Source organism: Prevotella sp. 885 (assembly GCF_002265625.1).
Taxonomy (GTDB): Bacteria; Bacteroidota; Bacteroidia; order Bacteroidales; family Bacteroidaceae; genus Prevotella.
On the sequence record NZ_NOVE01000008.1, the window covers coordinates 1 to 57,671 of the forward strand.

Sequence of the window (57,671 nt, forward strand, 5' to 3'; positions counted from 1 at the left end):
CAAGCTAAAAACATTCAGGGCTGAATTCAGAGGAGTGAATGATCTGAAGTTCTATCTTTATAGGGTAAAACAGTTATTTGCATAAGGAAATGCAGATTGTTAAAAACACAACAATATTATTTGAGCCCCCATTTGGGCCTGAGCTGATGTCTGATTCAAAATAATCATAATACGAAAAATGCTCGTAACTTCTTGTTTTACAAGTTGTTCCGAGCATTGTAGTTGCGGAGGCAGGACTCGAACATGCGACCTCCAGGTTATGAGCCTGGCGAGCTACCAACTGCTCCACTCCGCGATATTAACCATTTGCGTTATTCAGAATGTTGTTGTGATGTCATTGCTGAATTGCGAGTGCAAAGGTATGGCTTTTTTATTAAACCTCCAAATGTTTTGGCTACTTTTTTAATAAAAACTTTAAAAAACTTGGTTTTTGTCCCTTTTTCTGCGTATTTCAGCGTGTTTAGCTCAGTTTGTCATGTCCAACGTATACGTTTTGCTCCGATTATTCTTACCTTTGCACGAGCTAAAGTATACATATATAATAATGTGATGAGTAAGATTAGGGATATTTGTCTTTCGGAAGGAAGAGTTGAGGATAATGTGGTGAGGGGGCGGTTTGCTCCTTCGCCAACTGGACGCATGCACCTTGGTAATGTGTTTGCGGCGTTGTTGTCATGGCTGTCAGCCAAGTCGCAGGGCGGAAAGTGGCTGCTTCGTATTGAGGATATCGACCCGCAGCGTTCGCATCGCGAGTATGCAGAACTGATAATGGACGACCTGCGATGGCTCGGACTGGAGTGGGACGAGGGTCCTTTCTGGCAAAGCGAGCGTGGCGACATTTACGAACATTATCTGAAGGTGCTTGTCGATAAGGGAATGACTTATCCTTGCTATTGCACCCGTGCTGACATCCTCGCCACACAGGCGCCGCATGAGAGCGACGGACGAGTGGTTTATAAGGGCACGTGCCGCAATCTGCCGCCCGACTCGCGACGCGGACCTGCCGCCATCCGTATGCGAGTGCCGGAGGAAGGAGAGGGCATTGTGACGTTCACGGACGGTCATTACGGACCGCAGACCGTCGACCTCACCTCGCAATGTGGCGACTTCATCGTTCGTCGCAAGGACGGGGCATGGGCTTATCAGCTCGCCGTGGTGGTGGACGATGCCTTGATGGGCGTCACGGAGGTGGTGCGTGGACGCGATCTGCTTCTCTCGTCGCCGCAGCAGATTTATCTCGCCGGTCAGCTTGGCTTCCGTTCGCCTCGCTTCATCCATCATCCGCTGCTCTGCAACGAAGCCGGACAGCGACTTTCCAAGCGCGACCGCAGTCTGGATATGTCGGCTTTACGGGAGCGTTATGCCCCGGAAGAGATAGTCGGAATGCTTGCCCGTGCCGCAGGATTGCAAGCCACGGACGTGCCGATAACTGCCGCAGACCTCCTTCCCGCCTTCTCCTGGAAGAAGATAGGAACGGCGGACTTGACGTTCTAAGTTGTAGGAATAATAGGCTAAAAGGCAGGTTTTTGTTATCTAAAGTGGTAAAATCCGCCTCTTTTATTTGTCCGTATGGATTAATTGCAGTAATTTTGCACATAGCAAAAACTATGTGCAACGTAGTTGGCACTATATATATATTAATAAGGTACAAAGAACAAACGCAGGTCATTATTCGTTATGTCAATATCAAAGACTCGACAAAAACTCGTTGACGTGGCAAGGCAGCTCTTCGCCAAGAACGGCATTGCCAACACCACGATGAACGACATCGCCGTGGCATCCGGAAAGGGTCGCCGCACGCTCTATACTTACTTTAACAGGAAGGAGGACGTGTATTCGGCTGTCATTGAGTCGGAGCTTGAGCGTCTTTCGGACAAGCTCGATGAGGTGGCGGCTATGAAGATGCGCCCGCAGGACAAGATTATAGAGCTTATCTACACCCACCTGAGCATGATACGCGAGACGGTTGTGCGCAACGGCAATCTTCGCGCCGAATTCTTCCGCAACATCTGGATGGTGGAGAAGGTGCGCAAGAAGTTTGACGAGGACGAGATTTCGATATTCCGCAAGGTGTATGCCGACGGAAAGGCGGACGGTGAGTTCGACATTGACGACATCGACCTCGTCGCTGATATCACCCACTATTGTATTAAAGGACTTGAGGTGCCGTTTATTTACGGCCGTCTCGGACACGGCATGACAGAGGAGGCGAGCAAGCCTCTTGTGGCTAAGGTGGTGTACGGTGCCTTGGGCAAACGCATTAATAATTAAATTTTTTTTAAATAAACAAGAAAATGGGATTACTTACAGGTAAGACTGCCATCGTAACAGGTGCAGCCCGCGGCATTGGTAAAGCTGTCGCTATGAAATTTGCGTCTGAGGGCGCTAATATTGCATTCACAGACCTCGTCCTCAACGACGAAATGGCCGCAGGACTCGAGGCTACTCGCAAGGAGATTGAAGCTCTCGGCGTAACATGCCGCGCTTACGCTGGCAATGCTGCCGACTTCGAGGAGACAGAGAATACCGTTAAGCAGATACATGCTGACTTCGGCAGCATCGACATCCTCGTCAACAACGCCGGTATCACCAAGGACGGCCTTATGCTCCGTATGAGCGAGGCTCAGTGGGATGCTGTTCTGAACGTAAACCTCAAGTCAGCGTTCAACTTCATCCACGCTTGCGCTCCCGTAATGCTTCGTCAGCGCAGCGGTTCCATCATCAACATGGCTTCTGTAGTCGGTGTACACGGCAACGCAGGTCAGTGCAACTATGCCGCTTCTAAGGCAGGTATGATCGCTCTCGCCAAGTCTATCGCCCAGGAGCTTGGTCCTAAGGGCGTACGTGCCAACGCTGTAGCTCCCGGCTTCATCGAGACAGCCATGACAGCTCAGCTTCCTGAGGATATCCGCAAGGACTGGATGAAGAAGATTCCTCTCCGTCGCGGTGGTCAGACAGAGGACATCGCCAATGTCTGCCTCTTCCTCGCTTCTGAATTGTCAAGCTACGTAAGCGGTCAGGTTATCCAGATTGACGGTGGCATGAACATGTAATGCTCCGTAACGGAAACTTTTAAGATAATACGCCCTGAGAGGACAAAAGCAAGGATCGGGACCGACTCTTCCTTTTGCCTTCCCAGGGCGTTTTGGCTTATTACGCCAACCAAAGACATCATACACCCCAAGAAATTCTTATCTCTAACGAAACAACACTCTAAAGATGCAAGTAGTCTACGAAGACAATCATATCATCATCGTCAACAAGGCAAGTGGCGAGATAGTACAAGGCGACAAGACCGGTGACAAGCCGCTCTCCGACATCGTGAAGGAATACATAAAGGTGAAGTACGCTAAGCCGGGCAACGTATTCCTTGGCGTGGTGCATCGTCTTGACCGTCCCGTAGGCGGACTCGTTGTCTTTGCCCGCACATCCAAAGCCCTTTCGCGTCTGAACGAGATGTTCCGCACGGGCGACGTGCACAAGACCTATTGGGCTGTTGTCAAGAAACACTCCATCCCTAAGGAAGGCACACTCACCAACTGGCTCGTCCGCAACGAGAAGCAGAACAAGAGTTATGCTTACGACAAGGAGCGCCCGGGAGCCAAGAAAGCCATCCTGAAATACCGTCTGCGTGCCGAGTCGGACAACTATATGCTCCTTGAGGTGACTCTCCTCACCGGTCGTCATCACCAGATACGCTGCCAGCTTGCCCACATGGGCTGCCCCATAAAGGGCGACCTGAAGTACGGAGCGCCGCGCAGCAATCCCGACGGAAGCATCTCGCTGCTCTCGCGCCGCGTAGAATTTGTTCATCCAGTATCGAAAGAACCCATCTGCGTGGAGGCCCCCGTGCCCAACGACCGTCTGTGGCAAGACCTCGCACGCTGATCCTGCCGCTATGTAATATAGCATGCCCCTCTTAAAACCCATCATAACAACACTATCGGATGAAGCCTGTATTAAAGAAAAGTCTTAAGGTGTTAGCGGCGCTAATAGCCTTGCCGCCAACCCTTCTTCTCATACTCTCCATACTGCTATACGTGCCCGCCGTGCAGAACTGGGCTGTAAAGCAGGTGGCAGCCTATGCTTCTGACGCCATGGACATGAACGTCAGCGTGGAACGTGTGCGCCTACGTTTCCCGCTCGACCTTGGTGTGTACGGCTTCCTTGCCACACAGCCCAACGACTCGCTCAAGGGCGTGACCGACACCATTGCCGATGCACGCCTTCTTGTGGCTGGCGTTAAGCTCATGCCGCTCTTCGATAAGCGGGTTGACGTGAAGCGCGTGGAACTGCTGGACGCCAAGATCAATACGGCACAGTTCGTACCTGCCGCCCGTGTTCGCGGTAGGGTAGGGAGCTTGCGCCTCTGTCCCAGTACTGTAAGGCTTTCCGATTCTGATGTTTCGCTCAGCACGCTGCGTCTTTCTTGTGCCGACATTGACGTATGCCTTAGCGACACTGTCCCCGAAGACACCACGCAGAGCGAAAACGTATGGCGCATAGCCCTCCAACGGTTGCATGCCGACCATTCCAACGTCACGGTGCACATGCCGGGCGACACGCTGCAAGTGGCTGTCGGACTTGGACGTACGGACGTTACTTCCGTACTTGTCGACCTTGCCAAGAACCAGTATCAGGTGGGCTCGCTCGACTGGCGTGAAGGATCTTTCGCCTATGACAACAACTTTGAGCGTCCACAGAAAGGCGGACTCGACTATAATCATATCGCACTCTCGCCGTTGGCATTGCGCATCGACTCTCTCTTCTATTCCGACGCAGGACTGAAGATGAGGCTGCGCCGCTGTGCCTTTAAGGAGAAATGCGGCCTTGTGGTGAACGAGATTTCTGGAGCGTTGTCTCTCGATTCCGTCCACGTAAAGCTTCCGTCGCTCTTGCTGCGCACGCCCCATTCGCGCCTGTCAGCCAATATCGACTTCGACTTCAATACGTTTGCCGAGAAAAAAACCGGTCGTCTGAAGGCTAAGATGTATGGCTCCTTCGGCAAGCCCGACCTACAGCTATTCCTTGGTTTTATGCCTAAGAATTTCCTTAGGCAGTGGCCGTCATCGCCTCTCTCCATTGAGGGATCGGTTGACGGCAATATGCAGGCTATGAAGATAGACGCCCTGAAGGTGTCGTTGCCCGGTGCCTTCTCCCTTATGGCAAGCGGAAAGATGCAGAATCTTACGGACATCAAGCGTCTGCACGCCGCCATCACCGCTGATGCCCATACCGACGACATCTCCTTCGTCACCGCACTCTTCGACCCCTCGCTTTCTCGTTCGTTCCGCATTCCGCGTGGCATATCCCTGAAGGGAAATTTCCATGCGGACGGCCCGCGCTATGCCGCTGATTTCACGGCTTCGCAGGGTGGAGGCAGCGTCAAGGGCGACGCCCGCTTCGATATGAAGGGCTATGCTTATCGTGCACGCCTGACTGCCAACTCATTGCGCCTTGCCAACTTCCTTCCTGACCTTGCCGTTGAGCCTTTCACCGGCGAGCTTACAGCGGAAGGAGCCGGACTCGACTTCCTCTCGCGCCGTACGTGGATGGAAGCCAAGGGACGCATCCGCCATTTCAGCTATTCCGGTTACGACCTTTCCAATATGAAGCTTGATGCCACCGTACGCGACGGTGTGGGCAAGGCTGTCCTCGACAGTCGCAATCCGCTCCTCAACGGCATCATCGACCTGCGCACGCTTATCAGCAACCGCCGCTTGGACGCAAGGCTTGCCTGCGACCTCCTCAATGCCGACTTCTATAAGATAGGCCTTACGAAGCGTCCTCTCTCCGCATCGCTCATTGCTGACGTCGAGCTTAACAGCAATCTTAAGAACGACCATTCTGCACGCGGCGTCATCGGCAACATCGTCGTGCGCGATTCTGCCCGCGCTTACCGACCGGAGAGCATTTCGCTGAACATCTTCACCCGTCCTGACTCCACCCATGCCGCCGTAACCTGCGGCGACTTCGCCCTGAAGATGGACGGACACGGAGCCATAGAGCACATCATCGACTGTCTTACACGCACCAACGACGAAGCCATGAAGCAGCAGAAGGAGCGATACATCAATCAGTTGCGTCTGCGCGAACGTCTGCCGCAGCTCTCGTTCTATCTGGACGCAGGAAAGGAGAACGTCTTCTCTCGTACAATACGTCATTTCGGTTACGACTATCAGAACGCCTTTGTTGACATGTCGCTCTCCCCCCAGCGTGGCATCAACGGTTCCGTCCGTCTCGACTCGTTGATAGCTTCCGGCATTCAGCTCGACACCGTACGCCTCTCTTTCAGTTCCGACTCCGTGAAGACGCTGTTCGAGGGACAGGTGCGCAATAACCGCAATAATCCGCAGTATGTGTTCGACGCCCGCTTCCGTGGAGCCTTCCACGAGCAGTCGCTCTATCTCGGCACGCGTGTCTTCGACGCCCGCAACCGACTCGGCGTGGCTTTAGGACTCAGAGCGCAGATGGAGCATAACGGCGTGCGCCTCACGCTCGGCGGCATCGACCCCGTGCTCGGATATAAGGAATTTAAGGTTAACAAGGGCAACTATATCTTCTTCGGCGACGACCAACGCCTGTCTGCCGACATGAAGCTGAGCGCCGACGACGGCATGGGCGTAAAGATTTATTCCAACGACAGTACTGAAGCCCTTCAGGACATCACCGTGGGTCTGACCCGCTTCGACCTTGCCAAGGTGCTGTCCGTCGTGCCCTACGCCCCGAACATCTCCGGAGTGATGAACGGCGACTTCCACGTCGTCAACAATCCCGGAGGCGACTTCACCGTGTCGTCTTCCGTCAGCGTGGCGAAGATGTCATACGAGGGCTGTCCTATAGGCAACATCTCGTCCGAGTTCGTGTATATGCCTAAGGACGGCGGCCTCGAACACTATGTTGACGGCACGCTCTCCATGGACGGCAACGAGGTGTGTACGCTCAATGGCACGTACGACTCGCGTGGTGAGGGAACGCTCAACGCTCACATGGATATGTCGCGCACGCCGCTTAATCTCATGAACGGATTCATCCCCGACCGCATTATCGGTTTCAAGGGATATGCCCAGGGCAACGTCACCATAAAGGGAACGCTCTCCCGTCCGCAAGTCAACGGTGAGGTGTTCTTTGATTCTGCCTACGTTGTCAGCGAACCCTACGGCGTTCAGATGAGGCTCTGCGACGATCCCGTCACCATCACCGACAGCCATCTGCAGTTCGAGAATTTCCAGATGTTCGCCACCAACGGCAGTCCGCTCACCCTATACGGATCATTCGACTTTGCCGACATGGACGCCATGCGACTCAACCTGCGCATGCGTGCTTCCAACTACCTCCTCATCGACTCGAAGGAGACGGCACGAAGCGAGGCTTACGGCAAGGCTTACGTCAACTTCCTCGGAGCCGTCAACGGTCGGCTTGACGCCCTGCGTATGCGAGGCCGTCTGGACGTGCTCGGCTCTACGGACATCACGTACATCCTGCGCGACTCGCCGCTCTCTTCGGACAACCGCCTCGAAGGACTTGTCACGTTCGTCGACTTCCGCCGACCCGAGCAGACCACCGTGCAGCGTCCGCCCATCAACGGACTCAATATGGACCTCACCGTCAGCATCGACGAAGGAGCACACGTGCTTTGTGCGCTTAACACCGACAAGTCTAACTACGTTGACATCATCGGTGGCGGCGACCTGCGCATGCTCTACGACGCTTCCGACGGGCTGAGCCTTTACGGACGCTATACGATAGGCAGCGGCGAGATGAAGTATTCGCTGCCCGTCATCCCGCTCAAGACGTTCAACATCAATGAGGGAGGATACGTTGAGTTCTTCGGCGATCCGATGAACCCGCGCCTTAACATCACCGCCACGGAGAGCACCAAGGCCACGGTCACAACGGACGGAGGTTCAGGACGTAGCGTGGCGTTCGAGTGTGGTGTGGAACTCACGAAGACGCTTAACGATATGGGTCTGCAGTTTATCATTGACGCCCCTGACGACCAGCAGATTCACAATGAGCTGATGACCATGTCGGCGGAGAACCGCGGAAAGATAGCCGTGACGATGCTCACCACGGGCATGTATCTCTCCGACGGCAATCCCAACTCACTCTCCGTGAACAGCGCCCTCAGCGCCTTCCTCAACTCGCAGATCAATGCCATATCGGGCAACGCCCTGCGCACCCTCGACCTCTCCTTCGGCATGGACAACACCATGCTCGGATCCGGTCAGATGCATACAGACTATTCCTTCAAGTTCGCCAAGCGATTCTGGAATAATCGTCTGCGCATCGTCATCGGTGGCAAAGTGTCGAGTGGAGCAGAGGTGGAGAACCAGAACGAGACGTTCTTCGACAACGTCACCTTCGAGTATCGCCTCTCGGCTAACTCAAACAAGTATCTGAAGTTCTTCTACGACCGCGACTCCTATGACTGGCTCGAGGGCTACGTAGAGCAGTTCGGCGCTGGTTTTATGTGGCGCCGCAAGCTCCAGCACTTCAAGGACATCTTCCGCTTCAAGAAGGAGAAGAGCATCATCGACATGTTCCCCGTCGACACCACAAAGCAGAAGAAACCTGCCACAGAAGTAAAATAATAATAAAGGAAAGACGATGAAACCATACAAGTATATATTTGCCATACTCGCACTTGCGCTCCTTGCAGCCTGCTCCACCACCACCTCGGTGCCGGAGGACGACCAGCTGTTCATCGGACTCAAGACCACCAAGTATGTCGACTATGAACCATCCGACCACTTCAATGCCACACGTGAGGAGGTGGAGGCAGCCCTTGCCACCGAACCCAACGGCGCCTTCTTCGGCAGTAGCTCCATACGTCTGCTGCCATACCGCCTGTGGATATATAATGCCTTCTACGATTCAGACACACGCTTCTCCAAGTGGGTGAGAAAGACGTTCGGCAAGGCTCCGGTGCTTATGAGTGGCGTCAATCCGAGGCTTCGTGCACAGGTGGCCACCGAACTGCTGCGTTCGCACGGCTATTTCAGCGGCTACGTAGGCTATGATGTCCTCACGCAGAACAATCCCAAGAAGGCGAAGGTGGCTTACACCGTCAATCTCGGCGAGCTTCATACCATTGACACGCTCGACTACGTCAACTTCCCCAAAACGGCGCAGGCGCTTATCGACTCCACCCGTACCGAGGCGCTGGTCAGGAAAGGCACGCCTTTCAACGTATCCACCCTTGACGCCGAGCGCACCCGTGTGTCGACGTTGCTCCGCAATAACGGCTACTTCTATTATCAGCCCGACTATGCCACCTACCTTGCCGACACCATCGCCGAGCCTGGTAAGGCACAGCTCCGCCTCCATTACGCCGACAGCCTGCCGTCGCTCGTGTCGCGCCAGTGGTATGTGGGACGCATCAACTTAGAGATGCGCCGCTCTGCCATGCAGGAGCTTACTGACACCGTGCGCCGCCGCAACTACACGATGATCTATTCCGGCAAGCGTCCGCCTATACGCCGCTCCGCCATCACACGCGACCTCAAACTGCGTCCGCGCCAGCTCTACAGCTACGCCAATTACCAGCAGTCCATCAATACGCTTACTGCCAAGGGACTCTTCTCACGAGTTGACCTCTCCTTTGCGCCGCGCGACACCACCCCCACCTGCGACACCCTCGATATGACCATCAACTGCGTCTTCGACAAACCCTACGACATCTACCTCGAAACCAACGTCGTGGGCAAGACCACGGGACGTGTGGGTCCGGGCGTTATCCTCGGTCTTACCAAGCGCAATGCCTTCCGAGGAGGCGAGAAGTTGTCCGTAAACCTGAAGGGATCATACGAATGGCAGACCGGACACCGTGCCGACGGCACCAGCTCAAAGTTTAATTCGTACGAGTATGGTGCCGACGTAAACGTAGAGATACCGCGTCTGCTGTTCATCGACCGCTTCCTTAGCAAGATGCGTCACAAGCGTCGCCGTCAGGGCAAGGTGGTCAAGCCGTACTATTCCACCCCCAACACCCTCTTCAAGGCTTCCAGCAACGTGCTCAACCGTTCCGGCTTCTTCAAGCGCCACATAGTCTCCGGCGAGCTTACCTACACCGTCCAGCCCAACGCCACGACGATGCACCAGTTCTCGCCGCTCATCCTCCAGTATGAGTATATGCGTGATCAGACCGACGCCTTCAAGGAAATCCTGAAGCAGAGTCCGTACCTCACCGTGTCGATGGCAGACCAGTTCGTGCCCAAGATGCGCTATACGTTCACGCTCCAGTCGCCCTCGTCATACCGCAATCCCATCTATTGGCAGACCACGGTCAGCGAGGCGTCCAACATTCTCTCCCTTGGCTATATGGCTGCGGGACGTAAGTGGAGCGAGAAGGGCAAGAACATGTTTAAGAATCCCTACGCACAGTTCGTGAAGATTGAGACAGACCTGCGCAAGACATGGCAGGTGGCAGACCACGCCCAGCTCGTGGCGCACATCAATGGCGGCATCATCTGGTCGTACGGCAACTCCCAGAGTTCGCCTTACAGCGAGCAGTTCTATGTGGGTGGTGCCAACAGCATCCGTGCCTTCAATGTGCGCAGCATCGGACCGGGCCGCTATTACACCAATCAGTCACGCCTTTCCTATCTGGACCAGACGGGCGACATAAAGCTGCAAGCCAACGTGGAGTTTCGTCCGCGCATCTTCGGCAATCTCTACGGAGCCGTCTTCCTCGATGCCGGCAACGTGTGGGCGATGCGTGACGACGGCTATCGTGCAGGATCGAAATTTAACATAAAGAACATATTCAAGGAGACGGCGTTAGGCACGGGCATCGGCGTGCGTTACGACCTCGACTTCTTCGTGCTGCGTCTCGACTGGGGCATCGGTCTGCACCTCCCCTACAAGAGCGGTTTCTATAATATGCCAAGCTTCGGCGACTCGCAGAGTCTGCACTTCGCCATCGGCTATCCGTTCTGACACCCCTATATAAACAAAGCAAAACAGGCTGTTACTCTTTGCGAAGTAACAGCCTGTTTTGCTTTCATTTCCTATTCGTTTTTTAGAACATCTTCTCAGGATAAACACCGTCGTCGGCAAGCTTCTGGAACTTAGCCACTACGTCCGGACGATCCTCAGGATATGTCACGCCGAACCACTTGCTTGTGGTGTCGAGCACCTCGCATGTAGCAGTGCCGTCGTGGATGAGCTTGTCCACCATCAATGGGATGAAGAACTCGCTCTTGAGGTTCTCCATGTTCTTCGGGTCAGAGAGGAACTCCTTGAAGTAAGCCTCGCTGTGCTGGAAGTAGTCAGGAGTGAAGCCCCAGAAGTTCATCGATACCGGAGTGGTGTCAGGGATAGCCACCCATGTCTCGCCGTCGTCAGCCAGATACTTCACCACGCCGTCGAAGCGCTGAATCTTGGTGCGCTCCACGACAGAAGTAAGGTGGTGGTGCTCGTCGTTCTCGCATACGCCACGGCTTACTGTGCCGCTCTCAGAAAGCGTGTTGCCGACGCGGAATCCCACCATGGCATACTTGCCGGTTGATCCCTCAGGCAGCTCGCTGAGCCACTTGCCCATCACGCGGAATGCGTCACGATCGTAGAAGTCGTCGCAGTTGAGCACGGCGAAAGGCTCGTTGATAACCTTGGCGCCCATCATGAGAGCGTGGTTCGTACCCCAAGGCTTTGTGCGTCCCTCCGGGCATGTGAATCCTTCGGGGAGAGCGTCGATGCTCTGGAACACCAGCTCGCACGGGATGTGACCCTCATACTTAGAGAGCACGATACGACGGAAGTCGTCCTCAAAGTCCTTGCGGATTACGAAGACCAGCTTGCCGAAGCCAGCGTTGATGGCGTCGTAGATGCTGTAGTCCATGATGGTCTCGCCGTGAGGGCCGAGCTCGTCCAGCTGCTTGAGGCCGCCGTAACGGCTGCCCATTCCTGCTGCGAGGAGGAAAAGTGTTGGTTTCATATTTATTGATTTTTGTTTATATGATTATAAAGATATACAAAAGTAACAAATATCAACGGAATAATAGAAGTTTTGCCGTAAAAAATCACTACTTTCAGTTAACTTGAACGAATACTCTTATTTCACTATATCCATCAGTGTCTCAAAGCTATCCACTTTACCATACTTCACGTTGGATGTAGATATTTGAGCAAAGAGTTTTTCAGCACAAGCTATCTTGCCCTTTTCTATTTCGCGCAGGTCCATGCTCGACATGGATCCTTTTGTCTCTGCCACAAAATATATGTGCTTCACCTCGCCTTCTTGGAACGCTATAGCCCAGTCCGGAGAGTAGTTGCCTACAGGTGTCGGGATATGGAAACCCTTTGGCAACTTGGCATATACCGCAACTTCCTTTGCCGTGTCAATTTTACCAACAAACTCTCGTTCTCCCTCGCTATCAGTAAACACATAATCCACGATGCTTTTCTTTCCTTCGAAGGCACGGTCTATCGTTCCGTGTTTCTCCTGCGTGAAAATATCGCTATCGAACTTACCTTCTAATCGGTTGTAGCTGATATGCTCAACGATGATTGTGGCTTTCTGCTCCATAATCAAACGTGTTACCTTACGTATGAATTCTTCAGGGTTAGCCTTATACATGCCGAACTTCAACGGACGTATCTTTGAAAGTATTGTTGCCACGGTCTTTCGGGTCAAACGTGTCGCGCTGCTAATCTTGCCCAACAAGTCATAACGAACATTGCTTACGATATCCGTTTTCAGCTTCTCTGTTGCACTTTCTTTCTGGCGCATCATATCGCCATGCTTCATGTCGTCAAGTGTAGCATTGTCCTTTTGCTCACCTCGTGTCACTACATAGCTCAGCTGGGTCACCTCAAGCTCTTTGTTTATTGCGCCTACCGCTTTTTCAATAAGTTCCTCGCTGTCGAAGCTGACGGTATAGGCATACTTATGATTGATACGGCGCCAAAGCTCCTGAAACTCCTTCTTCATGAAGTTGTCGTTGAGCTTGTTGTCGGGCGTTGTGGTCTTGCTGCCATCGTCAATCATGCCCTTCAATACGCTCGGGTCGTAGATGCTCTGAACCAACTTCATCACCGAATTGCTCATTGGCTGCAACTCGTCGGCTAAAGGCAACAAGGTTTCTTCTGCACATGCCTTACGGAAAGTTTCGGTCACTTCACCGTCTTTAGTGATGTAGTTCTTCATCCGCAACTGGAAATAAATTTCCTGTGCGTCATTCTTTGTTATTGTGTACTTAGCTCCGTCATCGCAGGTAACAAGCTTGCCGGTGAAGAAGTCAACATCTGCCTTTGTCGGACGGTTGTAGAGGTCTTGCCTGATGTCATGCTGCAAATCTGCCACAAAGGTTGCATAACCTTCGCTGGCAATTACGGTAAGTCGGTTCACCTTATGCACTTCTTCCGGAAGTGCGTCGTTGTCCTGGCGTACACCATGCCTGTCTACACACAAGCGCAAACCACGGCCTACCTCCTGACGCTTCTGTGAAACGCTGTTCGACTGGCGCAGCGAACATATCTGGAACACGTTCGGATTGTCCCAACCCTCACGAAGAGCCGAATGTGAGAAGATGAAGCGCACAGGCTCGTCGAGGCTGAGCAGCCGTTCCTTGTTCTTCAAGATAAGGTCGTAAGCCGAGGTGTCGTCGCTCTGGTCGCTGCCACGCTTTACAGAGCTGTTTATCGAATGTCCTTTCTTGTCAATCGAGAAATATCCTGCATGGGTGGCGTGGGCTGATATGCTTCCAAGATAAGACATATAGTCAGGGTCGAACATGTTCTGATTATTGTTCAGCTCCGCCATATACTCCTGCTCGAATATCTCACCGTATCGTCCCAACTGCTGATTGCCGTCTTCATCATACTGGCGGTAGTTTGCCACTTCATCCACGAAGAACAGCGAAAGGCACTTTATGCCACGCTTGAACAAGGCAGACTCCTTACGGAAGTGTGCCTTGATGGTTTCGCGTATCTGGATGCGTGCCTTATGGTCGGCAGTGATATTTCCTTGAATATCCTTCACGTTTAGCGTCACGCCATTGCCGAATATCGCCTTGCCACGCAAAGGGGCTATCTCTGTCAACATATAGCCACGATATTGTTCCATTTCTCCGGAAAGATAATAGAGGTCGTCGCCTTCGCCCACATTCTTGTAGGCTCGCTTGATGTTGCCACTCTTGCTCTGCACGTCTATCTCCATGCGCACCATCGGTGGCTCGTTCTTCGACAGGACGACACTGTCGAAGTAGATGTAGCTTTCCGTGCCTTTGAGGTTGCGAAGCTCGAAGCCCACCACCTCTATCTTCTTCACCAACTTCTGGTTGTAGGCATCCAGCGCATCAAGCACATACACGGGGTTGTGGGTCTCACGGTGTGTGGCTGAATAGTTGAGCGTAAACAATGGGTTGAAGCGTGCCAACGCGGTCTGCGTGGCAGCACCGCCCATCTTCTGTGGTTCGTCCAATATGATAATCGGGCGGTTGGCTGCTATCACGTCGATGGGTCGGCGTGAGCCGAACTCGTCGCGCTTGTCGTATATGATACGGGCATACTTGTTTTTGGCGCCTTCTTTCATTGAAGTGTTGAACGCTTGAGTGTTGATGATCATCACGGAGATGTCAGCACTCTGCGAGTAGGTGTCTATCTGATTGAGGTTGTCCGAATTATAAACGAAGTAGCGTGCTTTCTTGCCATAAAGCTCCATGAAGTGATCCTGGGTTATGTCGAAACTCTTCTTCACTCCTTCGCGTATGGCAATGCTGGGCACAACGACGATAAACTTTGTCCAACCGTAACGCTTGTTCAGCTCGAACATTGTCTTGATATAGACGTAGGTCTTACCAGTACCGGTCTCCATTTCTATATCTAGCTGGCAGGCTCCAAGGCGCTTTATCACCTCATTGCTGAGGTGGATGTTGTTCTGTGTCTGTATCTGATGGATGTTCTTCAGCAACTCATCCTCCGAAAGCACTATCTCGCCGTTCTTGTAGCCTGTGTCATACCCGCTGAAACTGATGCCTTTTTGCTCTATGCGCTTGCCGTTGTCAATAACGTACACCTTTCCCTGGTCCATCTTGTAGTCCAAGAGTCCCTGGTTGGGTTGTCCGTTAAAGATGTCGACGGTGCTTTCCACGGCATCGGTCTGATATTGTTGTATCTTGAATTGCAGTTTCATCCTTACAAGATTTTTGTTGTAGTGTTAGGGGCGTATGTCTTGAATATCTGCTCGAAGTTGGTTGCTGTGGCATCATTCGCCAAGCTGGTATCGCGCAGCACTGCATACGTCGGCTGCATCTTCGCAATAGCTGTCACCACCTCGTCGGTTACTTTCTGGTCGAAGCAAGCAACAAGATAGCCGTCGGCTACATTATATATAGTCTTGCCATCCACCACACTCTCTTCTATTTTGCTGTCGAGCGTTGCACCGAGCTCCAGCATCACTTGGAACAGAAGATCTTCGCTTGTGCGGTCGTCCTTTACGTTGTCTACATATCTAAACAATTCCAGTTGTGATGTCTCCTTCGGTGAATAGAACACATCTTTCATGTTGCTGCTGTCGAGCTTCAACACACGGAAACCTGTGTCGAGGTGCTGTGTAGTGAGTGGAGAGTCTGCCTTAATCTTGGCACCTGCACGACGGATGCGCTCTTTGCCGATTTCGCAGATTGTGTGTGGCTTGTTTATAGAATCAAGAAAATTGATGGCGTTTTTTGCAGTTTTCTTTGCTTTATCTTTCGCAGTTTCAATAACTTTATCTATATTTTCTGGGATTTGAACTAAAATATATTTGATATTTAATCCAGGATGTTTGCTGTTGAGACGCATTATCGTTTCAGCTGTAGATGCACTTCCTGAGAAGAAGTCCATTACATAATCATCTTTTTCTATTACAAAATTAAACAAACGACAAAGAATAGACGTTGATTTTGGATTTTGAAAGATGTCTCTTGCCATAAGTGATTCAAACTGTTTGGTTGAAGAACGTCCGTCTTCATATATTACAGACCGTAATACTTCTTTAGCATTCTCAAGTCTTTTCTTAGGCTTGATTAATGTCGTTTCGTCGGTGCCGAACATAATATCATCGTCTGCAATCATTTTTTTCATAGTTTCTTCTGGAAACCTAAAACCTTTCTCAGGGACTTTGCATGGTTTATTGGTCACAGGATGTAGAATTGTATATTCATATCCACCAAAAGTAGTATTGGCAATATCACCATCATGAAATACACCCTTATAATCGACGTTATCATAATGGGCTACTCCTTTGAGTTCGTCTTTATTATCTTTTATCCATGCACGTAATTCCGTTTGGATTTCGACAATGTCTTTTTGATATTTCTCTTTCAGTTCTTGATACTTATTCTGTATGAGCTTTGCTTTTTCGCTATCAGCATACCAGTAATCTTGCGCTTCTTTATTTTTGCAATAGCATAGTATATATTCGTGCTCTGTATTAATTTGACGTGGATTATTATCCGTCGCAGTTTGTAAAACAATGCAACCCGTAAAATTAGATACGCCAAATATCTCATCACAAATTTTGCGTAAGTTTTCTACTTCATGATCGTCGATAGATATAAATATCACACCATCCTCCGTCAGTAAATCCCTTGCCACCTTCAGTCGTGGATAAATCATGTTCAGCCAATCAGTATGGAATCTACCATTAGTTTCAATATTTGTTGTCAAACGGTTGCCTTGTTCATCATATTGGTAACTATTTGAAAGATAGTCTTCTGATTTTTCTGAAAAATTGTCTCCATAAATAAAGTCTTTTCCAGTGTTATAAGGTGGGTCGATGTAGATCATCTTCACCTTATGAAGATAGGTCTCTTTAAGGCATTTCAACACATCGAGGTTGTCGCCCTCGATGTAAAGGTTCTGTGTGGTGTCGAAGTCCACGCTCTCCTCTTGGCATGGGCGCAGCGTGGCGTTGATGGGCGCATTGGCAGCAAGGATAGCCTTGCGCTTGTCGGGCCAAGTAAACTGATAGCGCTCTTCGCTGCCTTCTACAATATCGGAAGACAGCAGCTGGCGCAATTTATCAAAATCAATGGAGCGTTTCACCCCCCCATTTGGTCGTTAACTTCCGTGATGCACTCGGGGAACAGCTCAGCAATTCGGCTGATATTGTCCTGCACACCATCGGCGGTCTGCATTTTCAGTTTCTCCATATTCTTAAAGTATTTCGTTCTCTTATTGATTCAGTTTCGCTTTCATTTTCACCAGTCTTTGGTGTATCTCAAATCGTTTCTTCGGTTGTTTCTCTTTCAACATTTGTTGTTCGAGAATGTTGATGTTTTTCTGTATCTGCTCACGCTCCTTGTTTGCCATTACTGCCGTATGCAGGTCCGTGGTGTTTGCGTCCAGCAGTCCTTCCGCAATCTGACGCACAAAAGAGGAGAACACGGCATCCATCGTGCTGCCTTCAATGTTCAGCACTATATCAGCTTCTTTTACCCAAGCCGTCTGATATGTCTTGACAATGTCAAACTGCCGTTGCTCCGCATCGTGCCACTCTTTGTAGTTGACATACAGGCAGCACTTGCCTTCGTGTTGCAATACAAACACCGTGTGGCGTGGCATCTGCTTGTCTATAAGCATCAGCACGTCGGATGGCACTTCCTCTTTCTTCAGCACCATACGGAACACTGTAATCTCGTGCACCGTCTTGCCGTCGGTCACACTGAGCGTGGAGGGTGCCAGCTTCGCCGTCCACGTGATGCTCTCTACGTTGTCCACAAACCGCTGCTTCATTTTGGCATTTACCTCCAGGTTGCGGTAGAACGCCGTCTTGGGCACAGGCTTGCCCACAAGGGTTGAATCAGGGAATGTTATCATGGCTCTTTCTTTTCTTCAGAATCTAAAGAAGGAAGATAGTCACTTGCTTTGGCTGAAGTAATAACCCCATGCCCGAGTTTCTTCTCCAATTGATTGCGTGCTACTTTTGCTACGCTTCCGCCATCTTTTGCTATTTGCTTCTGCTGACTGAAGCCTTTTGGGTCACGCTGTTTAGACAGTTCTGTGGCAGAGGCCTCGGCGAGCATATTGAGCGCAATCTCCATATTGGTCATATTGTCGCGAAGACTTTCTTTCTTCAGACCCTTGAATTGTTTGTATTGCTTGGTGCTCATTCCGCTCCATTCACGAGTGATGATGTCGGTAAGAGATGCATACTGCATGCCTTGCTGAACGCCTGTTCTTGCCCATTCGTCTGTTAGTTCTTTTCTTATCTCAATAGACTTGATGCGCTGGTTTATCCATGCGTCAGAATATCCCAATCGCTTATAATCTATCACAGCCTGGTCGATGCTTTTCTCCGGGTCTTGCATCTGCTCCAATCGTGTGCTCGCCACTTGTGCCATCCACAACTTGAAAGGCTCCGCTTTGGGAGAAGGAACGGACTGTATAAGACGAAACAGTTGCTCTGTATCAGCTACGTCCGTCAGGCGGAGCTTGCCGTCGGCTGCACGCAATTTCAAACCGTGACAATTTGTCACGGTTTCATTTCCTTCTTGTTTCAGTCTTTGTTTTAACTTCCTCCAATATGCTGTAGGGTCTTTGCTTTCGGTCAACACCGCACAAACATCCACTATAGAGAAATACCATTTCTCTTCTTTGTCGTCCCATACGGAACGTATCTTCTTTTCTTCAAATAATTGAAGGGCTTCTTTCTTTGTCATAAATAAAGCATATTATCTGATTATCAGGAATGTTATCAGCTCGAAATACCATGCGGCAATTCGCTGTATTTGCGAAGTATACTAATATAATCGTTTGTCGTTGTCATCGTCTTTCCATTTTGCTACGAATATACGATATTATCTTTTATAATCCAAGTTTTTACGGATTTTTCTTGCAATAATCTCTGTTTTGTCTTCTTATCAAAAATATGTACTTCATGTCTTCCTGTCAAAAAACATGTTCTTCCTGTCTTCTTGTCTAAAAAACACGTCTTCATGTCTGGCATGCAAATATCGTACAAAGAGTAAAAACATGTTACAAAATAAAAATTGATTCTAGAGGTCTGGGTTGCTGTTTTTACGGTGTTTTGCTGTGCAAACAGCACCCGAGCTTAACGATTGCGCCACTTTTACACTACAATAGTGCCACTATTAGAGTGTAAAAGTGGCGCTATTGTATGATAAAAGTGGCACTATTGGGGTGTAAAAGTGGCGCTATTGCAACACAAATAGGCTTCTTGCTGCTTCTTTTTTTTGCACACTTTCCTCACAAACCTTCTAATTCATTGTATATAAATCGTTTATCCTTGCACGCTCAAAATTCAAGAATTTCGCACCAAAGATTTCTTAGTGCGCTCAGCTCATAGTATTGAGCATCAGAAATGCAAATATTGTGTCGGACGGCAAGGCGTCCGAATTAGGAGTTTTGAGCTTTGAATTACAGCAGACAAGGCAAACCTAGGAGGCTATGGCGTCTCGCCGTAGCCACGCAGCCATCCATAGCAGAATAACAACCACGCAGCTGTGGGATAAGCATCCCTCTTCCTCTCTTGGTTCCGCAAAGCGGGACTGACTATCATCCTCAACATCATACGGGAAGTGTCAGTCCCCCTTCGGGGAACTATATATAGGTGGAGGTATCTCATGTACCCACAGCTGCGCTGCTTCGCAGCTTGCAGTGGGTTTCTGATGGTAGGTCCCGCTCTGCGGAACCTGTAGCTCATACTCAATCAGCTTGCTGTCCGTGGGTGCGTGGCTACGGCGAGACGCCATAGCCTCCTATGTTTGTCACGTTCCCTAATAACATGTCTTCCTATCTTCTTGTCTAAAAAAAACATGTCTTCCTGTCTAACTTAGGAGGCTATTGTGGGATGACATAGCCTCCTACGATTACCGTTTTCTTCTTACCGGCTTTTTGACAGTCCGCTTCACCTGTTTTTTCTCGTGTCCCGGCATGTCCTTCAGTATTGTCGCCTTTATGATTCTGACGTCCTCGAGGGGTCTGTCATATTCGTCGCGTTCCACGTTCTGAATCTTCTCCACCACGTCCATGCCCTCTGTCACTTCTCCGAAGACCGTGTAGGCTCCGTCCAGGTGAGGCGTACCGCCGATGGTGCGGTAAGTCTCCTCCATTTCCTTCGTCATCGTAAGGCTGTCGCCGAAGAGCTTCTGCAGGTTCTTGCGTCCGCGCTCCAGTCCTTTTTCGTCCTGCTTCTTGCCTATGACAATATAGAACTGCGAGCTGCTCGACTCGTGCATGGGATTGACGATGTCGGGCTCGCGTGCTGCAGCCAGCGTGCCGCGCTTGTGGAAAATCTGCGGCAGGCGTATTTCGGCAGGGATGTTATAGTCGAGCGACTGTTCGCCGAGTCTTGCTCCTTTGGGTGCATTCTTGCTGGACGGGTCGCCAGCCTGAATCATAAAGTCGGGGATGACACGATGGAAGAGCAGCGAATCGTAGAAGTGGTATTCGCGGATAAGCTTCAGGAAGTTGTCGCGGTGTTGCGGTGTCTCGTTGTAGAGTTGGATGCGGATGTTGCCCATCGTCGTCTCTATCAGCACCTCCGGACGTTCTCCCGGTTTGACGATAGCGGGTGCGTGAGTGGCCGACGTTGTCTTTCTTTGTTGTGCGCCTGCCGTTATTGCCACGAGCAAGAGAAGCAGCGCCATGATTCTGAGAATTTTCATAAGATAGGTATGTTGTTGGTTAGTGATTGTTGATGCACCATGAGAAAGCCCGTGCCGTGCGTTCCGCCTCCTGTCCGAAGTGACCGCCGGTGGTCCATTCCAGGGTGGTGTGTTCCTCGCCCAAGAGCTCGCCGAGCAAGTGGTGTTCCGTGCGCACGCAGTCGCCGATGCGGCTCATCCGTTGGTTGCGGCAATGCTCCTCGCGGTCTCCGAGACTGAGATATGCTGCCTGTGCGTTCAAGGCATTGGCGGCAGCATATTCCGTCCAGTGCTTTATCCACAGCGACGGCGAAGCGGCAGCCACAGCGCTGAAGAGCTTCGTCTCCCTTGCCGCCCATAGCGCGAAGAGTCCGCCAAGCGAATAGCCTCCGATGATGCACGGCAGCTGACCGTAGCGCTCCCTCATCCAAGGCAGCAGCACGTTTCCGACGTAATGCAGGGTGTCGTGGGCGTGCAGTCCCACCTCTTCGTCCCTCGCCACAGCCTCGTCGTGCCAAGGCATAAGGTCGTGTGCCCACTCCTGGCATTCGAAAGCCGCCATGACGAATCCGTGTCTGCTGTCGGCTTCGATGGTCTCCATCTCGCGCCAGATGCCCTCGTTCTTCTCCTCGTGACGTGCAGTCGGCTGGACGAGGAGAAAGGCAGGAGCGGCATGTGAAGTATGGAGCTTGCATCTCCGTTGCCCTATATTAATGATGTCTGTTGGCATATATCGTTATGTTCTTATTTAGGTGACAAGACAAAGTTAAGCATAATTATCCTAATAGAAGCACAAAAGTGGCTTACTTATTTGTTTATTTAATGATTGTATTGTTGCGTTTTCTGCAATATATTGTGTATATTTGCGGTTCGGAATAAATTATTAAGAAATATGGAAGTATACATAATCCTTGCCCTTGTGGCAGTCTTTGCTATGCTCTTTGTCGGTTATTGGCTTGGAGGCAAGGTGAAGGCTGGGGCGGCGTCGCAGATGGTGGAGAACCTGCAAGCACAACTGGCACAGCACATTGAGAATGAGAAGCGGCTGGAGCTGACCGTGCAGGCACAGACGGCGCAGATGGCAAGCCTGACGTCGGAGCGCGACGTGCAGAAGGCGCATACCGAAAACTATTGTCGACAGCTTGCTGAACAGAAAGAGAATGCGGAGAGACAGCTTGCGGATCAGAAGGCAGAGTTTGAGAGGCAGTTGTCTGAACAGAAGGCTGCTGCCACTGAGACTGCCCAGCTGGAGGCAAAGCATAATGAGGAGACGCTTGCCGATATGCGCAAGGCGTACGACGAGCAGCTGAAGATGCTACGTCAGATGAATAAGGAGCAGGTGGAGAGCCAGCTGCAGCTTATCAAGGACCAGATGCTCACCACTTCCGAGGAGGTGCTGAAGCGTCGTCAGGAGGAACTTGGCGAGCGAAACAAGGAGCAGGTGTCGAAGATAATCGACCCACTGCAGCAGAGTCTGCGTGACATGCAGGAGGCTTTCGACAAGACCAAGGAGCAGCAGAGCGAGGCTCTCACACGACTGGACGAGACCATCAAGATAAACATGCAGAAGAGTGCTGCCCTTGGCGAGACTGCCGACAGACTGACTCGCGCACTGACGGGAGAGGTGAAGGTGCAGGGCAACTTCGGTGAGCTGAAGCTGAAGCAGCTCCTCGAAGACCTGGAACTGAAGGAGGGCGAGCAGTTTGACACGCAGGCAACGCTCAAGGACAAGGCTGGAAAGGCGGTGAAGGGCGATGACGGCAAGGGAATGATACCAGACTTCATTCTGCACTTCCCGAACAACCGCCACGTGGTGGTGGACTCGAAGATGTCGCTCACCGACTATGAGCGATACATGAACGCTGAGGACGGCACGCCCGAGAAGAGCGACTATCTGAAAGCACACATCGCCAGCGTCAGAGCACAGGTGAAGCGCCTTGCCCGCAAGGACTATGTCAGGTATCTGCCCGAGGGATACAACCGTCTGAACTTCGCCATAATGTACGTGCCCGTGGAGGGCGCTCTTAACCTCGCGCTCCTTAACGACAGCACGCTCTGGCGCGACGCTTACGACCAGGGAGTGATGATTCTGGGACCGCAGACCATGTATATGAATCTGCGCGTGCTGGAGATGATGTGGACGCAGGTGCGACAGCTGAAGAACCAGCAGGCGATGATGGACGCTGCCAACACCGTCATCGACCGTGTGCAGGACTTCGGCATAAGGTTTATGGACGTGGAGTCGAGCATGAACGACGCCGTAAAGAAAATCACCCGACTGAAGATAACCACCGCAGACAGCGGTGCAAGCATCATAACAGCGGCACGCAACCTCCTCAAGGCAGGAGCCAAGGAGAACAAGAAAAAGAAGTCGCTCGCCGATATGGACGACTCGATGTTCATAGAGACGGACGCCACTACCATGCTGCCCGAAACCAATACAGTAACAACGCCACAAGATGAATCAACCCAATAATGACCTCAATGAGCAGGCGCGTCTTGCGTGGGAGATAATAGAGACTACCAACACCAACCTCTTCCTTACCGGTAAGGCAGGAACAGGAAAGACCACCTTCCTCCGACGCCTCAAGAACGAGTCGTCGAAGCGAATCGTGGTGGTGGCGCCGACCGGCATTGCCGCCATCAACGCCGAGGGAGTGACCATCCATTCCTTCTTCCAGCTCTCCTTCGCCCCGTTCATCCCCAATGCGCAGTATAAGCTCAAGGAACAGCAATATAAGTTTTCGAGGCAGAAGATACGCGTCATCCAGTCCATTGACACGCTTGTCATAGACGAGATTTCTATGGTGCGTGCCGACCTGCTTGACGCTGTGGACGCCGTGCTTCGCCGCTTCCGCAAGAACCAGATGCCGTTCGGCGGCGTTCAGATGGTCATGATTGGCGACCTCGGACAGCTGGCTCCCGTGGCAAAGGACGACGAATGGCAGATGCTGTCACATTATTATGATACGCCATACTTCTTCTCCTCGCTTGCGCTTCGCCAGACGCGCTATGCCATAGTGGAACTGAAGAAGGTGTATCGTCAGAGCGACGCACGCTTCCTCGAACTCCTCAACAAGGTGAGAGACAATCGTGCGGACGACGCCGTGCTGCAGGCGCTCAACTCTCGCTACATACGCGGATTCGAGCCAAAGACGGAAGACGGATACATACGTCTGACCACACATAACTATCAGGCACAGAAGGAGAACGACCGTCAGATGTCGCTGCTCCCCGGCGAGGAATATACGTACAATGCCGAGGTGAAAGGCAAGTTCCCAGACATGCTCTTCCCGACGGAGGAGACGCTGACGCTGAAGGAAGGTGCGCAGGTGATGTTCGTCAAGAACGACTCGTCGCAGGACAAGGCTTTCTATAACGGCATGCTCGGAACCGTGGAGCGCATTGACAACCAAGGCTTCTCGGTCCGCACACGCGACAGCGGAACCGTCATCAACGTGGGCATGGAGCAGTGGGACAATACGCGCTACGTCATTGACGAGCGCACCAACGAGATAACGGAGGAGGTGGACGGCACGTTCCGTCAGTATCCTGTGAAGTTGGCTTGGGCGATTACGGTGCATAAGAGCCAGGGACTGACTTTCGATCATGCCGTCATCGACGTGCAGCGTGCCTTCACGCATGGTCAGACATACGTGGCGCTCAGCCGATGCCGCACGCTCGCAGGACTGGTGCTCAGCGCTCCGCTCCCTCACAGCGCCATCATCCGTGACGGTGCCGTGGACGAATACGCCACACACGCCATAGAGCATACGCCGACGCCGGAACAGATAGGCACGTTGCAGCGCGACTATTTTCTCTCCATCGTGAACGAACTGTACGACTTCCGTCCGCTCATGGACATCTTCGGTCGTGTGCTCGACCTGCTGTCGGGCCACTTCAAGCGCTCCTATCCCAAGCTCATCATGGAGTATAAGCTTAACGCCGACACCATACGCACGAAGCTCATGGACGTGGCAGAGAGGTTCCGCATACAGTACAGCCAGATGGTATTCCAAACGGCTGACTATCAGAATGACGAACATCTTCAGGAACGCCTCCGCAAAGGATCCACTTACTTTGCACGTACTATCTCCGGCGTGGAGGAACTTATCCGCAAAACCTCCGTCAAGACCGACAGTCAAGAGGTGAAGAAGCGCTGGTCAGAACTCTTCCCCACGCTAAAGGAGACCGTGATGCAGAAGCGTGCGCTGCTGAAAGTGGTGAGCGACGAAGGCTTCGCCATCACCTCTTACCTGAAGCGCAGGTCTGCCGTGCTGGCAGGAAAGACCGGCGCAGAAACAAAGAAACGATAATAACATTAAGGATAACAAAAAAGAAAAAATATGATTAAAGCACTGTTTTTCGATGTGGACGGAACGCTCGTCAGCTTCAATACGCACGACGTACCAGAGTCGACCCGCGAGGCGCTGCGCCTTGCACATGAAAACGGCGTAAAGATATTCACGGCTACGGGACGTCCCCGCCAGCTGCTCAATAACGTGGCTCCAATAGAGCATCTGATGGACGGATATATTCTTGCCACCGGTGCCATGTGTACGTACGGAGCCGAGACGGTACGTGAGGATGTCATTCCGCGTGAAGAGGCAGAGACTGTCATACGCTACTGTGAGGAACACGGACTGCCAGCCGTAGTGGTGGGCACGAAGGACATACAGATTGTGAATCGCAATGATGACGTCAACCATGTGTTCTATGATATGCTGAAAGTGACGTACGACAAGTTTGACGTGCCCCTTGCGGATGTCATTGATCAGGGCATCCTTCAGATCACTCCCTTCCTCACCGAAGAGGAGGAGCGCAAGGTGTTGCCCGAACTCCCTGGATGTAACTCCGCCCGATGGTATCCCGCCTTTTGCGACATCACCTCGGCAAAGGCTGACAAGGCTAACGGCATACGTGCCATTGCCGACCGCCTCGGCATCGACATCTCGGAGACGATGGCATTCGGTGACGGAGGCAACGACGAGTCGATGCTCCGTGCTGCAGGAGTGGGTGTGGCGATGGGCAATGCCCTCGACAGCGTAAAGGCACATGCCGACTATGTGACGACGGACGTAGACAATGACGGAGTGTGGAACGCGCTGAAACATTTCGGCATAATCTGACCAAAACATCAGATAGAGGAATTATTCTTATAAGTTAACATGCATTACTCATCACCAATTCAAAAAAAATGAGTAAGTTTGCAGCAGAATACGACTAAAAGCATTAATAATGGATATTACCGAAAGATTTTTAAACTACACACAGTTCGACACACAGTCGAGTGAAGATTCAGAAACAGTACCGAGCACTTCCAAGCAGCTCATCTTCGCCAAGTATCTGAAAGAGGAGCTTGAGCGCGAAGGTCTGAGCGATGTGGAGATGGACGAGCAGGGCTATATCTACGCCACGCTGAAAGCCAACGTGAAGAAGGACATCCCGACCATCGGTTTCATCGCGCATTACGACACGTCTCCTGACTGCAGCGGCGCCAACATCAAGCCACGCATCGTCAAGAACTATGACGGTGGCGACATCGTGCTCTCAGAGGGCATCGTCTCAAGCCCGGCTAAGTTCCCCGAGCTGAAGGCACACGTAGGTGAGGACATCATCGTAACCGACGGCACCACACTCCTTGGCGCTGACGACAAGGCTGGCGTAGCGGAGATAGTTCAGGCTATGTGCTGGCTGCGCGACCATGACGAGGTGAAGCACGGCGACATCCGCGTGGCTTTCAATCCTGACGAGGAGATCGGTATGGGCGCTCACCACTTCGACGTGGAGAAGTTCGGCTGCCAGTGGGCTTACACTATGGACGGCGGCGACCTCGGCGAGCTGGAGTATGAGAACTTTAATGCTGCAGGAGCCAAGGTGCACTTCAAGGGCGTAAGCGTACATACAGGATATGCCAAGGGCAAGATGGTGAACGCATCGCGCCTCGCACTGGAGTTTGCCAACATGATACCGGCTGCAGAGACACCTGAGGAGACCGAAGGCTATGAGGGCTTCTATCATCTCCTTGGCATCACGTCATGCTGCGAGAAAGCCACTCTCTCATACATCATCCGCGACCACGACCGTCAGAAGTTTGAGGACCGCAAGGACTTCATCGAGGACTGCGTGAAGAAGATGAACGAGAAGTGGGGTGAGGGCACGGTAAGCGTGGACCTCAAGGACCAGTATTATAACATGAAGGAGAAGATTGATCCCAACATGCACGTCATCGACATCGTGTTGAAGGCGATGCAGGAGAACGGTGTGGCTCCGAAGGTGATGCCCATCCGTGGCGGCACGGACGGAGCACAGCTCTCATTCAAGGGTCTGCCATGCCCGAACATCTTCGCCGGCGGCTGCAACTTCCACGGACCTCACGAGTTTGTCAGCGTGCAGGCAATGGAGAAAGCCATGCAGGTGGTAATAAAGATATGTGAGATTACGGCTCACTTTAACGACTAAATACTTAAAGCATACAAAGAAGCGGAGGTCTCCAGCCTCCGCTATTTTTATACCCTTATTTCGTTGTTGCCCATGATTTCAAACAAAAGACTTTTTACATTGCTATTTTCTTGGACGTATACAAGACGTACTTAATGCTGTAAGTCATTGAATATATGTTGCTTAAAGTTGTTGCTCTCCCACGACTTTCCAATCAATAAGCCCTTTGCCTTCGCTATCGAGTTCCACGGCGAGTCCAACGACCTTGCGTGTGTCTCCCTTGAATGGTTCGGTGTATCCACATGTAGTTATCTGTTGCTCGGCAGCTGCAATTCCGCCATTATTTGATAATTTCAGTTCTATAACATAAATGTAACGCGACAGCCATGCCACGAGGTCAATACGACCAGTGGCAAGCATGCGTTCTACTTCTACCCTTATGCCAATGGCATTGAGGATAGTACTGATGATGAGACGATAGCGTTCCTCCATGTCCATTGATGCCAGTTTCTTGTTGCTGTATGGCACGTCGGCAATGAGAGAGCGGAGTGTTTTCTTGGCATCATCAAGCATTCCAGTACCAAGTTGGCGGTAGAGGTTTGCTTGCAGCGATAGTATGTCGCCCTGTTTGCGCATAGTCAGTGCAGGAAGCACCATTTCGTTAAGAGCTTGTCTGACTTCTTCGTTGGGGATTCCAAGAATATAGCCAAACTCGTCGCTATCCTTTATTGTTATATATCCTGATTGGTAAAGGAAAAGCTCTGGTCCGCCTCCCGTTACATCTGAGGTTTCGAGAATGCCGCGAAGCACACTACAGTGGTCGAAGTCGTCGAGGTGTAGCTCCATGTCATTGACGAACTTTGGCAATAGTGATGTTGCGCCTGAAGACGCCCAATAAGATCTGAGTCGCTTATGGTTCAGTGCATTCACGAGGCTGTATGGATTGTAGACATCTATCATGTTCGTATCGCAAAAATGATATCCGTCGTAATAGTCTTTGAGTTTAGCCAAAGTTTCTTCTATTGTCCATTTATTGAACTCTGCCATTTGCTCAATCTCCGGCATGAAATTATCCACCATTTCCTGCTTTGAAATTCCGCATATTGTGGCAAACTGTGGTTCGAAACTAATATTGCTAAGATTGTTGAGCACAGAGAACAACGAAATCTGTGTGAATTTTGTTATGCCAGTTATAAAAACAAAACACTCCATCTCGTCGTCAGCTTTAAGAATGGCGAAAACCTCGCGATATACGGCTGTGCATGCCTCATGCTCTGGAGTATGCCATGAGTGTTGTAGCGGCGAATCGTATTCGTCGATAAGGATAGCTACTTGCTGTCCGGTTTGTTGGTAGGCAGTGAGTATTATGCTGTCAAAGCGGTTGGCAAGTGATGAATTTGGTCTTGGAGAGATATTGTATTTTTCTTCATATCTGCTGAATGCCAAATCCAGATAAGAGCGTAAGGTGGCTTCCGTAGCTCCGCCGCGGCTCATATCAAGACGTATAACGGGACGTTTTATCCAGTCATGCTCCAGTTCCATTATCTTAAGTCCCTCGAACAAGTGGCGTTGACCCTCAAAGTAAGCCTGCAAAGTATCTACAAGCAAAGACTTGCCGAACCGACGTGGACGGCTCAGATAATTGTATTGTAAGCCATTGTTAGCCAGTTGCCAAACTATATCGCTTTTATCAACATAGAGATAATTCTCCTTGCGAATTTTTTTGAACGACTGTATGCCTACGGGAAGTCTTCTTGTTAGTGCTGCCATAATGTTTGCTCTTTAGTTTCTTATGCAAATCTAACAATAATATTCGATATATTCAAACAAAAATCGTTATCTTTGCATTAATCGTATTCGGATAGTTCTTGCGATTAAACATTTATCATTATTAATTAAACATTTAACAAGCGTGTCAGAAGTTCCTACTCTAATAAACGACCTTGCCCTGATACTTATAGTGGCGGGCGCGGTCACACTCTTATTCAAGAAACTGAAGCAACCGCTCGTGTTGGGCTATATCATGGCTGGCTTTATTGTCAGTCCGCACATGCCCTACACGATGTCTGTTGTGGACAATTCGGACATCAAGACTTGGGCGGACATCGGTGTGATGTTCCTGCTGTTCTCGCTCGGACTCGACTTCTCGTTCAAGAAGATTATAAAGATGGGTATTGCGCCTGTCATCACCACACTGACGATAATCTTCTCCATGATGACCCTCGGCATCGTGGTCGGTCACGCATTCTCATGGAACCGAATGGACTGCATCTTCCTTGGAGGTATGCTTGCGATGAGCTCCACTACCATCATCTACAAGGCGTTCACCGACATGGGACTGCGACAACAGAAGTTCGCCCAGCCCGTGATGAGCGTGCTCATTCTGGAGGACGTCCTTGCCATCGTCATGATGGTGATGCTGTCGGCGTTGGCTTCAGGTTCTAACCCTGACGGCGGCGAGATGATTGGCGCCGTGATGAAGATAGGCTTCTTCCTTGTCCTTTGGTTTGTGGTGGGCATCTTCGCTGTGCCTCTGTTTCTCCGTCTTATGCGTAAACTCATCAACAACGAGACGCTGCTTATCGTGTCGCTTGGACTCTGCTGCCTTATGGCTGTCGTGTCAACGAAGGTGGGTTTCAGCTCGGCTTTCGGAGCATTCGTCATGGGTAGCATCCTCGCCGAGACCATTGAGGCAGGCAAGATAGAGAAGCTTGTGGCTCCAGTGAAGGATCTCTTCGGAGCTGTGTTCTTCGTGTCGGTGGGCATGCTTGTCGATCCGAAGATCATTGTCAGCTATGCCTTGCCGATAGCCATGCTCGTGCTGACCATCCTTGTGGGTCAGGCAGTCTTCGGCACCTTCGGTTTCCTCATTGGAGGACAGTCGCTCAAGTCTGCTATGCGAAGCGGTTTCTCAATGGCACAGATAGGTGAGTTCTCGTTCATTATCGCCTCATTGGGCTTGTCGCTGAAGGTTACGGGCGAATTTCTCTATCCAGTCGTGGTAGCTGTTTCGGTCATCACCACATTCCTAACGCCCTACATGATACGCTTCTCCGTACCTTGCTACGGCTTTCTGGAGCGTCGTCTGCCCAAGACGTGGATACGTGCCCTCAATAACGTGACGCTGTCACATCCCTCTTCTGCTCCAAAGAGCAACTGGCACAGCCTGATCTCGCAGATGGCACGCATCACCATCGTCTACTCCATCCTCTCCGTGGCTGCCATCGCCGTTATGTTCACCTTCTTCCTGCCATTCATCCGCAGCATCATGCCCGGCATGCACTGGTGGGCTAACGGCATCTGCGGACTGGTGACGGTGTCCATAATAGCCCCGTTCCTCAGAGCCATCGTGATGAAGAAGAACCATTCGGAGGAGTTTCGTGCATTGTGGAACGAGAGCCGCTCCAACCGTCTGCCGCTCCTCGTTACCATATTGGTGAGAGTGATAATAGCCTCCGCTTTCATATTCTATATATGTAATTATCTTACCCGCTTCACCAATGCCCTGATGCTAACCATAGCCGTGGTTATTGTCCTGTTCATGATACTCTCGCGCCGCCTGAAGAAGCGCAGCATCCTTATGGAGCGTCTCTTCGTGCAGAACCTACGTTCGCGCGACATAGAGCAGCAGGTGCTCGGATTGAAGAAACCGCTTTATGAGGGTCATCTTCTTGATCGTGATATCCACATCTCCGACATTGACATCCCGGAGAACTCGAAGTGGGCAGGTATGTATCTTTCCGACCTGCGTCTGAGCAACCGCTTCGGCGTGCATGTCAGCAGCATCCTGCGTGGTCATCAGCGCATAAACATTCCGGGAGGCGACAGCATCGTATTCCCAGGAGACAGACTTCAGGTAATTGGTAGCGACTCGCAGCTGTCAGCAATGCAGGCTGCTGTCGACTCAGACATCGTGCCCGATGACCCAGACATAGAGAAACGTGAGATGAAGCTGTCGCAGATAGTCATTGACCGTAATTCTCCATTCGTAGGCAAGACATTGCCTGAAAGCGGCATCCGCGACCGCTTCAACTGTATGGTGGTGGGACGAGAGGAAGGAAAAGAGAACCTCTCTATGGTGAACATCACATACCGTTTTCGTCTTGGCGACATAGTATGGATAGTGGGCGAGGAGAGTGCGCTGCAAGGACTGAAAGATGCCAATAATGGAGCTGCACAATAAGTAGTGACACGTAAGAGAATGATTGCTTTTTAAAAAAGTTGTCTTTCTCTTACGTGTTTTTTTATATTTGATTGTTATACCTATATACTCTCTAAAACTAAAATACTATTACTAACATTTATAAACTCAATGAGAAACAGCAAATTTATTTTGACGGCACTGGCTGCCATGTTTATGCAGGGCACATACGCACAGCAGCCGTACGGTGGATGCTGGCATCCGGAAGACATCAAGAACTGGTCGCCGGAGACCGATCCTGACGCTAAGTTCAACCGCTCACGTGTGCCTCTTGCTACCCGCTTCCAGGAGCCTACGCTCATGAAAGCTAACAAGAACCAATATTACGAAGGACAGATCTGTAACGCTACAATCCTCTTCCCGACCTGCTCTATGAGCCCGTCGCAGGGTGCTTACAACTTCCTTGGCTATCAGCCCACCTATTGGCAGTATATGGACAAGCTCGTTTACTGGGCAGGTTCGGCTTCCGAGGGTATCATCATCCCGCCACCGGCAGGATCGACAGACGCTGCTCACCAGAGCGGTGTGAAGTCGTTGGGACAGATTTTCTTCCCGCCGGCAGCGTTCGGTGGAACACAGACATGGGTTCGTCAGATGCTCACAAAAGAGAATGGCGTGTATATCTATGCTCAGAAGCTCTATGAGATTGCCAAATACATGGGCTTCGACGGATGGTTTATCAATGAGGAAATCGGTGGCGGTAGCACAACAGAATGGGTGGACTTCATTAAGGAATTCAACTATCTTGCAGACAAGAACGGTGATACTCAGATGGAAATCCAGTGGTATAACGCCTCTGGCCTACCTGACACTTCCATCCTCAAGTCGCACAAGAACACCTCACAGTTCCTCGAGTATGGTTCGGCTGGTGACTATCGTTCTTACGCATCAAGCTTGGGATGTACAGAAGCCGAGACATTCTCAAAGATTTATGCTGGTGTGCAGGTGGTGAACTCCGGACACACAGGTTTCCAGTATCACCTCAATGCTGCCATGCCTACAGACGGACACGTAGGTTCGCTTGACCTCTTCTGCCCTGAGGAGCGTATCTGGAAGGACAACGTGAAGAATCTGCTCGGAAAGGAAGACACTGGCGCAAAGGCTTATGCTGCCATTCAGAAGACATTCCAGAACGAATCACAGATGTGGGTGAACAACGACGGCGACCCGTCGAAAATCGGCGACAGATGGCCGGGTATCTCAGGACGCGTTCTCGAGCGTTCGGTTGTAAACAAGATGCCGTTCACGACATCATTCTGCGTAGGCGTGGGTAAGCACCGCTTCGTGGAAGGTGTAAAGCAGGGCACACAGGACTGGTATCACTCAGGTGTGCAGAGCATCATGCCTACATGGCGTTGGTGGATAGAGAACCGTGGCTCACTGAATGTAGACATTGACTGGGATGACGCTTACAACTTCGGTTCGAGCATCAAGGTGAGCGGACAGCTCTCAGCCGGCGACCACCTCATGCGTCTCTACAAGACCATGATAAAGGTGACTGACGGCGGCAAGTTGCGCCTCGTCTATAAGACCAGCACAAGCGGAAGCGTAGAGGTGAAGCTCTCTACCACCAGCTCAACCACACCTGACGTTACGCTCTCTGCTCCTGCCGTATCGGAGAAGAACGGATGGACTGTAGCTGAATACGACCTTTCTTCGGTTAACGGCAAGACCATATATATGGTGGCGCTCAACTTGAAGTCGGCTTCTGCCGTATCTAACTATACATTGTCTCTCGGTCAGCTTGACGTGCTGCCCGCAGGTTATGCTCCTGCGTCTGTAGAGGTGAAGAACCTCGCAACGAAGAGCGTGCTCGGCGAGGCTAAGGGCGATGCCCGTATCACATGGGACTTCGACTATACAGCCGACTTCGACCACTTCGACATCTACAAGCAGACAGCCGGCGGCACACGCACAATGGTTGGTCAGACACGTGACGAGGCATTCTACGTGCCGACATTCGAGCGTGAAGGCACAGACGCTGCTATCGACTTCGTGGTTGTTCCCGTAATGAAGGATATGCGTCAGCAGGAGGGCAAGACATTGAAGATGGACTATCCGAAGGCCACTGCTCCCGTTGTTACCTTTGTTGTTGGCAAGAGCTATCTCAAGGTTGGTGAGGCAACAACACTGACCGCAAGAGCAACCGGTTCGCCCACTGCATATAAGTGGACTCTTCCTGAGGGACTGCAGCTTACTGACGGTTCGCTCACAGACAAGACCATCACCGTTAAGGCTGTGAAGGCTGGCAAGCAGCAGGTCAGCATCGACGTAACCAACGTAATCGGTACTTCTACAACGAAGAGCGAGGTTGTGGACGTAATGTCAGACTCTGAGTATGATGAGGTGTTCAATGTAGTGAAAGGCAAGAAGGTCGTTGGCTATAGCGGCTCTACCAACTCTACTGAGGTGCCTGATAAGATTATCGACGGTGTAACCAATCCTTATTCTACCAGCCAGAAGTGGTGTAACGTAAGTGCAGACAACTGGGCTGTCTTCGATTGCCTCGGTTCGTACCGCATCTACGGTTTCCGCATCTATGACGGCAACTCAGGTCCTGAGAGCGGCGTTGACCAGATTGACTCATACAAGATTATGCTTTCTGAGGACGGTCAGAACTGGACAACAGTAGTTGACGAGGAGAACCGTACTGAAGAGTCAATCAAGACTGACTATATCGCACCGTTCAAGGCTCGCTACGTGAAGCTTGTCCCGCACGTTAACGGTACGCTCCGTATCTGGGAGTTTGAGGTTTACGGTAAGGAAGAGAACAATATGTCGATGTCTGTGGAGCCTTCTGCACTGAAGATGGAGGCTGGCGAGACAAAGACTATTAAGGTGAAGTATGACCTTGGTGGCGATACACGTTCGTCACAGTTTAAGTGTACTGCCAAGGCTGACGGCAACGTCACCATCGGCAATATCACAGAGGATGCCGCTTCGTCTACATTCACAGTTCCTGTAACAGCACAGCGCATGATCGGCACAGCCAATGTCACATTGCGTGTCGACAACGGTGGCAACTATAAGGAGAGCACTGTGGAAGTGATGGTCGACTCGAAGACACAGCCCAACATCCTGAAGGGTGCAAAGGCTGAGGTTCGTCATTACAAGAGCGACTATTCATACGAGGCAGAATACGACAAGTATGAGGTGGACGGACTGACCGATGGGGACAAGACCGCTGAGGCTCTTGAGATGATTGAAGCACCTTCAACTCACAAGAATGACCTCTGGACCATCTTCACAGCACCGGAAGGCAAGACATGGAACCTTTCAAAGGTGGTGGTTAACCTGCCTAACAACAACCGTGGCACCAACGATAACGACGTTGACGGAAATGTAACTAAGGACATCAGTATCGCTGTTGGTAATGATCTCGCCAATATGCAGATTGTGAAGACATTCGAGAACATTCAGGATATCTCTGAGGTTTCGTACATCTTCCCGAAGTATGCCGCAACAAAATATCTCGCTGTTGTCAGCAACCTCAATGTTTACTTCTATCCATCACTTGCTGAGGTGGAGGCTTACGAGCAGTTTGAGGATGCCATTCCGGTGAACGGTCCGCTGCAGCTGGATGGATGGAACGCTGACGTAGTGGCTGAGAAGAAGCCGGCTGCTTCAAGCACAACCATGGCTCTCGATGACCAGGGATGGGTGCTCTACACCACAGACATCCAGAAGACTGGTGCTTTCTGCGACGCTCAGGGCAACATCACAACAAAGAGCGGCATTTCTTATAGCGTGGCAACACTCGCTGGCAAGAATGCCCTTGTGATGAAGACCGTCAACAACGAGGAGGTTCTCTCACTCACTACACCTGAGAACATTGAGGAGGTTTACTTCCTTGCTATCTCAGCAAACGGTTCTTCTAAGTTTGATGTTTGCGCTGTTTACGACGACATGAGTAGAAGCGCTACGTCTACATTCTCGCCGGCTGACTGGTTCGGTTCTTACGCGAGTGGTAATGAGGCACAGTACGGTTTGAGCCGTATCATCAGATCAGCTGCGGACACTTATTCTGCAGACGATATCGACAACCGTTACAACTTCCGCACATACGAGTATACAATGTCGCTTGACCGCAGCAAGAAGACTAAGGCATTTGTCTTCACTTCAAGAAACAGAGGTGCTTATCCCACCATCCTTGCCGTAAGCAAGAAGGGATATAAGGAGCACGCTTCAGGCATTGAGAACCTCACAACTGGCAACGGTGCGCTGACCGTAGTGGGTATCTATTCACTCGACGGCGTTAAGCTCAACTCGCTCCGCAAGGGCATCAACATCATCAAGATGTCTGACGGCTCTGTTAAGAAGGTGCTTGTTAGAAAGTAAGCAATAAGCCTTAGGTTTATAAAGTTCGACATTGTTCGGACCAGATAAGACCACCCGAATGACCTGTGTATGTTACAATATATAGGTTATTCGGGTGGTCTTTTTTATGTTTAAAACAATACAGATGTTTTTTTTGTTGTTTTCTTGTTTAAATATGGCTTTTTTGCTATATTTGCAGCGTATCTTAATGATACTTTGGATTTTAAACTTATTTACTACTAACTTTATATCTTACACTATGGCAAAAACAAAGCAGATAGTAGAGTGTGTGCCTAATTTCAGCGAAGGCCGCGATATGAACATCATCCGTCAGATTACGGATGCAGTAGAGAGCGTGAAGGGTGTGAAATTGCTTGACGTCGATCCTGGCGAAGCAACCAACCGCACGGTCGTAACCTTCGTTGGCGAACCTGATGACGTGGTGGAAGCTGCTTTCAGAGCAGTGGGAAAAGCCGGACAGCTTATTGACATGCGTCAGCATCATGGTGCTCATCCGCGTATCGGCGCAACAGACGTGTTGCCCATTGTGCCCGTAAGCGGAATTACCCTTGAAGAGTGTGCTGAGATTTCGCGCAAGCTCGCAAAGCGTATTGCCGACGAACTTAACATCCCGTGCTATTGCTACGAGGCTGCAGCGTTCACACCGGAGCGTCAGAACCTTGCCGTTTGTCGCAAGGGCGAGTATGAAGGCATTGCTGAGCGCATCGACGACGATGCTGAGGCTCCCGATTTCGGCAGACGTCCGTTCGACGAGCAGGTTGCACGTACCGGTTGCACTGTTGTCGGAGCACGTGACTTCCTCATTGCCGTTAACTTCAACCTTAACACCACTTCTACACGTCGTGCCAATGCCATCGCATTCGACGTTAGAGAGAAGGGACGTCCAATGCGTGAGGGCAATCCTATCACAGGCAAGAAGCTTCTCTATGCTGACGGCACACCTATCATGAAGCCCGGTACATTGAAGTGTACGAAGGCCATAGGTTGGTATATTGACGAATACGGCATCGCTCAGGTGTCGATGAATATCACTAATATTAATGTAACTCCGCTGCACAAGGCATTCGATGAGGTTTGCCGTTGTGCACAGGAGCGTGGCATACGCGTTACGGGTACGGAGATTGTAGGTCTGGTTCCGGAGCGTACACTCCTTGAAGCAGGTCGTTACTTCCTTGCAAAGCAGCAGCGCTCTGCCGGTATTCCCAAGAAGGACATCCTCGACATCGCCATCAAGTCATTGGGTCTGTCAGACCTTAAGGAGTTTAAGCCCGAAGAGAAGATCATCGAATACGTAATGGCAGCTGGTGCCGAGAAGCAGAACCTGCTCGTCGACCTTACCGTTAAGGGATTCGCAGAGGAGACATCTCGAGAAAGCCCTGCACCTGGTGGCGGTTCGGTATCTGCATACATGGGAGCTTTGGGAGCGTCGCTTGCCACGATGGTTGCCAACCTTTCCAGCCACAAGCCCGGTTGGGATGAGCAGTGGGAAGAGTTTGCCAAGGTTGCCGAGGAAGGCATGGTTCTGCAGGAGCGTCTTCTCCACCTTGTTGACGAAGACACAGAAGCATTCAACCGCATCATGGCAGCGTTCGGCATGCCAAAGAACACACCGGAAGAGAAGGCTGCACGTTCTGAAGCCATTCAGACAGCCACATTGTTTGCTACGGAAGTGCCTCTCGATACCATGAAGGCTTCATTTGAAGTATTCGACGTTTGCCGTAAGATGGTGGAGACGGGCAACCCCAACAGCGTTTCTGACGCTGGTGTAGGTGCATTGGCTGCACGTGCCGCTGTCCTCGGAGCAGGTATGAACGTCAAGATTAACGCAGGTTCGTTGAAGGACCGTGAGAAGGCTGAGGCTTTGATTGCTGAGGCTAACGAGCTTATCGCCAAGGCCAACGCAGAAGAGGCTGAGATTACGAAGCTCGTTGAGGAGAAATTATAATTAATCTAACTTAATCCTATAATATATCCTTGCCCTTCCAACTTAGGGAAGGGCAAGGAATATGATTTTCTTTTAATCTTTTTACATTATGACCTTTGCAGAAGAAATAAGACTGGGCATTCCTGATTATTTGCCGGAAATGTTGCCCTACGACAATAACATAAATCATGCGCCGAAGCGCAAAGAGATACTTACAGCTGAGGAAAGACAGCTTGCCTTGCGTAATGCGCTGCGTTATTTCCCGAAGGACCTGCATGCACAGTTGGCTCCCGAGTTTATGGAAGAGCTCGACAAGTACGGACGTATCTATATGTATCGCTATCGTCCTCGTTATGATATGTATGCACGACCCATTGACGAGTATCCGCATCGCTCTGAGCAGGCTGCCGGCATCATGCTTATGATTCAGAACAACCTCGATCCCGAGGTGGCACAGCATCCTCACGAACTTATTGTTTACGGTGGCAACGGAGCCATCTTCCAGAACTGGGCACAGTATCGTCTTGTGATGAAGTATCTGAGCGAGATGACTGACGAGCAGACGCTTGTGATGTATTCTGGTCATCCGCTCGGACTGTTCCCGTCGCATCCCAATGCACCGAGAGTGGTGGTAACCAACGGTATGGTTATCCCCAACTATTCCAAGCCGGACGACTGGGAGCGCATGAATGCTCTCGGTGTCAGCCAGTACGGACAGATGACAGCCGGATCATATATGTATATCGGTCCGCAGGGCATCGTTCACGGCACCACCATTACCGTGCTCAACGCTTGCCGCAAGCAGCGTATCGAGAAGGGTGGACCGGCTGACATCCACGGAATGCTGTTCGTATCTTCAGGTCTTGGAGGCATGTCAGGAGCACAGCCCAAGGCTGGCAACATCGCCGGCGTAGTGAGCGTGGTGGCTGAGATAAATCCGTTGGCTGCAAAGAAGCGTTACGACCAGGGTTGGGTGGACGAACTCCATGACAATCTGGACGAGCTTATTCCTGCCATCAAGAAGAGTGTGGAGGAGAAGCGTACCGTGTCAATGGCTTATGTAGGTAATGTGGTTGACCTTTGGGAGCGTCTCGCTGACGAGGATATTCGCGTAGACATAGGTAGTGACCAGACCTCGCTTCACAATCCGTGGGCAGGTGGTTATTATCCTGCCGACCTTACCTTAGAGGAATCGAAGGTTATGATGGCTGAGAATCCAGAGGAGTTCCGCAAGCACGTTCAGGCTTCTCTTCGTCGTCAGGTGGCTGCCATCAACCGTCTTTCTGCCAACGGCATGTACTTCTTCGATTATGGCAATGCCTTCCTGCTGCAGTCGCAGCGTGCAGGTGCAGACATCTGCAAGGAGAACGGCAAGTTCCGCTATCCGTCATACGTTCAGGACATCATGGGACCGATGTTCTTCGATTACGGTTTCGGTCCGTTCAGATGGGTATGTACCTCAGGCAATCCTGCCGACCTCGCCAAGACAGACGAAATTGCAGCTCGCGTGATGGAGGAAATCATGCAGAACGCTCCCGATGAGATAAAGGGCCAGATGGCAGACAACATCCATTGGATTCGTGAGGCAAGCCGCAACAAGCTCGTGGTTGGTTCGCAGGCTCGCATCCTTTACGCCGACGCAGAAGGCCGCTCCAAGATTGCTTTGGCTTTCAATGAGGCCATTCGCAAGGGCGAGATCACGCGTCCGATAGTTCTTGGTCGCGACCATCACGACGTTTCAGGTACCGACTCTCCGTTCCGCGAGACCAGCAACATCTACGACGGCTCGCAGTTCTGTGCAGACATGGCTGTGCAGAACGTCATCGGCGACTCGTTCCGTGGTGCCACATGGGTGTCGCTCCACAATGGTGGCGGCGTAGGCTGGGGCGAAGTTATCAACGGCGGCTTCGGTATGGTGATTGACGGCGGTGAGGATAGCGCACGCCACATCCGTGAGATGCTGTTCTGGGACGTCAACAACGGCATTGCACGCCGTGCCTGGGCACGTAACGAAGGCTCCATCCATAGCATCGAGCGTGAGATGCTCCGCTCACATGGCCTCCAGGTAACGATGCCGAACATCGTTGATGACGACATCATCAACAAGTATGCTAACTAAAACATTAAACTACTAACAAAAAAATAAATGCCAAGATTATGAAAATACACAAGATATCAGCCGAACATCTTTCAGTTGAACGTATAGGTGAGATAGTATACGGTGGTTACAAGATTGAGTTGAGCGACGACGCGCAGAAGCGTATCGTAGAATGCCGTGAGTATCTCGACCGTAAGATAGCAGAGAACAAGGCTCCCATTTACGGCGTTACCACCGGCTTCGGATCGCTCTGTAACGTCAGCGTCGGTTCGGACGACTTGGCACAGCTTCAGATCAATCTTATGATGTCGCACGCATGCGGCACAGGCGACAGAGTGCCCAACGACATCGTCAAGATTATGTTGCTGCTCAAGATTCAGTCGCTGAGCTACGGCTTCTCTGGCTGTCAGGTTGTGACCGTCAACCGCCTTATCGACTTCTTCAACAACGATGTCTATCCGGTTGTCTACATGCAGGGTTCGCTTGGCGCTTCCGGCGACCTTGTGCCTCTCGCACACCTCACATTGCCTCTCGTCGGACTTGGCGAGGTGGAATACGAAGGAAAGGTTATCTCAGGAGCTGAGATGCTGAAGAAGTTCGACTGGACTCCCGTACAGCTTGCTTCAAAGGAAGGTCTTGCGCTGCTTAACGGCACACAGAACATGGGCGCGTTTGCTGTTTGGGCATTGCTCCAGTCACATCGTCTGAGCGACTGGGCAGACAAGATTGCTGCCATGTCGCTGGATGCCTACTATGGACTTGCCTCTCCATTCATCGACGCTGTTCATCAGGTTCGTCCGCACAAGGGCCAGATTGTCACAGCTGCCCGTATGAGAGAGCTGCTTGAGGGTAGCGAGATAATTCAGAAGCCCAAGTCGTACGTGCAGGATCCTTATTCGTTCAGATGCATTCCGCAGGTACACGGCACCGTTAAGGACACCATCGAGTATGTCAACTCAGTGATTGACGTAGAGGTGAATTCGGCTACTGACAATCCTACGGTATGTCCTGACGAAGACCTTGTTATCTCTGCCGGCAACTTCCATGGCGAACCTATCGCAATGCCGATGGACTTCCTCGCAATAGCAATGTGCGAGTTGGCTAACATCTCGGAGCGCCGCACCTATAAGCTCATCAGCGGTACGCGCGACCTGCCGAGCTTCCTCGTTGCCAATCCGGGTCTGAACAGTGGCTTTATGATTCCGCAATACACCGCCGCTTCCATCGTCAGCCTTAACAAGTCGCTGGCTACACCTTCTTCTGTGGACAGCATTCCTTCCAGCCAGGGTCAGGAAGACCATGTAAGTATGGGTGCCAATGCCGCCATCAAGCTTTACAAGGTGGTGCTCAATACGGAGCGTGTGCTCGCCATCGAGCTGTTTAATGCAGCCCAGGCTCTTGAGTTCCGCCGTCCGCTGAAGTCGTCGCCTGCTGTGGAGGCCATCTTCGAGAGCTACAGAAAGGTGGTGCCGTTCATCGTTCACGACGAGGTGATGTATCCGCACATCGCACACTCCATTGATTTCCTGAGAAAGTAATACCGTATGAAATTGCTTGTAAAGAACATACGAACTCTTGCTGGCATCGAGCACGCTCCGAAGCTTCGTCTGCAAGGCAAGGAGATGGGCATCGTCAACACCATTGACGACGCCTGGCTCCTTGTGGAGGACGGACGCTTCGCAGCGTTCGGCGCCGTTGCTGACGGCATGCCAGCCTTGGACGACACCGTCGAAGTGGTTGACGCGGAAGGCGGAATGGTCTTGCCGTCATGGTGCGACTCGCACACTCACATCGTCTTCGCCGGAAGCCGTGAGCGGGAGTTTGTGGATAAGATAAACGGACTCAGCTATGAGGAGATCGCCCGACGTGGAGGAGGCATCCTCAATTCTGCCGACCTCCTGCACAACACTTCCGAGGACGAACTCTTCCGTCAAGCCATGCAGCGCCTTGATGAAGTGATACGTAAGGGAACCGGATGCATCGAGATAAAGAGCGGCTACGGACTGAGTCTTGAGGACGAGCTGAAGATGCTCCGCGTGATAAAGCGCATGAAGGAGGCTTCTCCGGCTAAGATAATGTCTACGTTCCTTGGAGCGCATGCCGTGGCACGCGGCATGCCGCAGGAACAGTACGTCCAGCTTATCATTGACGAGATGATACCGGAAGTGGGACGCCAGCGTCTTGCCGACTTCGTTGACGTGTTCTGCGACCGTGGCTTCTTCACGCCTGAAGAGACCGGACGCATTCTGGAGGCCGCCGCCGCATGGGGCATGCGTCCCAAGATTCATGCCGACGAGCTGGCATCGTCGGGTGGAGTAGTGGTAGGCGTCAAGCATGGTGCGTTGTCCGTAGACCATCTTGAGAGCATGACAGAGGAGACCATCGAGACCTTGCGTGGCAGCGAAACGATGCCGACAGCCCTGCCCGGCACATCCTTCTTCCTGAACATGCCCAACGCCAAAGCCCGCCAGATTATCGACGCAGGTTTGGGCGTAGCCGTTGCAAGCGACTACAATCCCGGCTCTACGCCGTCAGGCGACATGAAGTTCGTGATGTCGTTGGCTTGCATAAAGCTGAGGCTGTTGCCCAACGAAGCCTTCAATGCTGCCACCATCAACGGCGCTTACGCCATGGGACAGAGCAAGGACTACGGCAGCATAGCCAAGGGCAAGGTGGCCAACTTCTACATCACCAAGCCCATACCGTCCCTCGCCTTTATCCCTTACGCCTACACCACACCCATCGTAAACAAGGTGGTGCTTGGCGGAAAATTGCAAAGTATGTAAGAGAATTCTGCTCTTACAAGTTTAGAAGTTAAAGGAGTTTGTCGCAAAACTTCTTTAACTTCTTTATTTTTTTTCTACCCTTTCCCCGAATTTTTGCGTAACTTTGCATCATTAATTCATTCATACGAATGCTACCAATGGACAGGAAAAAACATTTTGACACATTGTTCCACGCTTATTACGCGAAACTATTCTTCTATGCCAGCGGCATTGTCGGCAACGACGGTGATGCCGAAGACGTCGTGGAAGAGGTGTTCTGCGACCTTTGGACACATATTGACACGATGGAAGTGGGCGAGAGGATACAGGCTTTCCTCTATCGCGCCGTCTTCACCCGCTCTCTGAATATGCTCAAGCGTAATGCGTTGCGTCAGCAGCGTGTGGATGCTGTAAGGCAGATAGGCGATATGCGTGTGGAGCAGATCGAGTCTGCCCTTGCCGATCCTCATGAGTGCATGGAGAACGCCGAGATGCGACGCCAGATAGATGCCGCCATAAATGCCCTGCCCGAGAAGTGCCGAAGCGTCTTTCGTATGAGATACATAGAAGGCAAGAACAATGCCGAGATTGCCCAAGAGACCGGTACGTCGCCACGAACCGTGGAGGCGCATATCCATAATGCCTTGAAATTTCTGAGAAAACGCCTCTGGAGTCTGACGTTGGGTAGGCATGACATAAGAAAGAACAGTCGCTACGCTGTAAAGAGTTTGCAGGTTTACGGCTGATTCCCGATATATTTATCACATAGTTATGTTATATTTGTTACAGTTTGCATGTCTGATATTCATGCTTTTCAGTGCATTCCTTATCGCTGTTTTGCGTCTTCACGTAAGATGGATAAACAAGCGATATGAGTATTCTCGTTGGATGTTATTCTCATCCTTGACATTGTTGGCAGTACATTTTTTTCTGCAGATGTGCTTTGGATTCAGAGCCTCACGCGAAGAAGTGGGGGCCGTCATCAACATACTGGTTTATCTTCCGAGTTTCACGCTTTTCGCAATGGCGATTTACAACATAGAGGCCACCCACACCAGCCGCAGGAAGATGAACATGGTCTGTGCTGCCGTATATGCCGCCATGCTTGCCGTCTTTGGCACGGGCTACTATGTTACCGGCTCCTTGAATATGGGCGTATGGCTTTACGTGATGCTTGCCATCTTCTTCGGCAATATGCTCTACTGCATATACATGATAATAATAGAGATGAACAAGCGGAAGAAGCTCCTTGAGACGATGACAGCCACCGACATGCGCCCTTTCACGCGATATGCTCATGCCAGCCTTACGCTGCTCTTTATCACAGCCGCCATCATCCCGTTTGCCATCCTTTCCACCAAGTCTCTATATATAATAGGTCCCTTCGGACTCGTAGCCACGCTCTTCTTCATCGTCAATTTTGTGGCGCTCGGCTTCAATTATGTCCCAACTGAAGAACTGTTGGATAAGGAAAGAGGCAACAATCTGACCGCCGATGCTGTCAACGCTGAAAGCGAGGAAGAGTCTGCCAAGTGTGATGCTCAGCAGTCTGCGCCTGAGACCGGCAGTGATCAAACCTCCCAACAGCTCCCTGCCTCACGCATCGCATTCATCCGGTCTGCCCTCGACCATTGGTGTGCCGACTTAGGCTATAAGGACTGCACAGTCAATATGCTGACATTGTCACATTTGCTCGGAATCAACAAAACCGAGCTGTCGCAATACTTCAGCCAGTGTCAGAACACCACCTTCCGAATTTGGCTTGGCGAGATACGCTTCAATGCTGTCAAGAAGATGATGATGGAAAATCCTGACTTCAGCAACGACATCATATCTTCTGAATGCGGCTTCTCGTCACGCTCTTATCTGTATAAGATATTTAAGGAAAAAGAGGGATGCACTCCTGTTGCATGGAGAGAAAAGCAGTAATGCAAATATCGCACAAAAGAGTAAATATCTGTTACAAAATAAAAATCAATTCTAGAGATTCAAAAAGCTGTTTTTATGGTTTTTTACAGCATAAAAGCCACCCTCGATGACCATTAAAAACACAAAGTGCCCTCATAGAGCCACTTTTACAGTCTAAAAGCGGCGCTATTACAATGCAATAGTAGAGGTATTGTGTGGTAATAGCGGCGCTATTACACCCTAAAAGTGCCACTTTGACAACCCGTTTGTTTACGTATTATTTCTGCAAACCGTATAACCTACTGTGTATTAATGATATAGCTTCAAACGCTCAAAACTCGAGAATTTCGCACCAAAGATTTCTTTGTGCGCCGGGCTCGCAGTATTGAGCGTTAGGAATGCAAATATCAGATACGTCAGAAACCGGAAAAACGTGTGTTTTGGTGTCTACTTCATAGGAAGTGGACACCTTTTTGGTACGAATTGGACAGTTAGGCACATGAATCGGACAGTCTGTTTAAGTAAAAAAAAGTAAATTTGCCGAGTGAAAAGCTAAACCATAACTTATAATGTTAAAAGCTTAAATCATAACTTAAATAATAACTATAATTTAAAATCATCTTAAAATGAAAAGAAGAAGAGAGAAGCAACCTCCTCCATATTTGGACAGGCGGTTTGCTGGCAATTCTGTTTCCATGCGGCGTTCCATGCGAACGTCTGCGGGAAGGTTCATGCAGTTCTTCCTTTGCGTTGTGATGCTGATGGCGTTCTCTGTGCAGAAGGCATCGGCAGGAGACGATTGGAACAATTCTTGGCTGAAGCAACGGTTCAATCCAGTTAATGCAACTCTTGAACTTGATATCCGTGTATATCAAGATTGGGGAGGAAGTAACAAAGGCCATTGCGGATTCTGCGATAAAGGTTATCTCGATGTGGATGTAGCAGGTATGAAAATCAAAATTGACGGATCTGGAAACAAATGGGAGAAACTTGATGATGGTAAAATTACCGGAATCGATAAGTCGAATATTGAATGGCTGGGCAAATTGTACGATGAGAATAATAATAATAAGCCAGTATTTTATGTAAGACTTCACATTCCTTTGACGCAAACGAAAATCAATTCCAGCGAGAGCGTTACATACACTGGTAAATGGTGGCGTGAAGGAAAATCTAGTGAGCAAGCTGTTAGCCATACGGTTCCCATAAAGACAGATTATGGTTGTACGAAAACCGTGATAACCGGTGGCAAGTATGACGTGGTAAACAATACTCCTGGATACACCATCAATTTTAAGAAAGACGGAAAGGCTTCCGACTTTTCCATTGACAGCTACGGTTCTTTCGTCTTATGCAACTCGGCTGGACAGGAGATAAGCGGAATAGGTTCGGTCAGTGCCAGCAAGACAAGCGGTTCGTTCTTCGTTCCGACTGACAAGATGAGCCTTGACAACTTCTCAGACTATAAGGTGAAGCAGAAGTATACGCCAAGTTATAACAAACAGGTGACATACTCTACGCTCGGCGACAGCCACACGCGCCCTGCCTATCCGCAGGTGAAGGAAATCAGCGCCGACTATGATCAGGTGACGCGCAAGATAAAGGTGGACTGGAATCTCAGTGAGGCACCTACGCAGAACTTTATTGATGACGACATGGTGCTCACAATCAAGAGTACTGATCGGGCTACAAATGCTGTGGAAACAACCACACAGAATATCAATTATATGGCTGGTAAGACAGCATACAGCTATGAGTTTGACGTACCTTTAGGCGAGAGCCTGAATTATGAATTCAGCATTAAGCGTTCGCATACAGGCAACTCTGACGTGTGGAACAACGCTTTCAGCAAGCATACCTCTCTATCGGCTTCTGCAAAGCACAGCAATGTTACAGCAGGTTCTGTACATGCCGTACTGGACGAAGAAGCCAAGACTGCCACTATCACTTGGCAGACAGAGGGCGACATCTGGAGTTCAGGCACCAAAGCGGTGCTTACACGTGTGAACGTTACGACCAATACAACCGACAACATCGAGCTGTCGAAGGAAGAATTCCTCAGCGGCAAGTATGTTGACGACATGATAATGATATGCAACGAATATCGTTACCGCCTTACCGTTAAGCCTACCGAGGCTTACGGTACTCTGCCTACGGTGGCTGCGCCTGAGTCAATTATGCCTACAAGCATAGGCAATCTTGTTACGTTTACAGCCGGCAAGGGCTACTACTCTGACCGCGTTGAACTGGTATGGAGCAGCAAGGGTAACTTCGAGCGCTTCGTCATCAACCGCAAGGAGCATGGCGCTCCTGATACAGACTATAAGCAGATAGCCGTTACTGAGGGCAACGAGGCTCAGAACGACTATTACTATAACGACGTGAATGCCGTTCCAGGCGTGGTCTACGACTATCAAATCAAGGGTCAGGTTATGTGCTCGGGCAATCTGCTTGAGAGCGACGAGGTACTCACAGACGTTGGTTTCCGCACACCGACGGGTGACATCTACGGACGCGTGACGTTCGAGAGCGGTCAGGCTGTGTCGGGCGCCAAGGTAAGTGCTGAGCCTACGGAAGGTTCGGGCGTTCCGGGCAAGTCATACGTGTTCACCGGTGCGTCTAATCTTACCGTCGACAACGACCAGCTTCTGAATGATGCCACGCAGGCAGTTACGCTTCAGGCATGGGTGAGAGCAGCCAAGGAAGGCACCATCATCGAGAAGCCGGGCATGTACAAGTTGGCATATAACGGCAAGAAGATTGAGTTCACAGCTGGCAGCCAGACGCTGAAGACACCGAAGAAGCTCAGCGACTACGCTTCCTCCACTCAGTTCGTGCATCTCTCAGCCGTGGCAAGCGCCACACACCTTATTATATATATAAACGGTAATGCTGTGGCAGAAGCCGAGCGCACGGCTCAGATTACGGGCAACGACAATAAGGTGGTGATTGGTGAAGGCTTCACCGGAGCCATCGACGAAGTTCGTATCTGGAACAAGGCGCTCAATGCTGACACCCTCGCCAACGACTACGACCGCTACATTGTAGGTAATGAGGACGGCCTGCAGGCTTACTATACCTTCGACTATTCGGTTGACGACGCCTTCTACGACATCTCGTACAAGGGCACTAGGTACAACATGAACCATGGTGTGGCTACGGGTGTTACTATCAGTTCGAAAGACATACCTACATCTGCACAGCTCGGCTACAGCAGCTACACAGCTACAGACGGTTCTTATCAGATTCGTTCGCTGCCCTACACCGGCAACGGAACTACGTATATGATTGTGCCGACACTCGGCATACATCAGTTTGCATCGGCAAAGGAGCTGCGCCTCATCAACTCGCAGGCACAGAGCCACACCGTGAACTTCACGGACAAGTCGTCGTTCAAAATTTCGGGTAAGGTGATGTATAAGGGCGGCAACGTGCCCGTAGAGGGAGTGTCGTTCGCCGTGGACGGAGTCACCGTTATGGACGGCAAGAGCAACATCGTGAAGACCGACGCTCACGGACAGTTCACCATCAGCGTACCCGTAGGACAGCACGAGGTGAAGGCAGTGCTTGCCAACCATACGTTCGAGAACGGCGGCAAGCTGACCAACAGCGACGGCACCGACCGCAACTATCAGGACGACGACAACGGATTCGAAATCTTTGACGTTACAACCGTACGTTACATCGGACGTGTTGCCGGCGGTACCAAGCAGGAGGCGTTCCCCGTGGGCCACTCGCTTTCGAAGAACAACCTCGCTGACGACATCCGCATCGAGCTTACATATCAGAACGATGCCTATAAGATGACGGCTGAGGCTCGCGAAACCACGCTCAATCACGTTAAGGGCGTGTACGTAAGCAAGCAGCACCAGAACCGCGTGGCTTACGACGGCAACAAGATAACCATCTATCCTGACGCCGAGACGGGTGAGTTCTATGCCGACCTCATTCCTGAGAAGTATAAGATTAATGTAGTTGTGCCCGGCCATGACAACATCCCGGGCAGTGGCGAAGACCTCAACCTCAGCAACGAGTTTGCAAAGCAGAGCGAGGTGAATGCTTATGTCGACTCTATCTCTACGCAGGGCAAGTTTGTCAACTGCAGCGACACTGTATATTACAACAAGAAGCAGCAGTTCATCAAGCGCTACACTCCGTCAATCATCGTGAAGGAGAAGGTGAAGGGTAAGCTTCAGGACTTCTTCGGAAAGGAAGAACTCAGCATCTCTACACTCGATCAGACAAAGACCATAAAGGTGAAGACCTACGATCCTGACAATGCTGCACAGCCTTATACACTCGGCGTGCCGGTATACGAGCAGGGACAATACGTCACTTATCACATCACCACAGCGGAGGTGTACGAATATAAGGATAAGGACGGCAGACGTAAGGATGGCGTTAAGGAAGACATCGTGCCAACGCCTGAGGCTAAACTGTCATTCAGTAGAGGCGACATTGCGTACGGAACGCAAGAAGACATCACTACCGACGAGAAGGGTGAGGCAGAATGGACATTCCAGGTGAACAATCCGGAAATGACCTCGGCTCTGCGCTCTGCCGCTATGGATATGACCTACAGCGAAAACAGCGAAAGCACATCTTCTACAACTATCAACTGGAAGGGTGGCTTTGACGGCAAGGGCAACACTAAGGCTATCGTAATTGGTGCAAAGACTTTAGGTTCGGACTTCGTTACGAACGGACCCGACAAGGTGCTCTTCGTGCTGCGCGACCCGCCGGGAAGCAACTCGTATGCTTATCTTGAGAAGGGCGTGACAGTTACTTCTACAAGTACGTATGAGGGAAATGTCACTAACGAGGGAGTATTGAACAACGAGGCAAAGGTTGGTGCCAAGGTCATCACCTTCACCGGTCTTGGTGCCGGAGTGGTGAACGAGAACGATGTGAAGAACGAATTCTCATTCGGCGCTTCTCACAGTGAGACAATCGGTGGTACTGACTCTGACACTAAGACGATGACCACTACCACACGCTTCGAGACAAGTAGCGACCCGCAGTATGTGGGAAGCGACGGCGACCTCTTCGTAGGCTATTCTACTAATATCGGCGTGGGCAAGACCGAAAACATCGCCGTTACTACACGTGAGATGTATCAGGCCAATCCTTCTGAGTACGAACTGTTCGGCGATGTTACTCCCGAAAACAGTGAATATCTGCTTGTGAAGACTACTGGTCTGGGACTTTCGCAGAAGTATGGCACTATGTTCACCTATCCGCAGGTACACATCGAGCAGGTGCTGTTGCCTAAACTTGAGGATGTACGCAACAAGTTGCTGCATCAGCAGGCTGAAGGTGTAGACTTCCAGGCTATGGCTAACAACACCAAACTCCCTGTTTACGTTTCGAAGTTGGCAGCTGACGATCCTAACTTCGGCAAGAGCAACAACGACAAGGTGTTTAAGGGTGCCAATGCTAACGACCCGCTCGACGGACCGAGTTACAAGATTTACGCTCCTGCAGGACAGCCGTTGAAGGAGGATACTATCATGTTCCTCAATCAGTCGATTGACAACTGGAAGATGCAGCTTCGCAATAACGAGGAACAGAAGGTGAAGGCAGAACTCATGCAGAACCATTCGTTCCAGGGCGGTGCTTCTTACGAATACTCTGAGGAGTATGAGGTTGGACGTTCGGAGACTCAACGCTTCTCTATCTTGATTGGCGCTCAGTTCACCAACAACTTCGGATGGACACTCAATGGCACTGGTATGGTGCTCACTGTAGACGAGAGCCTTACCACCGAACACGGTGGCGAGTTCTCTACTGAGGAGACGGCACGCCATTGCAAGGGTTATGTCCTTGCAGAGGAAGGCTCTGACTACCTCTCTGTAGACGTATGCCGCGAGGCAGGATATAAGAATGGCGACCAGTACATCAAGTACAAGGATATGAAGGACGAGGAGGGACAGACCTTCTCAACGTTCATCTTCAAGACTCGTGGCGGTGTGACGTCTTGTCCTTACGAGGGCGAATACAAGACCAAGTATTACGAACCGGGACAGCACGTCATCAATGAGGCAACGGTCCAGATGGAGGTTCCGGAGATAACCGTGGAGAAAGACTTCATCGAGAATGTTCCTTCAGGCAAGTCGGCTTACTTCACGCTCTATCTGCGCAACAACTCTGAGTCGCAGGACGACAACTGGTATAACCTCGTAATCGACGACAGCAGCAATCCTAACGGAGCACAGCTGCTCATCGACGGCGCACCGATCGGCAACGGCAGAGCATTGCTCGTGCCGGCAGGCGGAACGCTTACGAAGACGCTCGAAGTGCGCAAGGGTTCGGTGATGAACTATGACAATCTCCGACTGATGCTTCAGTCGCAGTGTCAGTGTGATCCCACTGATTTCCAGGGCGACATCTATGACGACGTGACGTTCAGCGTACACTTCACTCCTTCAGCCACAGACGTGAACCTGAAGAAGCCTACCGACAACTGGACGTACAACACCAAGTTGCCAACGGCAGAGGTGAACGGCGTGCAGAAGCATTACATGGACGTAGTGATTGACGGCTTCGACGTGAACTATGACAACTTCCATCGCATCATGCTTCAGTATAAGCCGTCGTCGGGCAGCGACAACGACTGGACCACGCTCATGAGCTACTATAACGACAAGACTCTCTATGATCAGGCACTGACCAACGGCATGAACGCCGAGATGATAAAGGCGGCAGACGCCGGCACCATCAAGTATCGCTGGTTCCTTGACGACCTGCAGGATCAGCGTTACGACCTGCGCACCGTAGGTACGAGCATGATCAACAATGAGGAGGTATTTAACTATTCTGCCGTACACAGCGGCATCAAGGATATGTATAATCCGCGCCTCTTCGGTAGCGCACAGCCAGCTAATGGTGTACTGACCGTTAACGACGAGGTGATGCTCACGTTCAACGAGCCGATAGCCGACGGACTGCTCACCGACAACAACTTCTCGGTAACGGGCATCCGCAACGGAGCACAGACCGACCATAGCGTAAGCGTACGCCTCGACGGTCAGAACGACGAACTCGTGTCTGAATTCCAGCGCAACTGGAGCGGCAAGAACCTCACCATCGAGATGTGGACACTTGCAGACAAGCCTCAGGACGCTGTGCTCTTCAGCCAGGGCAACGCCAACAGCTCCATCGAACTTGCCACGACGAGCGACAACCGCTTGAAGGTGAAGGTGGCTGACAAGACCATCGTCAGCGACAAGACGTTCGACTATGAGCAGGGCACATGGGCACACGTGGCTCTCGTATATAACAATGAGGGCAATGTATCGGCTTACTATAACTACGAACAGCTTATCAGCGCAGCTGAGGTGGGCGAGTATAATGGCGAGGGCGCTTACGTGTTCGGAGCCAGCGTGGACGGAAGCGGACACTTCGCTGGCAAGATGCACGGCGCACGCATCTGGGACAAGGTGCTGACACCGGCACGTCTTCAGACCAACTCGCTGACAATGCTCTCAGGAGCCGAAAGCAATCTCATCGCTTACTATCCGATGTCGGAGGCTAAGGGCAGTGTTCTTGCCGACAAGGCACACGGAGCTAACCTTGAGATGCGAGGCGGCGAATGGGCTAATCCCGAGGGACGTGCAGCAGCGTTCAACGGTAAGGACCAGTATCTGAAGCTCTCTTCGGGCAGTTCATGTGTAGTAGACAACAGCATGGACTACACCATCGAGACATGGTTTAAGGCTGACGAGGCACAGCAGACAGCCACCATCATCTCCAACGGACGTGGCGACGGTGAGGAAATGGGCGGTTCGCTCAATCTCTTCGCTCTCAATCTGGAGGATGGCAGACTGGTATTCCATAACAATGGAGTGCGTGTGGCATGTGACGGCAGCTTCGCAGACAACGACTGGCACCACGTGGCAGTGGCTGTAAACCGCACAAGCGGACGCGGTCAGATCTATGTGGACGGCAAGCTCAACACTTACTTCGAGGCAGCTGACCTCGGTGGCATAGCAGCGGCTTACATCCATCTCGGCGCACGTGTATGGACACCGGCGGACAACCTCCAGCAGGAGACAGTCGACAACTTCTTCAAGGGCGAGATTGACGAGGTGCGTGTATGGAATCTCTATAAGAGCGAGACGCTCGTGGAGAACGGCAACAGCAACCGACTCGACGGCACAGAGAAGGGACTCTTGGCTTACTATCCGTTCGAGACATACATCGAGTGGCAGGGTGTCAAGGAACTCCAGTTCTCTCTTATGGACCAAAAGCAGCAGGCTGACCCGACACAGAAGGTGCCTGACGCCGTGGCTGTAGGAGGCGACGTAGAGACCAAGGCTTCTGCTCCTGTCAAGGCAAAGGGACCTGAGAGCAAGCTTCTCTACGACTTCGTGGTAAACAACGACGCTCTCATCATCAACCTGAAGGAGCCTTACGAGCGCATCGAGAAGACCATCGTGAAGTTCACCGTTGACGGTGTACGCGACAAGAACGGCAACGAGATTCTCTCGCCGATAACATGGAGCGCATACATCGACCGCAACCAGCTGAAGTGGAGCGACAACGCTCTCACCGTAGTGAAGAAGCTCAACGAGGAGAAGACAATCAAGGTGAAGGCACTCAACAAGGGTGGTTCTATAGAACACTTCACCATCGAGAACCTTCCTTCATGGCTGGAGGCAGAACCCGCAAGCGGCACTATCGACCCGACTTCGTCTGCCGACATCGTTCTTACCATCGACCCGAGTCTGAACATCGGCACGTACGACGAGACTCTCTATCTGCGTGGCGACAACAACGTGGTGGAGGCTCTGCAGCTCACCGTCAAGGTGGAAGGCGAGAAACCTGAGTGGACGGTCAATCCGGCTGACTTCAAGTATAATATGTCTGTCTTCGGCAAGCTGTATATTAATAAGGTATACTCTTCCGACGACGAGGATATGCTCGCTGCGTTCAGCGGCGGAAAGTGCGTAGGCGTTTGCAATAACCGCTACTACAAGCAGAACGATATGTATTACGCCATGCTCACGGTATACTCTAACGATGTCAACAACTCCGACCTTGAGTTCCGCATCTGGGACGCAAGCACAGGACAGACTTACATCGCACAGAGCGAGAAGCCTATAAGCTTCGAGAACAACGCCGTAGTGGGCAGCCCGTCACAGCCAGTGCTGTTCACAGCTAAGGACTATCGCGTGCAGAACATCAGCCTGAACGAGGGATGGACGTGGATTTCCACAAACATCGCTTCTGACAAGCTCTCTGACCTCAACAAGCTTCTTGCCGATGGCAAGTGGACCCCTGACGACCAGGTGAAGAGCGAGCAGTACGGCTTCGCATCATGGACAAAGCGCAATGGATGGGTGGGACAGCTCACCGGCATTGACAACGACCAGATGTATCTCGTACACAGTTCAGCACCTCAGAACCTGCATATCTCAGGACCGGTGGTTGACCCGACATCACACAAGCTCACCATACGTGGAGCTAAGGAGGACGGCACACCGCGCTGGAACTACATCTCTTATCTGCCTTCGGACAACTTCACGCTCAAGGAGGCTCTCGCCGGCTACGACGCCAAGGAGGGCGACATCGTGAAGTCGCAGACACAGATGGCGATGTATAGCGGCAATCTGGGATGGATTGGTAGTCTTACATACATGGAGAACGGCAAGGGCTATATGCTCCAGCGCCAGTCGCAGGACGACGCCGTGCTGCAGTATCCGTCGAAGACTTCCGTAGGACGCAAGGCTAAGGCTGCGATGGCAGCTGCCAAGAACGCTGACGACACAAATGCTTACTTCCCGTATTCAGCCAATATGACGGCTGTTGTGGAGGTGGAAGGCGTAAGTCTGCAGCAGGGCGACCGCCTTGTAAGCTACGTAGCAGGCGAACCTCGCGGTTATGCTGAGGCTATAGAGCTGCCCGACGGCAGAACCATCTTCATGCTCACCGTGGGTGGCGACAAGCCTGAGGCTGTGGACGTGACCATCGAACGCGGCGGCGACGTCATCGCCAAGGCACCGAGCGTCATCAGCTATGCTGCCAACAGCAATGTCGGCACCATCAACGAGCCGATGCACATCAGCTTCCTTGGCACAGAAGGCGGCCTCTATGTCTATCCGTCTCCGTTCCACTCGCAGCTTAAGATCCGTGCCAATGTGGACCGCAACGCCCAGACTGACGTCTTTGTCAGCGACATGAGCGGTAAGCGAGTCGTAGCATGGGACAACTGCAATGACAACGGCAACGTGGACATCACATGGAACTCCGGCAACACAGTTCCTTCGGGAGTTTATATCGTTAGCATCTCTGTAGACGGCAACGTATACTCTATGAAAGCTATCAAGAAGTAATATTAACAGAAAATCTATATGAAGTATATAAAGTATTCATTGATTGCTGCATTGTGTTTCCTTATGACACAATGCACGGAGGAAGGCGACAAGACTTATCCCCAGCAACCCGCTCCCCAGTGGAGCGTGGTGGCAGAGGATTTCGTCAGCGAAGTCCCGGCGTGGCAGGTGGCGGACAACGCCCCTGCCTCCGCCCCGGGGTGGAGAGCCGACTTCACTGGCAATGCCTCGGTGCCGTCGTGGACCGATCCTGACAAGAGCGTCTATCCTATGAGCATGACCGCCGTGGTGCGTCTCAGCCCCGTCCTCGAAACCCTTGCCGCCGACGGCGACATGATGGCAGCCTTCATTGACGGCGAGTGTCGCGGTGTGGCTAAGAAGGTGATGAACGACGGCGTGCGCCTCTTCTTCCTTCACGTCAAGGCACCGTCCAGCGAGAGCGGCGATGTGGAGTTCCGCTATTACAGTGCAGCTGCGAAGCGCGTCTACGTTTCCGTGGCATCAGACGTAAAGTATGAGGTGGACAAGATTTACGGCACAGCCGAGAATCCTGCTTTCCCCGACTTCGAGCAGTCAGGTCCCTTCCCCGTACCTACCAAGGCATGGGTGAAGGTGGACAAGGCACAGCTGCCGTTCACAGTAGCCGCTGGCGATGAGCTTCAGGCTTTCGTCGGCGACGAGTGTCGCGGCATCAAGCACGTGGCAAGCGAGGCTGACATGACATATTTGTATGACGTCCTCGGTCGTGCAGAGGGCGAGCAGGTGACTTATCGCTATTACAGCGCGGAGAAGAAGCAGGTGTTCGTTTCCGAGCAGTCCTTCGTCATCGGCAAGCGCGGTTCGGTGGTTGGTTCTGAGGACCAGCCGCAGAATCTCACCTTCGTGCCGCAGGGCAGCATGACCGCTTACCTCACCCTTGACGCCGTTACAGGCAGCTATGCCGACAAGAGCGGCGACAAGCTGGCGGCGTTCATCGGCAATGTCTGCGCCGGCATGGGCGAAGTAGTGGGCGAGCAGGACGGCAGACCCGTATATAAGATGGTGATAAATGGTGTCAGCTCACAGTCAGCGACCGTGGACATCCGCTATTACAGCCATCGTAACAACTACGTGTTCACGGCACCTGCATGCCTCCTTTTTGCCGACGGAAAGGTGGAGGCTTCGCCAGAGCAGCCCTTCACCGTACCTCTCGTTGTCGAAGGCAAGCATCCTCTCAAGATGACGGCTTGCGTGGCATTGCCTCAGAACATTGTCCGTCAGGCAACGGCGGATGACGTGATGGCTGCTTTCGTGGGCACTGAGTGTCGTGGCATGGCAAAGGCGGAGCAGGCAGAGAACGGCGAGTATGTCTTCCGCATGGAGATAAACGGCAGCATGGGGGCAGAGGAAGTAGTTACGCTGAAGTATTATTCAGGTCGCAACAAGTACCTCTATCAGGCTGTCTCAGCCTTCACGTTTGCCAACGGCGAGAGCTATGGTACAGCGGGCGAGCCTCGCGTTCCTTATTTCGTCATTGTTGAATAAGCTTAAAACACCTATCTGTATATTATGAATAAGAAAAAGATAATAAGCTTGGTGCTGGGTTGTATGTCATTGCTCCCGGCTTCAGCACAGAACGGATGGTTTGTGGATGTGGGTGGAGGCGTGCAGACAATCTTCTCGAGCGATGCCAGCAAGCTGGATTTCGGCAAGCGCCTCACTCCGTCATACACCATTGGCGTGGGCAAGTGGATAACTCCCGCTTATGCCCTTCGCCTACAGATTGGCGGGTATTCGCTTAACGGCATGTCCACATCGGAAGGACTCTATCTGCGCGACCCTCAGACCAACGGTTCCGTATATGGTCCTCACGACCCTGTAATAGATAATGTGACGGTCCGCCCTGACGGCACCTATCGTCATTATCTGCGTTACGTCAACGCTCATGCCGACTTCATGGTGAGCCTCTCGCGTCTGCTCTTCCGCAGTCAGGGCAGGTTTGACGTGCTTCCGGCTGTGGGTTTGGGCTATGCCCGTAGCTTCGCTTATCGCGGCACGGCGGGCACCAACTCGCTGACAACCAACTTCTCCGTTACTGCCAAGTACCGTGTGCTGAAGTGCATGGATGTCAACCTTGAGATTGGTTCGGCTCTCATGCCCGACCATTTCGACGGTCGCATCACGGGCAAGAAGTATGAGCCGACGTTGGGTGCAACGCTCGGACTCACTTATCGCTTCAATGCTTCCAAGCCTTGCGCCAAGAAGGAAAGCAGTCGTAAGCGCCGCCGTGAAGCCGTGGTCGACACGGTGTATATGGTGGAGAGGGTAGTGGAGCGTCCCGTCTTTAAGGATCGCATCGTGGAGAAACCGGTGGTGAAGAAGCTGGATGCGTTCCGTCTCGCCTCCATCAGCTTTGCTTATGCCTCAGCCAAGCCGGCGAAGAAGCAGGACATCGCGTTTGAGAACATCGTCAATTATCTCAAGCAGAATCCTTCAGCCCGCATTCGTCTGGACGGTTATGGTGACAAGGCTACGGGTAGTGAGCGCACCAATCTGATGCTTTCCATCCGCCGCACCGACAGCGTACGAAACATCCTCATAGAGCGTTACGGCATCGCTCCGTCACGCATCGACGCACAGGGCATAGGTTGCAATGCGCAGCCATACGAGGAGAACAATCTCAACCGAGTAGTGATAGTGACAGCACTGCCCTAATAAATGCATACAGCTCGTGCCGAGTAAGTCCGGCACGAGCTGTTTTGTTAGTGTTCTGTCTTGATTCTCTTTTGTTTTTATCTATTCTTTACCCTTTCCCCGATTTTTTGCAGTAACTTTGTACAGCAAATAATTGATCCAAATATACTTAAGAAAAAATCTATGAAAATTAAGAGTTTTGTTGTGCTCTTGGCTTTGGGCTTGTCTGCATGTTCAGGAGGCAAGTATGCCGGAGTGCCAAAGGAGTATCATGAGTTGCTGAATCAGACTATGGTTACAGCTGGTGATAATGCAAAGGAATTGACGAAGGCATTAAAGAAAGCTCCTGCCGACCAGAAGGAGGGTGTGGCTTTCCTGATTTCCTACATGCCAGA

30 protein-coding genes and 1 tRNA gene (1 of these 31 running past the window's edge) are annotated in these 57,671 nt (G+C 51.3%); 22 read left to right on the plus strand and 9 right to left on the minus strand.

Annotated features, from left to right (window positions below; all coding sequences use genetic code 11):
• Window positions 1-222: 222 nt before the first annotated feature.
• Window positions 223-295, minus strand: a tRNA-Met gene (locus tag CHL74_RS04455).
• A gap of 254 nt (window positions 296-549) precedes the next feature.
• Here CHL74_RS04455 and gluQRS point away from each other — a divergent pair.
• The 6 genes from gluQRS (at window position 550) to tamL (ending at window position 10,941) form a co-directional block, all read left to right on the plus strand.
• Complete coding sequence (gluQRS, locus tag CHL74_RS04460) at window positions 550-1,494, plus strand: tRNA glutamyl-Q(34) synthetase GluQRS (protein WP_094879968.1); 945 nt, start codon at window positions 550-552, stop codon at window positions 1,492-1,494.
• A gap of 183 nt (window positions 1,495-1,677) precedes the next feature.
• Entirely contained in the window at window positions 1,678-2,271 is a 594-nt protein-coding gene (locus tag CHL74_RS04465) for a TetR/AcrR family transcriptional regulator (RefSeq protein ID WP_094879969.1), read from the plus strand.
• A gap of 23 nt (window positions 2,272-2,294) precedes the next feature.
• Window positions 2,295-3,053, plus strand: coding sequence for a 3-oxoacyl-[acyl-carrier-protein] reductase (gene fabG, locus CHL74_RS04470; protein WP_094879970.1), 759 nt, complete (start codon window positions 2,295-2,297; stop codon window positions 3,051-3,053).
• A gap of 166 nt (window positions 3,054-3,219) precedes the next feature.
• Window positions 3,220-3,888 (plus strand): RluA family pseudouridine synthase, encoded by a 669-nt coding sequence (locus CHL74_RS04475; protein WP_094879971.1) that lies wholly within the window; start codon window positions 3,220-3,222, stop codon window positions 3,886-3,888.
• 59 nt (window positions 3,889-3,947) lie between these two features.
• Entirely contained in the window at window positions 3,948-8,594 is a 4,647-nt protein-coding gene (locus CHL74_RS04480; protein ID WP_094879972.1) for a translocation/assembly module TamB domain-containing protein, read from the plus strand.
• A gap of 16 nt (window positions 8,595-8,610) precedes the next feature.
• The gene (gene tamL / locus CHL74_RS04485) at window positions 8,611-10,941 is read left to right on the plus strand and encodes a translocation and assembly module lipoprotein TamL (protein ID WP_094879973.1); all 2,331 of its coding nucleotides are present in this window, start codon (window positions 8,611-8,613) and stop codon (window positions 10,939-10,941) included.
• 82 nt (window positions 10,942-11,023) lie between these two features.
• Here the strand turns inward: tamL and CHL74_RS04490 are convergent, their stop codons facing one another.
• From CHL74_RS04490 to CHL74_RS04520, 7 genes are all read right to left on the minus strand, one after another.
• Window positions 11,024-11,938, minus strand: coding sequence for a nucleotidyltransferase (locus CHL74_RS04490; protein ID WP_094879974.1), 915 nt, complete (start codon window positions 11,936-11,938; stop codon window positions 11,024-11,026).
• Window positions 11,939-12,055: 117 nt separating this feature from the next.
• A complete protein-coding gene (locus CHL74_RS04495; RefSeq protein ID WP_094879975.1) occupies window positions 12,056-15,136 on the minus strand; it encodes a type III restriction-modification system endonuclease in 3,081 nt (1,026 codons plus the stop codon).
• 2 nt (window positions 15,137-15,138) lie between these two features.
• A complete protein-coding gene (locus CHL74_RS04500; RefSeq protein ID WP_141241232.1) occupies window positions 15,139-17,031 on the minus strand; it encodes a site-specific DNA-methyltransferase in 1,893 nt (630 codons plus the stop codon).
• A 129-nt stretch (window positions 17,032-17,160) separates the two neighbouring features.
• A complete protein-coding gene (locus CHL74_RS04505; RefSeq protein WP_094879976.1) occupies window positions 17,161-17,805 on the minus strand; it encodes a DUF4391 domain-containing protein in 645 nt (214 codons plus the stop codon).
• On the minus strand, window positions 17,802-18,647 hold the full coding sequence (locus tag CHL74_RS04510; RefSeq protein WP_094879977.1) for a BRO-N domain-containing protein: 846 nt from the start codon (window positions 18,645-18,647) through the stop codon (window positions 17,802-17,804). The genes CHL74_RS04505 and CHL74_RS04510 overlap by 4 nt, the downstream gene beginning before the upstream one ends.
• 1,170 nt (window positions 18,648-19,817) lie before the next feature.
• Complete coding sequence (locus CHL74_RS04515) at window positions 19,818-20,615, minus strand: peptidylprolyl isomerase (protein WP_094879978.1); 798 nt, start codon at window positions 20,613-20,615, stop codon at window positions 19,818-19,820.
• A gap of 19 nt (window positions 20,616-20,634) precedes the next feature.
• Window positions 20,635-21,324 carry an alpha/beta hydrolase-fold protein gene (locus CHL74_RS04520; protein WP_094879979.1) on the minus strand — a complete coding sequence of 230 codons (690 nt, stop codon included), beginning with the start codon at window positions 21,322-21,324 and terminating at the stop codon, window positions 20,635-20,637.
• 162 nt (window positions 21,325-21,486) lie between these two features.
• Between CHL74_RS04520 and rmuC the strand changes: the two genes are divergently transcribed.
• From rmuC to pepT, 4 genes are all read left to right on the plus strand, one after another.
• Complete coding sequence (gene rmuC, locus CHL74_RS04525; protein WP_254923219.1) at window positions 21,487-23,070, plus strand: DNA recombination protein RmuC; 1,584 nt, start codon at window positions 21,487-21,489, stop codon at window positions 23,068-23,070.
• Window positions 23,054-24,910 (plus strand): ATP-dependent DNA helicase, encoded by a 1,857-nt coding sequence (locus CHL74_RS04530; RefSeq protein WP_094879980.1) that lies wholly within the window; start codon window positions 23,054-23,056, stop codon window positions 24,908-24,910. Before rmuC ends, CHL74_RS04530 begins: the two co-directional genes overlap by 17 nt.
• A 30-nt stretch (window positions 24,911-24,940) precedes the next feature.
• Complete coding sequence (locus CHL74_RS04535) at window positions 24,941-25,723, plus strand: Cof-type HAD-IIB family hydrolase (protein ID WP_094879981.1); 783 nt, start codon at window positions 24,941-24,943, stop codon at window positions 25,721-25,723.
• Window positions 25,724-25,832: 109 nt separating this feature from the next.
• The gene (pepT, locus tag CHL74_RS04540) at window positions 25,833-27,056 is read left to right on the plus strand and encodes a peptidase T (RefSeq protein WP_094879982.1); all 1,224 of its coding nucleotides are present in this window, start codon (window positions 25,833-25,835) and stop codon (window positions 27,054-27,056) included.
• A gap of 162 nt (window positions 27,057-27,218) precedes the next feature.
• Here the strand turns inward: pepT and CHL74_RS04545 are convergent, their stop codons facing one another.
• Entirely contained in the window at window positions 27,219-28,805 is a 1,587-nt protein-coding gene (locus CHL74_RS04545) for an ATP-binding protein (protein ID WP_094879983.1), read from the minus strand.
• A 142-nt stretch (window positions 28,806-28,947) separates the two neighbouring features.
• Here CHL74_RS04545 and CHL74_RS04550 point away from each other — a divergent pair, with 142 nt between their 5' ends.
• From CHL74_RS04550 to CHL74_RS04610, 12 genes are all read left to right on the plus strand, one after another.
• Window positions 28,948-31,218, plus strand: a complete 2,271-nt coding sequence (locus tag CHL74_RS04550; protein WP_094879984.1) for a cation:proton antiporter — start codon at window positions 28,948-28,950, stop codon at window positions 31,216-31,218.
• 129 nt (window positions 31,219-31,347) lie between these two features.
• Complete coding sequence (locus CHL74_RS04555; protein WP_094879985.1) at window positions 31,348-35,574, plus strand: endo-beta-N-acetylglucosaminidase; 4,227 nt, start codon at window positions 31,348-31,350, stop codon at window positions 35,572-35,574.
• A 238-nt stretch (window positions 35,575-35,812) separates the two neighbouring features.
• A complete protein-coding gene (gene ftcD, locus CHL74_RS04560) occupies window positions 35,813-37,519 on the plus strand; it encodes a glutamate formimidoyltransferase (RefSeq protein ID WP_094879986.1) in 1,707 nt (568 codons plus the stop codon).
• Between the two features lie 88 nt (window positions 37,520-37,607).
• Window positions 37,608-39,617, plus strand: a complete 2,010-nt coding sequence (locus CHL74_RS04565) for a urocanate hydratase (RefSeq protein ID WP_094879987.1) — start codon at window positions 37,608-37,610, stop codon at window positions 39,615-39,617.
• A gap of 38 nt (window positions 39,618-39,655) precedes the next feature.
• Window positions 39,656-41,134: a histidine ammonia-lyase gene (hutH, locus tag CHL74_RS04570; RefSeq protein ID WP_094879988.1), complete on the plus strand. Its 1,479-nt coding sequence runs from the start codon at window positions 39,656-39,658 to the stop codon at window positions 41,132-41,134.
• Between the two features lie 6 nt (window positions 41,135-41,140).
• Window positions 41,141-42,382: an imidazolonepropionase gene (hutI, locus tag CHL74_RS04575; RefSeq protein WP_094879989.1), complete on the plus strand. Its 1,242-nt coding sequence runs from the start codon at window positions 41,141-41,143 to the stop codon at window positions 42,380-42,382.
• 137 nt (window positions 42,383-42,519) lie between these two features.
• Window positions 42,520-43,107, plus strand: coding sequence for an RNA polymerase sigma-70 factor (locus tag CHL74_RS04580; RefSeq protein WP_094879990.1), 588 nt, complete (start codon window positions 42,520-42,522; stop codon window positions 43,105-43,107).
• Between the two features lie 166 nt (window positions 43,108-43,273).
• Window positions 43,274-44,290 (plus strand): helix-turn-helix domain-containing protein, encoded by a 1,017-nt coding sequence (locus CHL74_RS16115; protein ID WP_254923220.1) that lies wholly within the window; start codon window positions 43,274-43,276, stop codon window positions 44,288-44,290.
• A gap of 605 nt (window positions 44,291-44,895) precedes the next feature.
• Window positions 44,896-54,603: a LamG-like jellyroll fold domain-containing protein gene (locus CHL74_RS04595; protein ID WP_094879991.1), complete on the plus strand. Its 9,708-nt coding sequence runs from the start codon at window positions 44,896-44,898 to the stop codon at window positions 54,601-54,603.
• A gap of 18 nt (window positions 54,604-54,621) precedes the next feature.
• Window positions 54,622-56,127 (plus strand): hypothetical protein, encoded by a 1,506-nt coding sequence (locus tag CHL74_RS04600; RefSeq protein WP_141241233.1) that lies wholly within the window; start codon window positions 54,622-54,624, stop codon window positions 56,125-56,127.
• Window positions 56,128-56,151: 24 nt separating this feature from the next.
• Window positions 56,152-57,297: an OmpA family protein gene (locus CHL74_RS04605; RefSeq protein ID WP_094879993.1), complete on the plus strand. Its 1,146-nt coding sequence runs from the start codon at window positions 56,152-56,154 to the stop codon at window positions 57,295-57,297.
• 162 nt (window positions 57,298-57,459) lie between these two features.
• On the plus strand, window positions 57,460-57,671 hold the start of the coding sequence (locus CHL74_RS04610; protein ID WP_094879994.1) for a transglutaminase-like domain-containing protein. The gene runs 985 nt beyond the window's last position; the window shows 212 of its 1,197 coding nt (coding positions 1-212); it begins with the start codon at window positions 57,460-57,462; its stop codon lies beyond the right edge, outside the window.

Bases quoted from the DNA above. Each gene is read 5' to 3' on its own strand.
- CHL74_RS04595 (WP_094879991.1), top strand. From the start codon at position 44,896: ATGAAAAGAAGAAGAGAGAAGCAACCTCCTCCATATTTGGACAGGCGG.
- fabG (WP_094879970.1), top strand. From the start codon at position 2,295: ATGGGATTACTTACAGGTAAGACTGCCATCGTAACAGGTGCAGCCCGC.
- CHL74_RS04490 (WP_094879974.1), bottom strand. From the start codon at position 11,938: ATGAAACCAACACTTTTCCTCCTCGCAGCAGGAATGGGCAGCCGTTAC.
- CHL74_RS04530 (WP_094879980.1), top strand. From the start codon at position 23,054: ATGAATCAACCCAATAATGACCTCAATGAGCAGGCGCGTCTTGCGTGG.
- CHL74_RS04465 (WP_094879969.1), top strand. From the start codon at position 1,678: ATGTCAATATCAAAGACTCGACAAAAACTCGTTGACGTGGCAAGGCAG.
- hutH (WP_094879988.1), top strand. From the start codon at position 39,656: ATGAAAATACACAAGATATCAGCCGAACATCTTTCAGTTGAACGTATA.
- CHL74_RS04515 (WP_094879978.1), bottom strand. From the start codon at position 20,615: ATGAAAATTCTCAGAATCATGGCGCTGCTTCTCTTGCTCGTGGCAATA.
- CHL74_RS04545 (WP_094879983.1), bottom strand. From the start codon at position 28,805: ATGGCAGCACTAACAAGAAGACTTCCCGTAGGCATACAGTCGTTCAAA.
- CHL74_RS04605 (WP_094879993.1), top strand. From the start codon at position 56,152: ATGAATAAGAAAAAGATAATAAGCTTGGTGCTGGGTTGTATGTCATTG.
- hutI (WP_094879989.1), top strand. From the start codon at position 41,141: ATGAAATTGCTTGTAAAGAACATACGAACTCTTGCTGGCATCGAGCAC.
- rmuC (WP_254923219.1), top strand. From the start codon at position 21,487: ATGGAAGTATACATAATCCTTGCCCTTGTGGCAGTCTTTGCTATGCTC.
- ftcD (WP_094879986.1), top strand. From the start codon at position 35,813: ATGGCAAAAACAAAGCAGATAGTAGAGTGTGTGCCTAATTTCAGCGAA.
- CHL74_RS04580 (WP_094879990.1), top strand. From the start codon at position 42,520: ATGGACAGGAAAAAACATTTTGACACATTGTTCCACGCTTATTACGCG.
- tamL (WP_094879973.1), top strand. From the start codon at position 8,611: ATGAAACCATACAAGTATATATTTGCCATACTCGCACTTGCGCTCCTT.
- CHL74_RS04505 (WP_094879976.1), bottom strand. From the start codon at position 17,805: ATGATAACATTCCCTGATTCAACCCTTGTGGGCAAGCCTGTGCCCAAG.
- CHL74_RS04520 (WP_094879979.1), bottom strand. From the start codon at position 21,324: ATGCCAACAGACATCATTAATATAGGGCAACGGAGATGCAAGCTCCAT.
- CHL74_RS04600 (WP_141241233.1), top strand. From the start codon at position 54,622: ATGAAGTATATAAAGTATTCATTGATTGCTGCATTGTGTTTCCTTATG.
- CHL74_RS04535 (WP_094879981.1), top strand. From the start codon at position 24,941: ATGATTAAAGCACTGTTTTTCGATGTGGACGGAACGCTCGTCAGCTTC.
- CHL74_RS04495 (WP_094879975.1), bottom strand. From the start codon at position 15,136: ATGAAACTGCAATTCAAGATACAACAATATCAGACCGATGCCGTGGAA.
- CHL74_RS04475 (WP_094879971.1), top strand. From the start codon at position 3,220: ATGCAAGTAGTCTACGAAGACAATCATATCATCATCGTCAACAAGGCA.
- gluQRS (WP_094879968.1), top strand. From the start codon at position 550: ATGAGTAAGATTAGGGATATTTGTCTTTCGGAAGGAAGAGTTGAGGAT.
- pepT (WP_094879982.1), top strand. From the start codon at position 25,833: ATGGATATTACCGAAAGATTTTTAAACTACACACAGTTCGACACACAG.
- CHL74_RS04510 (WP_094879977.1), bottom strand. From the start codon at position 18,647: ATGACAAAGAAAGAAGCCCTTCAATTATTTGAAGAAAAGAAGATACGT.
- CHL74_RS04480 (WP_094879972.1), top strand. From the start codon at position 3,948: ATGAAGCCTGTATTAAAGAAAAGTCTTAAGGTGTTAGCGGCGCTAATA.
- CHL74_RS04565 (WP_094879987.1), top strand. From the start codon at position 37,608: ATGACCTTTGCAGAAGAAATAAGACTGGGCATTCCTGATTATTTGCCG.
- CHL74_RS04555 (WP_094879985.1), top strand. From the start codon at position 31,348: ATGAGAAACAGCAAATTTATTTTGACGGCACTGGCTGCCATGTTTATG.